General features: G+C 42.9%; 60 protein-coding genes and 1 pseudogene (2 of these 61 cut by a window edge). 39 read left to right on the top strand and 22 right to left on the bottom strand.

Going from position 1 to position 56,578, the window contains the following annotated elements:
- From AUJ82_01675 to AUJ82_01600, 16 genes are all read left to right on the top strand, one after another.
- On the top strand, positions 1 to 62 hold the 3' portion of the coding sequence (locus tag AUJ82_01675; protein ID OIO60709.1) for a 50S ribosomal protein L14. Its footprint begins 304 nt before the window's first position; 62 of the gene's 366 nt are visible here — the last part of the coding sequence; the start codon falls outside the window, past its left edge; it ends in the stop codon at positions 60 to 62.
- A gap of 4 nt (positions 63 to 66) precedes the next feature.
- Positions 67 to 345, top strand: coding sequence for a 50S ribosomal protein L24 (locus AUJ82_01670; GenBank protein OIO60708.1), 279 nt, complete (start codon positions 67 to 69; stop codon positions 343 to 345).
- 88 nt (positions 346 to 433) lie between these two features.
- Positions 434 to 997 carry a 50S ribosomal protein L5 gene (locus AUJ82_01665; protein ID OIO60707.1) on the top strand — a complete coding sequence of 188 codons (564 nt, stop codon included), beginning with the start codon at positions 434 to 436 and terminating at the stop codon, positions 995 to 997.
- A 26-nt stretch (positions 998 to 1,023) separates the two neighbouring features.
- Positions 1,024 to 1,329 (top strand): 30S ribosomal protein S14, encoded by a 306-nt coding sequence (locus AUJ82_01660; protein OIO60706.1) that lies wholly within the window; start codon positions 1,024 to 1,026, stop codon positions 1,327 to 1,329.
- 19 nt (positions 1,330 to 1,348) lie between these two features.
- Positions 1,349 to 1,738, top strand: coding sequence for a 30S ribosomal protein S8 (locus AUJ82_01655; protein OIO60705.1), 390 nt, complete (start codon positions 1,349 to 1,351; stop codon positions 1,736 to 1,738).
- A 12-nt stretch (positions 1,739 to 1,750) separates the two neighbouring features.
- Positions 1,751 to 2,290 carry a 50S ribosomal protein L6 gene (locus AUJ82_01650; protein ID OIO60704.1) on the top strand — a complete coding sequence of 180 codons (540 nt, stop codon included), beginning with the start codon at positions 1,751 to 1,753 and terminating at the stop codon, positions 2,288 to 2,290.
- A gap of 18 nt (positions 2,291 to 2,308) precedes the next feature.
- Entirely contained in the window at positions 2,309 to 2,677 is a 369-nt protein-coding gene (locus tag AUJ82_01645) for a 50S ribosomal protein L18 (protein OIO60703.1), read from the top strand.
- Between the two features lie 98 nt (positions 2,678 to 2,775).
- Complete coding sequence (locus tag AUJ82_01640; GenBank protein OIO60802.1) at positions 2,776 to 3,234, top strand: 30S ribosomal protein S5; 459 nt, start codon at positions 2,776 to 2,778, stop codon at positions 3,232 to 3,234.
- Positions 3,235 to 3,258: 24 nt separating this feature from the next.
- The gene (locus AUJ82_01635; GenBank protein OIO60702.1) at positions 3,259 to 3,711 is read left to right on the top strand and encodes a 50S ribosomal protein L15; all 453 of its coding nucleotides are present in this window, start codon (positions 3,259 to 3,261) and stop codon (positions 3,709 to 3,711) included.
- Positions 3,712 to 3,722: 11 nt separating this feature from the next.
- Positions 3,723 to 5,225: a preprotein translocase subunit SecY gene (locus AUJ82_01630; protein ID OIO60701.1), complete on the top strand. Its 1,503-nt coding sequence runs from the start codon at positions 3,723 to 3,725 to the stop codon at positions 5,223 to 5,225.
- A 7-nt stretch (positions 5,226 to 5,232) separates the two neighbouring features.
- Positions 5,233 to 6,024 carry a type I methionyl aminopeptidase gene (locus AUJ82_01625; GenBank protein OIO60700.1) on the top strand — a complete coding sequence of 264 codons (792 nt, stop codon included), beginning with the start codon at positions 5,233 to 5,235 and terminating at the stop codon, positions 6,022 to 6,024.
- 54 nt (positions 6,025 to 6,078) lie between these two features.
- Positions 6,079 to 6,465 carry a 30S ribosomal protein S13 gene (locus AUJ82_01620; protein OIO60699.1) on the top strand — a complete coding sequence of 129 codons (387 nt, stop codon included), beginning with the start codon at positions 6,079 to 6,081 and terminating at the stop codon, positions 6,463 to 6,465.
- Positions 6,466 to 6,619: 154 nt separating this feature from the next.
- Positions 6,620 to 7,006, top strand: a complete 387-nt coding sequence (locus tag AUJ82_01615; protein ID OIO60801.1) for a 30S ribosomal protein S11 — start codon at positions 6,620 to 6,622, stop codon at positions 7,004 to 7,006.
- A 27-nt stretch (positions 7,007 to 7,033) separates the two neighbouring features.
- Entirely contained in the window at positions 7,034 to 7,654 is a 621-nt protein-coding gene (locus AUJ82_01610) for a 30S ribosomal protein S4 (GenBank protein ID OIO60698.1), read from the top strand.
- 28 nt (positions 7,655 to 7,682) lie between these two features.
- Positions 7,683 to 8,684: a DNA-directed RNA polymerase subunit alpha gene (locus AUJ82_01605; protein ID OIO60697.1), complete on the top strand. Its 1,002-nt coding sequence runs from the start codon at positions 7,683 to 7,685 to the stop codon at positions 8,682 to 8,684.
- Positions 8,685 to 8,719: 35 nt separating this feature from the next.
- The gene (locus tag AUJ82_01600) at positions 8,720 to 9,211 is read left to right on the top strand and encodes a 50S ribosomal protein L17 (protein OIO60696.1); all 492 of its coding nucleotides are present in this window, start codon (positions 8,720 to 8,722) and stop codon (positions 9,209 to 9,211) included.
- A gap of 84 nt (positions 9,212 to 9,295) precedes the next feature.
- Here the strand turns inward: AUJ82_01600 and AUJ82_01595 are convergent, their stop codons facing one another.
- The 9 genes from AUJ82_01595 to AUJ82_01555 form a co-directional block, all read right to left on the bottom strand.
- The gene (locus tag AUJ82_01595; protein OIO60695.1) at positions 9,296 to 11,413 is read right to left on the bottom strand and encodes a hypothetical protein; all 2,118 of its coding nucleotides are present in this window, start codon (positions 11,411 to 11,413) and stop codon (positions 9,296 to 9,298) included.
- Positions 11,414 to 11,572: 159 nt separating this feature from the next.
- The gene (locus AUJ82_01590) at positions 11,573 to 12,013 is read right to left on the bottom strand and encodes a hypothetical protein (protein OIO60694.1); all 441 of its coding nucleotides are present in this window, start codon (positions 12,011 to 12,013) and stop codon (positions 11,573 to 11,575) included.
- A 3-nt stretch (positions 12,014 to 12,016) separates the two neighbouring features.
- Positions 12,017 to 12,805 carry a glycosyl transferase family 2 gene (locus AUJ82_01585; protein OIO60693.1) on the bottom strand — a complete coding sequence of 263 codons (789 nt, stop codon included), beginning with the start codon at positions 12,803 to 12,805 and terminating at the stop codon, positions 12,017 to 12,019.
- A complete protein-coding gene (locus AUJ82_01580) occupies positions 12,802 to 13,794 on the bottom strand; it encodes a hypothetical protein (protein ID OIO60692.1) in 993 nt (330 codons plus the stop codon). Before AUJ82_01580 ends, AUJ82_01585 begins: the two co-directional genes overlap by 4 nt.
- A gap of 4 nt (positions 13,795 to 13,798) precedes the next feature.
- The gene (locus tag AUJ82_01575) at positions 13,799 to 14,902 is read right to left on the bottom strand and encodes a hypothetical protein (protein ID OIO60691.1); all 1,104 of its coding nucleotides are present in this window, start codon (positions 14,900 to 14,902) and stop codon (positions 13,799 to 13,801) included.
- Complete coding sequence (locus AUJ82_01570; protein OIO60690.1) at positions 14,899 to 15,708, bottom strand: hypothetical protein; 810 nt, start codon at positions 15,706 to 15,708, stop codon at positions 14,899 to 14,901. The genes AUJ82_01575 and AUJ82_01570 overlap by 4 nt, the downstream gene beginning before the upstream one ends.
- Complete coding sequence (locus tag AUJ82_01565) at positions 15,705 to 16,487, bottom strand: hypothetical protein (GenBank protein OIO60689.1); 783 nt, start codon at positions 16,485 to 16,487, stop codon at positions 15,705 to 15,707. The genes AUJ82_01570 and AUJ82_01565 overlap by 4 nt, the downstream gene beginning before the upstream one ends.
- A 1-nt stretch (position 16,488) precedes the next feature.
- Complete coding sequence (locus tag AUJ82_01560; protein ID OIO60688.1) at positions 16,489 to 18,015, bottom strand: hypothetical protein; 1,527 nt, start codon at positions 18,013 to 18,015, stop codon at positions 16,489 to 16,491.
- Between the two features lie 972 nt (positions 18,016 to 18,987).
- Complete coding sequence (locus AUJ82_01555; protein ID OIO60687.1) at positions 18,988 to 21,378, bottom strand: hypothetical protein; 2,391 nt, start codon at positions 21,376 to 21,378, stop codon at positions 18,988 to 18,990.
- Between the two features lie 235 nt (positions 21,379 to 21,613).
- Between AUJ82_01555 and AUJ82_01550 the strand changes: the two genes are divergently transcribed.
- The 3 genes from AUJ82_01550 (at position 21,614) to AUJ82_01540 (ending at position 24,467) form a co-directional block, all read left to right on the top strand.
- Complete coding sequence (locus AUJ82_01550) at positions 21,614 to 22,837, top strand: hypothetical protein (GenBank protein OIO60686.1); 1,224 nt, start codon at positions 21,614 to 21,616, stop codon at positions 22,835 to 22,837.
- Positions 22,838 to 23,181: 344 nt separating this feature from the next.
- Positions 23,182 to 23,796, top strand: coding sequence for a hypothetical protein (locus AUJ82_01545; protein ID OIO60685.1), 615 nt, complete (start codon positions 23,182 to 23,184; stop codon positions 23,794 to 23,796).
- Positions 23,797 to 23,921: 125 nt separating this feature from the next.
- Complete coding sequence (locus tag AUJ82_01540) at positions 23,922 to 24,467, top strand: hypothetical protein (GenBank protein ID OIO60684.1); 546 nt, start codon at positions 23,922 to 23,924, stop codon at positions 24,465 to 24,467.
- Here the strand turns inward: AUJ82_01540 and AUJ82_01535 are convergent.
- Positions 24,451 to 24,861, bottom strand: coding sequence for an acyl-CoA thioester hydrolase (locus AUJ82_01535; protein ID OIO60683.1), 411 nt, complete (start codon positions 24,859 to 24,861; stop codon positions 24,451 to 24,453). The genes AUJ82_01540 and AUJ82_01535 overlap by 17 nt on opposite strands.
- 3 nt (positions 24,862 to 24,864) lie before the next feature.
- Between AUJ82_01535 and AUJ82_01530 the strand changes: the two genes are divergently transcribed.
- From AUJ82_01530 to AUJ82_01515, 4 genes are all read left to right on the top strand, one after another.
- Complete coding sequence (locus AUJ82_01530; GenBank protein ID OIO60682.1) at positions 24,865 to 25,194, top strand: hypothetical protein; 330 nt, start codon at positions 24,865 to 24,867, stop codon at positions 25,192 to 25,194.
- A gap of 91 nt (positions 25,195 to 25,285) precedes the next feature.
- Positions 25,286 to 25,882 carry a hypothetical protein gene (locus tag AUJ82_01525; GenBank protein ID OIO60681.1) on the top strand — a complete coding sequence of 199 codons (597 nt, stop codon included), beginning with the start codon at positions 25,286 to 25,288 and terminating at the stop codon, positions 25,880 to 25,882.
- 239 nt (positions 25,883 to 26,121) lie between these two features.
- Complete coding sequence (locus tag AUJ82_01520) at positions 26,122 to 28,800, top strand: hypothetical protein (GenBank protein ID OIO60680.1); 2,679 nt, start codon at positions 26,122 to 26,124, stop codon at positions 28,798 to 28,800.
- A gap of 255 nt (positions 28,801 to 29,055) precedes the next feature.
- On the top strand, positions 29,056 to 29,469 hold the full coding sequence (locus AUJ82_01515; protein OIO60679.1) for a hypothetical protein: 414 nt from the start codon (positions 29,056 to 29,058) through the stop codon (positions 29,467 to 29,469).
- Positions 29,470 to 29,480: 11 nt separating this feature from the next.
- Here the strand turns inward: AUJ82_01515 and AUJ82_01510 are convergent, their stop codons facing one another.
- A complete protein-coding gene (locus tag AUJ82_01510) occupies positions 29,481 to 30,449 on the bottom strand; it encodes a hypothetical protein (protein ID OIO60678.1) in 969 nt (322 codons plus the stop codon).
- A 101-nt stretch (positions 30,450 to 30,550) separates the two neighbouring features.
- Here AUJ82_01510 and AUJ82_01505 point away from each other — a divergent pair, with 101 nt between their 5' ends.
- Genes AUJ82_01505 through AUJ82_01490 form a run of 4 tightly spaced genes read left to right on the top strand, consistent with a single transcriptional unit; the run spans position 30,551 to position 34,725 of the window.
- Entirely contained in the window at positions 30,551 to 31,891 is a 1,341-nt protein-coding gene (locus AUJ82_01505) for a trigger factor (protein ID OIO60677.1), read from the top strand.
- 48 nt (positions 31,892 to 31,939) lie between these two features.
- Positions 31,940 to 32,551, top strand: a complete 612-nt coding sequence (locus AUJ82_01500) for an ATP-dependent Clp protease proteolytic subunit (protein OIO60676.1) — start codon at positions 31,940 to 31,942, stop codon at positions 32,549 to 32,551.
- A 30-nt stretch (positions 32,552 to 32,581) separates the two neighbouring features.
- Entirely contained in the window at positions 32,582 to 33,976 is a 1,395-nt protein-coding gene (locus tag AUJ82_01495) for an ATP-dependent protease ATP-binding subunit ClpX (protein OIO60800.1), read from the top strand.
- 41 nt (positions 33,977 to 34,017) lie between these two features.
- Positions 34,018 to 34,725 (top strand): hypothetical protein, encoded by a 708-nt coding sequence (locus AUJ82_01490; GenBank protein ID OIO60675.1) that lies wholly within the window; start codon positions 34,018 to 34,020, stop codon positions 34,723 to 34,725.
- Here the strand turns inward: AUJ82_01490 and AUJ82_01485 are convergent.
- The 3 genes from AUJ82_01485 to AUJ82_01475 are packed head-to-tail and all read right to left on the bottom strand — an operon-like array spanning position 34,697 to position 38,598.
- Positions 34,697 to 35,287: a hypothetical protein gene (locus tag AUJ82_01485; protein OIO60674.1), complete on the bottom strand. Its 591-nt coding sequence runs from the start codon at positions 35,285 to 35,287 to the stop codon at positions 34,697 to 34,699. The genes AUJ82_01490 and AUJ82_01485 overlap by 29 nt on opposite strands.
- Positions 35,284 to 37,113: a threonine--tRNA ligase gene (locus tag AUJ82_01480; protein OIO60673.1), complete on the bottom strand. Its 1,830-nt coding sequence runs from the start codon at positions 37,111 to 37,113 to the stop codon at positions 35,284 to 35,286. Before AUJ82_01480 ends, AUJ82_01485 begins: the two co-directional genes overlap by 4 nt.
- 33 nt (positions 37,114 to 37,146) lie before the next feature.
- A complete protein-coding gene (locus AUJ82_01475) occupies positions 37,147 to 38,598 on the bottom strand; it encodes a cysteine--tRNA ligase (protein ID OIO60672.1) in 1,452 nt (483 codons plus the stop codon).
- A 161-nt stretch (positions 38,599 to 38,759) separates the two neighbouring features.
- On the opposite strand from AUJ82_01475, the gene AUJ82_01470 reads away from it, so the two are divergent.
- The 8 genes from AUJ82_01470 (at position 38,760) to AUJ82_01435 (ending at position 45,668) form a co-directional block, all read left to right on the top strand.
- Complete coding sequence (locus tag AUJ82_01470; GenBank protein ID OIO60671.1) at positions 38,760 to 40,304, top strand: hypothetical protein; 1,545 nt, start codon at positions 38,760 to 38,762, stop codon at positions 40,302 to 40,304.
- Positions 40,305 to 40,478: 174 nt separating this feature from the next.
- The gene (locus tag AUJ82_01465) at positions 40,479 to 40,784 is read left to right on the top strand and encodes a nucleoid-associated protein, YbaB/EbfC family (protein OIO60670.1); all 306 of its coding nucleotides are present in this window, start codon (positions 40,479 to 40,481) and stop codon (positions 40,782 to 40,784) included.
- Positions 40,785 to 40,788: 4 nt separating this feature from the next.
- On the top strand, positions 40,789 to 41,403 hold the full coding sequence (locus tag AUJ82_01460; GenBank protein OIO60669.1) for a recombination protein RecR: 615 nt from the start codon (positions 40,789 to 40,791) through the stop codon (positions 41,401 to 41,403).
- A gap of 18 nt (positions 41,404 to 41,421) precedes the next feature.
- Positions 41,422 to 42,324, top strand: a complete 903-nt coding sequence (locus tag AUJ82_01455; GenBank protein ID OIO60668.1) for a hypothetical protein — start codon at positions 41,422 to 41,424, stop codon at positions 42,322 to 42,324.
- Positions 42,325 to 42,999 (top strand): hypothetical protein, encoded by a 675-nt coding sequence (locus AUJ82_01450; GenBank protein ID OIO60667.1) that lies wholly within the window; start codon positions 42,325 to 42,327, stop codon positions 42,997 to 42,999.
- Between the two features lie 121 nt (positions 43,000 to 43,120).
- On the top strand, positions 43,121 to 44,020 hold the full coding sequence (locus AUJ82_01445) for a 30S ribosomal protein S2 (protein ID OIO60666.1): 900 nt from the start codon (positions 43,121 to 43,123) through the stop codon (positions 44,018 to 44,020).
- A gap of 33 nt (positions 44,021 to 44,053) precedes the next feature.
- Positions 44,054 to 44,647: a translation elongation factor Ts gene (locus AUJ82_01440; GenBank protein OIO60665.1), complete on the top strand. Its 594-nt coding sequence runs from the start codon at positions 44,054 to 44,056 to the stop codon at positions 44,645 to 44,647.
- Positions 44,648 to 44,783: 136 nt separating this feature from the next.
- Positions 44,784 to 45,668, top strand: a complete 885-nt coding sequence (locus AUJ82_01435) for a hypothetical protein (GenBank protein OIO60664.1) — start codon at positions 44,784 to 44,786, stop codon at positions 45,666 to 45,668.
- Here the strand turns inward: AUJ82_01435 and AUJ82_01430 are convergent.
- From AUJ82_01430 to AUJ82_01415, 4 genes are all read right to left on the bottom strand, one after another.
- The gene (locus AUJ82_01430; protein ID OIO60663.1) at positions 45,665 to 46,816 is read right to left on the bottom strand and encodes a carbamoyl phosphate synthase small subunit; all 1,152 of its coding nucleotides are present in this window, start codon (positions 46,814 to 46,816) and stop codon (positions 45,665 to 45,667) included. The genes AUJ82_01435 and AUJ82_01430 overlap by 4 nt on opposite strands.
- A 75-nt stretch (positions 46,817 to 46,891) precedes the next feature.
- Positions 46,892 to 47,242: a hypothetical protein gene (locus tag AUJ82_01425; protein OIO60662.1), complete on the bottom strand. Its 351-nt coding sequence runs from the start codon at positions 47,240 to 47,242 to the stop codon at positions 46,892 to 46,894.
- Between the two features lie 8 nt (positions 47,243 to 47,250).
- Positions 47,251 to 47,571 (bottom strand): QacE family quaternary ammonium compound efflux SMR transporter, encoded by a 321-nt coding sequence (locus tag AUJ82_01420; GenBank protein ID OIO60661.1) that lies wholly within the window; start codon positions 47,569 to 47,571, stop codon positions 47,251 to 47,253.
- Positions 47,572 to 47,575: 4 nt separating this feature from the next.
- Positions 47,576 to 47,974, bottom strand: coding sequence for a hypothetical protein (locus AUJ82_01415; GenBank protein OIO60660.1), 399 nt, complete (start codon positions 47,972 to 47,974; stop codon positions 47,576 to 47,578).
- 168 nt (positions 47,975 to 48,142) lie between these two features.
- Here AUJ82_01415 and AUJ82_01410 point away from each other — a divergent pair, with 168 nt between their 5' ends.
- Both AUJ82_01410 and AUJ82_01405 read left to right on the top strand, forming a co-directional pair.
- Positions 48,143 to 48,724 carry a hypothetical protein gene (locus AUJ82_01410; GenBank protein ID OIO60659.1) on the top strand — a complete coding sequence of 194 codons (582 nt, stop codon included), beginning with the start codon at positions 48,143 to 48,145 and terminating at the stop codon, positions 48,722 to 48,724.
- 169 nt (positions 48,725 to 48,893) lie between these two features.
- Positions 48,894 to 50,015: pseudogene (locus tag AUJ82_01405) on the top strand (lysine 2,3-aminomutase).
- 106 nt (positions 50,016 to 50,121) lie between these two features.
- Here the strand turns inward: AUJ82_01405 and AUJ82_01400 are convergent.
- The gene (locus tag AUJ82_01400; GenBank protein ID OIO60658.1) at positions 50,122 to 51,246 is read right to left on the bottom strand and encodes a hypothetical protein; all 1,125 of its coding nucleotides are present in this window, start codon (positions 51,244 to 51,246) and stop codon (positions 50,122 to 50,124) included.
- Positions 51,247 to 51,256: 10 nt separating this feature from the next.
- Complete coding sequence (locus tag AUJ82_01395) at positions 51,257 to 51,595, bottom strand: hypothetical protein (GenBank protein ID OIO60657.1); 339 nt, start codon at positions 51,593 to 51,595, stop codon at positions 51,257 to 51,259.
- Positions 51,596 to 51,666: 71 nt separating this feature from the next.
- Between AUJ82_01395 and AUJ82_01390 the strand changes: the two genes are divergently transcribed.
- Both AUJ82_01390 and AUJ82_01385 read left to right on the top strand, forming a co-directional pair.
- Complete coding sequence (locus tag AUJ82_01390; GenBank protein OIO60656.1) at positions 51,667 to 52,614, top strand: hypothetical protein; 948 nt, start codon at positions 51,667 to 51,669, stop codon at positions 52,612 to 52,614.
- A 189-nt stretch (positions 52,615 to 52,803) separates the two neighbouring features.
- On the top strand, positions 52,804 to 54,081 hold the full coding sequence (locus AUJ82_01385) for a hypothetical protein (GenBank protein ID OIO60655.1): 1,278 nt from the start codon (positions 52,804 to 52,806) through the stop codon (positions 54,079 to 54,081).
- A gap of 45 nt (positions 54,082 to 54,126) precedes the next feature.
- Here AUJ82_01385 and AUJ82_01380 read toward each other — a convergent pair whose 3' ends face one another.
- Together AUJ82_01380 and AUJ82_01375 are read right to left on the bottom strand one after the other, a co-directional pair.
- Complete coding sequence (locus AUJ82_01380) at positions 54,127 to 55,701, bottom strand: hypothetical protein (protein OIO60654.1); 1,575 nt, start codon at positions 55,699 to 55,701, stop codon at positions 54,127 to 54,129.
- A 220-nt stretch (positions 55,702 to 55,921) separates the two neighbouring features.
- Positions 55,922 to 56,578, bottom strand: the 3' portion of a protein-coding gene (locus AUJ82_01375) for a citrate (Si)-synthase (GenBank protein ID OIO60653.1). The gene runs 651 nt beyond the window's last position; 657 of the gene's 1,308 nt are visible here — the last part of the coding sequence; its start codon lies beyond the right edge, outside the window — the gene reads right to left on this strand; the stop codon is at positions 55,922 to 55,924.

The following is a 56,578-nucleotide window of genomic DNA, read 5'->3' as shown; positions in this document are numbered from 1 at the left end:
CCAGAGAACTACGCTACAAGGGTTTTATGAAGATTATTTCATTAGCACCGGAGGTTATATAATAATATGAGCACAAAATTTAAAAAGAATTATAAAGTGGGCGATGCCGTTGTCGTTATTGCAGGAAATAGCAAAGGCGAAAAGGGTAAGGTACTTTCATTTGTTCACACAGACAAATCAGACAAATGTCGAGTCATTATCGAAGGTGTTGCGCTGAGAGAAAAAATTTTAAAGAAATCGCAGGAAAACCCAGAGGGTGGTCGAACTAAAGTAGAAACTTCAATCCATTATTCGAACGTCATGTTGGCTAGCGAATATGAAAAAAGGGCAGCAAATAAGAAGTAAAAATTATGCTTGCAATGTACTGGTTTCAGTATATTGATATATAGTCTACGGAATATTTTCATACCATAAGAGTATAAGGTTAAAAAAGATGAATGAGCCAGAATTAAAGAAATTTTACAAAGAACAGGTTGTGCCGGCGTTAAAGCAAGCATTGAAACTGGAAAATGTGCACGAAATTCCTCGTATCGAGAAAGTCGTTTTGAATTCTTCTGTGGGAGCGACTGATGCAAAGGCGCAGATCCAGAAATTGGAAGAAGACTTGGCAAAGATATCGGGTCAAAAGGCACTTGTAACTAAGGCTAAAAAGAGCATATCAAATTTTAAGCTACGTGAAGGAATGGCCATTGGCGTAAAAGTTACATTGAGAGGCACTCGCATGTATGATTTCTTACTTAGGCTTGTTGCAATCGCCCTCCCAGGCATTCGCGACTTTCGCGGTTTGGACAATCGTTTTGACGGCAAAGGCAATGTCACTATCGGGATTGAAGACCACACAATTTTTCCTGAAGTGTCTACCGACATTAGCAACACTCAGCGTTTTGGTTTAGATATCACTATCGTAACCACTGCTGACAACGACTTTCATGGGTTCGAATTATTAAAGCAATTAGGCTTCCCCTTCAGAAGAAAAGTTACCGAGGTTCAAGAGTAGTATAAACATTAATTTAGGAATTAAGAATGGCTAAAAAATCAGCAGTAGAAAAAAATAACAGGCGCAAAAAGCTCATTGAGAAGTTCAAAGGCAAACGAGAAGAGTTGAAGGCCAAAATGAAAAACCCTGATGTTACAGATGAGGAGTTTTACGCAGCACAGCGCGAACTAACAAATTTGCCGCGCAACAGTTCCCCTGTTCGCTATAGAAATCGTTGTAGTATTACAGGCCGTTGTCGTGGATTCAGAAGGAAGTTCGGTATTTCACGTATAACCTTGCGTGAGTATGCTTCTCGTGGACTTATCCCTGGTATTACAAAATCATCTTGGTAAAATATAAGAAGTAAATAATATGGATACAGTAGCAGATTTTCTAACAATCATCAGAAACGCAAGTAACGCAGGCAACAAAGACTGCATGGCTCAATGGTCAAAAATGCGTGAAAACATTGTGACTATTCTTAAAAAAGAAGGTTACATTAAAGATTTTAAAGTAGTTACCAATGAACGCCAGCTTAAGTTTATTCTGGTTACATTGAAGTACTTCAAGGGACGACCAGCCATTACAGGTGTTAAAAGACAAAGCTCACCCGGTCAGCGTCAATATTGTGGCAGTACTGAAATTCCGTACGTCCTTGGCGGCATGGGGATTTGTATTTTGACTACATCTAAAGGTGTTATGAAGGATAAAGACGCTCGTCAGAACAAAGTTGGTGGCGAGTTGCTTTGCAAAGTATGGTAAGGAGATAATAAAATGAGTAGAATAGGAAAATTACCAATAGATATACCAAGTAATGTAAAAGTTACCATTACTGGAAAAAAAATTTTAGTAGAAGGCCCTAAGGGTAAACTTGAAAAGGAATTCAAGCCAGCGGCCGCTATCGAAATCAACGATAACCAGATTATTATAACGCCTGGAGACAACAGTCGTTTTGCTCAAGCCTATTATGGGACAATGAGAGCGATCATCAATAATATGGTGAAGGGCGTTGTTGATGGCTATTCGAAGAGCCTTGAATTACACGGAGTTGGTTTTAAAGCAGCTATGAAGGATAACGTACTCGTATTGAATTTGGGATATTCTCATAACATTGACTATACAATTCCTTATGCTGATATAAAAATTACAGTTACTGAGAATACAAAAATTAAAGTAGAAGGCCCAGATAAGCATGCGGTTGGTCAAGTGACAGCAGACATTTATCACTTCTATCCAGTAGAGCCTTACAAGGGTAAGGGTGTAAGAATAGTAGGTAAATACATTATCCGTAAGGAGGGTAAGAAAACTGCATAATAAGGGGAGTTTTTCAGTATGAATATTAAACGAAAAAAGAAAACAGTTCAGAGGCGTAGAATGCGCATTCGTAGAAAGATTAAAGGTACGGAATCCAAACCTAGACTATCTTTGCGCTTTAGCCACGAACATATTTATGCCCAGTGCATCAATGATGACGTTGATAATGGTGGGAAAACATTAGTTTACTTGTCTACACTCGATAAAGATTTAAAATCAGATGATATTGGCCCTAATAAAGAAGGTGCCGCCAAGTTTGGTAAAATCTTTGGCGAAAAAGCGAGTAAGAGCGGAATAACCGATGTCGTTTTTGACCGCGGTGGACGGCGTTATCACGGGAAAGTAAAAGAATTCGCGGATGCAGCAAGAGCATCATTAAAATTTTAATAGGTATGACAAATAATCAGAAAGCACGTAAGTCAAATGTTAAATCCGGCAGAGGGAATAGAGAGGAACCTAGTTCCGATCCAGATTCCGCTGGTCAGATTGTTAATGTAGTACACATTAACCGTTGTGCTAAAGTAGTTAAGGGTGGTAGACGTTTTAGTTTCTCGGCACTCGTTGTTGTCGGTGACGGAAATGGTAAAGTAGCCTACGGCCACGGAAAAGCTAAAGAAGTACCTGAAGCCATTCGGAAAGCAACAGAGCGTGCTAAAGCTAATCTTCAAAGTACAGAGCAAATCGCGTTGAAGGGAACAACTATCCCTCACGAAGTTTTTGGCAAGTTTGATGGCGGAAGAGTTCTTTTGCGTCCCGCAAGTGTTGGTACTGGTGTTATTGCCGGAGGTGCTGTTCGTCCTGTCTTGGAAGCATTAGGGATCAAGGATATATTGTCAAAATCTCTTGGATCAAGCAATCCAGGTGCTGTTGTAAAAGCAGTCATCGAGGCTTTACGCCAACTGCGTTCTGCGGATGAGATTCGTCAAATGAAACAAAGTGCTTAAAATTTTTAATAGTAAGGTAATAAAATGGGATTCTTAACAGATTTAAAAAAGGCTAGTTACAAAAAAACTAAGAAACGTAAGGGTAAGGGAGTTGGTTCAGGCCAAGGTAAAACTGCAGGTCGCGGACACAAGGGAAGTAAAGCTCGTTCCGGCTACAGTATTTCACCTATTTTTGAAGGGGGACAAACATCTCTTGCGGTCAGTTTACCAAAACGTGGTTTCAATAACTACGAATTTGCGACTAACTATGCCATTGTAAACATTGCTGATCTTGAAAAGCTGTCTGAGGTTGAAATCACTTTGGAGCTGCTGAAAGAAAAACGCATGGTGCGGAATATATCAACTCGACTCAAAGTCCTTGGTGTTGGTGAAACAACCCGTGCTCTAACGATTAAAGCACACAAGTTTTCTAAATCAGCCAAAGCCAAAATTGAGAAAGCCGGTGGGAAAGCCGAAGACTTAGCCCTGTCAGCCTAGAGATTTAAGGAATGTTATCCGCTTTTACTAATTGCCTCAAAATCCCAGAGTTAAGACAGAAAATATTTCTGACTCTGGGACTTCTGTTTGTTGCCCGTCTTGGTGCCCAAATCCCCTTGCCAGGCTTTAATCCGCAACCATTGCAGGATTTTTTCGCCACGCAGACTTCTGCTGGTGGAAATCTTGTAGGGTTGTTTAATATGTTCACGGGTGGGGCCTTTTTGAAGGGTGCAGTATTTGGTCTCGGTATTATGCCCTATATCAGTGCATCTATTATTATGCAGTTGATGTCAGCTGTCATGCCTGGCCTAGCAAGGCTGCAGCAAGAAGGCGACGTTGGTAGGCAAAAAATTGCACAATATACTCGCTATTTGACAATTATCATCAGTTTGATTCAGTCGGTCTTGCTGGTAATGGCGCTTTCAAATTACCCTGACAGGCTTTTCCCTGGGTATGACATAAAGACTTATGGTGCCATGGTTGTTATGAACCCTACATGGTTCTTAATAACAGCAACCATACTTCTCACAGCAGGAACAATGGCCTTGATGTGGCTTGGAGAGCAAATTACACAGCGAGGAATTGGTAACGGTATTTCCTTACTCATCACAGTAGGTATTGTTGCAGGCGCGCCTGCTGCTTTCAGTCAAGCGGTTAGCATGTTCTTTAAACCAGTTGGCGTTCAAGGCGCTAGTTTGGGTGTCCCGCAAGCGGTCTTGATGGTGCTGTTATTACTTCTTGTTATTGCAGGGATGATTGCGGTCACGCAGGCTCAACGCAAAATTTCTGTACAATATGCAAAACGCATAGTTGGTAGAAAGATGTACGGCGGACAGAGCACATTTTTACCGTTAAAGGTGAATTATTCCGGTGTTATGCCAGTTATTTTCGCAAGTGCCATATTGATGTTTCCTCAGCAAATATTTACCTATATTGCTGGAGCAACCGGGCTTAATTTCTTCCGCGAATTGGCTTTGTATTTAACTCAAGGTTCCGTTTCATATTACGTTGTTTATGGTGCCATGATTTTAGGATTCAGTTATTTCTGGGTTTCTATCATGTTTAAACCAATTCAAATTGCAGACGATTTAAAAAAGGCAGGTGGCTACATTCCAGGGGTTCGTCCGGGTGTTCCAACAGCACAGTTTTTGGATTTTGTAATGACGCGTTTGACGCTAGCGGGTGCAATATTTTTGACTGCAATTGCATTGTTTCCCGATTTATTGTTTTATGCCTACAACGTCCCTTATTCAGTAGCCTTGTTCTTTGGCGGTACTGGTACGCTTATTACTGTCGGTGTTATGTTGGACACTATGCGCCAGATTGAAACTTACTTATTGCAACGTCACTATGACGGTTTCTTGAAAAAAGGTAAGCTCAAAGGGCGTGGAAGCCAGACAAGAAGTTCTTTTGCTGTTGACACTGGCGAACTTAAAAACTTGAGTGCGCTTTGGTGGCCGTTAGGAATTCTTTTTACAATCGGTATTGTTGCCTGGATATTACAAAAGTTTTAGTTAATTCATGATACCCATTAAATCAGTTGAACAAGTAGAAAAAATGCGCCAAGCCTGTAGTGTTGCCGCAGAAATTCTTGAAGGCATGTGCGAAGCCGCAAAGCCTGGGATGACTACTTATGATTTGGATTTAATTGGGCGTGATTTGATCGCTAAGCATGGCGCAACCAGCGCTTGTTTCAATTATCAAGTAGGAGATAAAAAATATCCTGCATATACTTGCATCTCAGTAAATGAGGAAGTCGTCCACGGTGTAGGTACCCTTAACCGCGTCCTTAAAGAAGGGGATATTGTATCTCTTGATGTATGCGTCGACTACAACGGCTTTATTGGTGATAATGCGTGCACGATCATTTTGGGCACCGCAACTGAGGACGCAAGGAAATTAGTACGGGTTACCGAAGAAGCGCTTAAAAAGGGCATTCAGAAAGCAATTTCAGGTAATCGAGTAGGGGATATTTCACATGCCATCCAGCAATACGTAGAAAGTAACGGCTTCAGCGTCCTTCGGGAATTTGTCGGCCATGGTGTTGGTGAAAATATGCATGAAGAACCCCAGATACCGAATTATGGTAAGAAAAATACCGGCCCGAAATTAAAACCCGGAATGACACTTGCGATTGAGCCCATGGTGAATTTTGGTAAGCCCGCAGTTCATTATGCTGCAGACGGCCTCACTGTTGTTACTTCAGATAAATTACCATCTGCTCATGCCGAACATACTGTTCTCATTACAAAAGATGAGCCAGAAATATTGACATTTTCCAAAAAACGAGAAAAAATGCTTGAGCAATTTTAATTTTCTGTTACCTTTAACCTTTTAAATAAATTTTTACAATCAAACAATATTATTATGCCGCGATTATTAGGAGTAGATATACCGGAAAAAAAGAAAATTGAGTATTCGTTACGGTATTTGTATGGCATTGGGCCAAATCGTTCCGTCATTGTATTAGAACATGCTGGAATAGACCCAAACGTACGCGCCAATCAACTGTCCGAAGAGGAGCTAAACAAGATTGCAGAGGCGATTACTGAGTTAGGCTATGAGGTAGAGGGTGATTTGCGTAGACATATCATTGCGAATATTAAGCGACTTCAAGCCATCAAGGCCTATAGAGGCATTCGCCACTACAAAAAACTGCCGGTTAGAGGGCAACGTACCAGCACGAATGCACGTACTGCAAAGGGTAAAAGGCGCATGGCCGTTACCGGTAAGAAAAAGGCAGACAAAAAGTAATAATTGCGGATAGAATCAGGAGTTTAACATGGAAAACACAGACGATAAAGAAATCGTAGAACAAGAAGTAGAAGCAACAGCTCAGAAAAATACTGAGGCTGCAGCAGAGAAGAAGGTAGAACAGCCTAGCGCTAGTGATCTTCTTAAAGCCGAAATTCAGGAGGTCAAAGTTCGCAAAGCTAAGGGTAGTAAAAATATTACTACAGGAAGATGCAGCGTCCTTGCTACTTTCAATAATACAAAAGTATGCTTTACGGATCAAAGAGGTAATGTAATATCCTGGTCTAGCTCCGGCAAATGTAATTTTAGAGGTTCACGTAAATCAACAGCTTATGCAGCGCAAGTAGTCGTTCAGGATGCCGCACGTGTTGCTATGTCACATGGATTAAAAGATGTGGACGTTATTTTAAAGGGACCGGGTCTCGGTCGCGATTCCGCCGTTCGTGCCCTTCAAGCGTTAGGTTTGAATGTTCTTAAAATTACTGATGCCACACCTATTCGTCACAATGGTTGCCGTCAACCTGGAAGAAGACGCGTCTAATTAAATAATTTAACATAATATTGTAATATGTCTCGATATACAGGACCAACTCAAAGGGAAAACAGAAAATACTTGGAAGATGGAATAGAAATATTTCCCAAGAAAACTGCTTGCGAACGTAAACCATACGCACCTGGTCAGCACGGCCAAAAAAAGCGTAAAAAGCAAACCCCATTTGCAATCGGATTGCGTGAAAAGCAGAAGGCTAGAATGTTCTACGGTCTCACTGAAAAGCAATTTCGCTTAACTTTTGAGCGCGCTAAAAAAATTCGTGGTGTTACGGGTGAAGTTTTTTTACAGCTTCTTGAACAGCGTTTAGATAATGTTGTATACATGCTTGGGTTAGCAAGAACACGTCGTGCCGCACGTCAGTTTGTCGTTCATGGCCACGTGTTGGTTAATGGTAAGAAGGTAGATATTCCAAGTTACACAATTGCTCCAGCCGACACCATCGAGGTTCGTAAGGATAAAACATCATCAATGCAAATCGCAACAAGAAGTCTCGAAGGCATTGAGTATAGAGGTGTTCCCGCTTGGCTTGCAGTTGATGTAAATGCTTTGAAGGGTGTCGTGAATCGCACTCCTGTAAGAGATGAAATTTGTTCTTTAATTAATGAACAGCTAATTGTAGAGTTCTACAGTCGATAGAGTTACAACCAATACCCGGAAAACAATTATGGCCAAAAGATTAGGAAAGTTTGAATTGCCGAAGCGCTTAATGAAAGACGACAAAACCGCTACGGATACGTATGCAATGTTTGTCGCAGAGCCTTTCGAGTCAGGATATGGACATAGTGTAGGTAATTCGCTTCGCAGAGTTTTACTCAGTTCTATTGAGGGAGCTGCTATTTGTTCCATTAAAATAGAAGGTGTTAATCACGAATTTCAAAGCATTGATAGCGTGGTTGAAGATGTCACAGATATTGTTTTAAACCTGAAGAAGGTCATTCTCAAATCTAAGAAGCGCGAAAATATTCATTTGATCATCGATGTTGATAAAGAAGGTCCTGTGACTGCAGCAGATATCTCGGGTGATTCTGATATCGAAGTGCTCAATCCAGATCAAATCATTTGTACCCTTAATAAGAAAAGACGCTTTGTCGCCGATCTCGAAGTTAAGGTAGGACGTGGATATTGTACTGCTGACGAGAACAAGAAAGAAAATCAGTCCATCGGGCTCATTACGATCGATTCTCTGTTTAGTCCAGTTCGCCTCGTTAAATACGCGGTTGAAAATACCCGTGTTGGTCAAATGACTGATTTCGATAAGTTAATACTCGAAGTTTGGACAGACGGCCGTATCACTCCTGACGAAGCACTAAAAGAAGCGACTGCAATTTTACAGCACCACTTAAAGGTTTTCGAACAGGTGAGTGAAGAGGAAATTGAATTCGAAACAAAGGGTACTGAAGTTTCTGAAGAGCAAAATAGATTGCGTAAGCTCCTAAACATGAGCGTAAACGAAATCGAGCTATCAGTTCGTGCTGCAAACTGCTTAAATAACGCTAACATTACAACAGTTGGTGAACTTTGCATGAAGAGCGAAAACGAAATGCTCAAGTATCGTAATTTTGGTAAAAAGTCCTTAAATGAAATTAAGGCAAAACTAGAACAATTGGGATTGTCCCTCGGAATGAAAATAGACGAAAGACTATTGGAAGTTTCTGGAGACATATAAAATAATAAGGGATTTAATATAAATTGTAAGGAAATATGCGTCACGGTAACCACAGACACCAGCTCGGAGTAAAAAAAGCTCACAGATCCGCCATGCTAGCAAGCTTGGCTGGAGCTCTGATCACTCACGGCAGAATTAAAACAACTTTGGCAAAAGCTAAAGCACTCAGACCTTTTATCGAGAAAATCGTAACTATGTCGGTGAAAGCAAGTAAAGCAGAAGATCTTGCTCAAAAGCTTCATTTTAGAAGACTTGCAATTTCTCGTGTCCGCGACAAAGTAGCTATCAAAAGGCTTTTCGATGAGCGTGCAGAAGAGTTTTTAAACCGACCAGGTGGATACACTCGCATTTACAAGCTTATTGCTCGTCGTGGTGATAGTGCGGATATGGCACTCATCGAATTTATCGAGGCTTCTGATGAAGGTTATACAAAAGGCCGTAAAAAGAAGGTTTCAGCGAAACGTAAAGTTGTTCAGCATGCCAAAACCGAGAAGGAAGAAGCAAAATCTGAATCAACTGCTGAGTAATTAGTTGAAATTCAATTTACAAGGGCTGCTATCTTAGCAGCCTTTTTTTGTGCCCAAATCCCTTCTGTTTTAGGAATGAGATCCTCAACCTGGTTTGCTCTTTTTTAAGCGCAGCGCATTCCCGATCACTGAAATGGAGCTTAGGCTCATGGCGATGCTTGCCAATATAGGGCTCAATAGTAAACCGGTAAAGGGATATAATAACCCTGCAGCGATTGGTACTCCCACTGCATTGTATATGAATGCAAATACAAGGTTTTGCTTTATATTACGCATTGTTAAGCGGCTGAGCTCTATTGCGCTTGTGATGGCTCTAATGTCGCCTTTGACCAGGGTAATATCGGCACTTTCGATGGCGACATCTGTACCGGTTCCCATTGCGATTCCTATATCGGCTTGAGCGAGTGCGGCGGCATCGTTTATTCCATCGCCGGCCATAGCGACATGCTTTCCTTGTTTCTGGTATTTGGCTACATAACTGTGTTTATCGGTTGGACTAACATTTGCGTGAAATGAATCCAAATTGAGTTCCTTCGATACCTTTTCGGCAACGCTTTTATTATCGCCCGTGAGCATGATTACTTTTATGCCCATGGCTTTAAGGTTTTTAATGGCTGAGGGTGTGGTTTTTTTTATAGGATCTGATATTGTCAAACTTCCGGCGTATTTGTTATCGATTGCAATGTATATTACTGTTTTGGCTATATCGTTATTCTTGGATGAGACTTCTATGTTATGATCCTTTAGGAACGTGCCATTCCCGATTAGAATTTCTTTGTTGTTAACGGTTCCTTTGATGCCCTTGCCGGTTTCGGAGTGGAAGTTGGTTGATTTGTATAAGTCCAGGCTCTGAGACTTTGCGTATTTGACAATTGCTTGGGATAGGGGGTGTTCGCTGGCGTTTTCTAAGGAGGCTGCGAGTTGTAGGACTTCGTTTTGGGCGAAGTTATTGGTGACTTGTATTTGCTCTACGGTGGGTTTGCCTTCGGTGAGGGTGCCGGTTTTATCGACAAGTAGGGTGTCTATTTTTGCGAAGGTTTGGAGAGCTTCTGCGTTCTTTATGAGGATGCCGGATTGGGCTCCTTTTCCGATGCCGACCATGATGGACATTGGGGTGGCGAGGCCGACGGCGCAGGGGCAGGCTATGATTAGAACAGCAACTGCGTTGACTAGGCCGTAGACGAGTTTTGGTTCAGGGCCCCAGATGCTCCAGATGATGATGGTTAGTATTGCTACTAGGATAACGGCGGGGACGAAGTAGCTGGAGACTGTGTCTGCTAACTTTTCTATGGGGGCTCGGGAGCGTTGGGCTTGGGATACGAGGTCTACGATTTGGGAGAGGAGGGTGTCCTTGCCAACGCGTTCGGCTTTCATGATGAAGGAGCCTTGGGTGTTGATGGTGGCACCGGTGACTTTGTCGCCGGGGTGTTTGGAGGTGGGGATGGGCTCTCCTGTGATCATGGATTCGTCTAGGATGCCGGAGCCCTCTAGGATGACTCCGTCTACGGGGACCTTGGTGCCTGGGGGGACTTTGATGTGATCACCTTTTTCAACGGAACTGATTGGTTTTTCGGTTTCGTTGCCATTTTTATCGAGGACGCGGGCTGTTTTTGGGGCTTGGCCGAGGAGCTCTTTGATGGCATTTGAGGTGCGGGAGCGGGCTTTGGCTTCGATCATTTGGCCGAGGAGGACCAGAGTGATGATGACCGCGGCGGCTTCGAAGTAGAGCTCTACGTGGCCTTTCGCTTTGTATTTTTCGGGGAAGAGTTCCGGGAAGAATAGGGCGATTATGCTGTAGATATAAGCTGTGCCGGTGCCGATGGAGATGAGGGTGAACATGTTGAGGTGCCCTTTGAGGAGGGAGTTCCAGGCGCGGTGGAAGAAGATAGAGCCTGCCCAGAGCATGACCGGGGTTGCTAGTAGGAACTGGGACCAGAGGTTGAGTTTTGTTGGGAGGCCCAGGTGTTCCCCTAGCATGGAGAGGATGAGGATGGGGAGGGAGAGGATGACCCCGAGGATGAAACGGGTTTTGAGTTGTTGGTATTCGGAGGAGGCTGAGGGGTGGGTGTGCTCAGTTTCTTGGTGGGGGGCTTCGCTGCCGTTTATGGCCTCGAGGGCCATGCCGCAGATTGGGCAGTCTCCTGGTTTATCCTCGATGATTTGGGGGTGCATTGGGCAGGTGTATTTTCTTGGAGCATCCATAGGGGGTATTCTGGCGGATTAAGATGTTATCTTAACGTGAATTTACCGCTATGGAAAGTCGCAAATGACCCTTTTATTTAGACTGGCGCCGGCGTTGAGTGGGGGTCGATGCAATACGAGGTAGGCGATTACGGTGACATCAAATTTTTTTCGTAGAGTTTAGCGACTTTTAATGGCCGAGGTTGATACAATGTTTGGTTTAAAAACAAATTTATCCGAGATAAGGAAATTAACCAAAAAAGATGTGATAACGCCTAAAACATATATCCCTTCAAAAACAAGAGAGCGAGTACTTTCCCCAGTAAACAACAATATCAAAACGTAAATAACAGACATTCTGGTGATTAGCCCAACTACGATGCTTAGTAGGAAATTAAAGTAATACACCAGCTTTCTACTACTGAGCGATCTACTGACAAACGTCCAATAATAATGGAAGAAAAAGTTTACCAACGAAGCTACAAAAAACGCTAGCACGCATGAATACATGAAATTAACTTTAAAGAGTAAGAAAAAAAAATTAACAGCGGCAAAATCAATCACGATGCCAAATAGAGAAACAAAAAAGAATTTTATCTTTTCATTAAATGCTATATTCATGGATTATTTTTGGATATTTTTGGGATTATAATAGCCAAAGCAAGCAAGAAACAAGAGTTTTAAAACATTAAAATTACCCTTAAAAAATGAAATTTTCGTGGGAGCTGGCACTGATTTGGGATAGGCTCTGGTGACCGGGACTTCCCTGACCTTAAATTTCAAACGCGCTGCTCTAATCGCAAGATAATAATGCAACTCATAATCTGAAAATACTTTTCTAAAAGGATCGACCCCAGCATTATTTAAAAAAAGTTTACTGTAAGCTCGAAAACCATTTGTCGTATCCGTATAACGGAAGCCAGAAGCGGACCGAATCAGAGGCGCGTGTATTAATTTGACCGCCCAGTGACGCAGCCAAGGCGTATTAATCGCGACTCCTCCGTGAATATACCTAGAACCTTGAACATGATCCATACCCTCTTCCAATGCTTTAATGAATTGAGGGATAGCACCAGGATCGTCCTTATTGTTTCCATCCATCACAATGACGCCCTTATACCCCTGATCAAGAGCATAAGCAAAAGCGATCCTCATTTGAGAACCCAGCTTACCTGTCTCTGTCTTTATCAAAAGCACGCGTACCCCCTGTTCCCTTAGATAAGCTTCATCCAAAGAACCATCGGTACTACCTCCATCCGCAATGATGATATCAACCTGATCACTATAAGGTTTCATTTTAGCCAGTTGGGATCGGATACGATCCCCTTCATTAATCACAAAAACAACGATACAATAAGATGATTTTCGCTCAGAAAACTCTTTTTTTTTGTATCTTGGAACTTCACGATTCATCGATAATCATTATCCTGATTTTCCATTACATTAAGGATATCCATGTTGGTGACAGACGTGGAACTGGTAGCCTCTTCTTTGAGGAAGAATAATGGACGTTTGCGTGTTTCTACCAAAAGCAACCCGATGTATTCACTTAATAATGACAATACGAGGAAGATCATAAAGAACATAAATCCGCTTTGTAACGACAGCGTAGTCCAACCTTCTCTTACCTCTTGTTTAAAGAGATACACACACACCACATAGATTATGTAGAGCAAATTAAAGGCACTTGCAACGAGACCCAAAATGGAAACCAGCCGAAGTGGGTGCAAGGAGTTGTTTATGATTAACTTTACGCCATCTCCTATGTTTTGCAAAAAAATGCGGAAACGAGACCTTGGCGTACTCGTTGTTTTGCTATATTTAAAAAAGTTGTTTTGCTTAGCAATAGCGGCGGTAAAATACCTTAGTTGCCTGTATCTATCTTTAAACTTTAAAATGTAATTTACATTCTTGCGGCTAAGCACCTGAAAGAAAGTAGAGCCAGGGTGCAAATTTACCCCCAAAGCTTTTCTGCAATAAGCATGAAATAGGTTGGCGATCATGCCACGGGAGTAATTCTCATCCTCAATACACACTCCCTGTAAGATGCCACTTTTGCTGGAGGTGCATTTATCAACCAACTCGGGTATCATTGTCGATGGATCGCCATGTTCCATAATGACGACAAAGTCCCCTATGCATGTTTCGAGCCCAGCGGTTATAGCGATTTCGATGCTCATATGCCGAGACAAAGACATGCATCTTGCGCAAGGAATCGTTTTCAGTTTGTCATTGATACGCTCGAAACTGTTATCTATTGAACAGTTATCAACCACGATAATCTCATAAAACGAAAATTGTTCTCTAAGAATAGCGCTCAATTTTTCCAAGCAATTCCCGATAATATCCTCATTATTATATAAAGGTAGGATTACAGAAATGAAATGTTCTTTATCGGACATAATATTAATTTTTTAAGCTATCAATGATGTCGTATATGTTATCAATTTTTCCACCCAAAACGCAATGAAAACCCTCTATGCCGTGGTCTCTACGAAGTAATATAGGTCTACTGTCATCGAACTCGGTTTTAGGTAGCAACGTCTTGACTTCCCATAAAGAGCTTTGGTATCTACACTCCTTAAGCAAAGGCATGTACCTTTGAGCATCGTATTGCATGTGTTTGAAGGAAGATTTTTTGGGATAATTATCCAGGCGTTTGTATGAGTCGGACATTTGATCCTCGTTCGAATACCATGTTAAATGAGGTGTATAACGCACATGGCTAAGCGTATGAAGTTTTTTTGAAGGAAAAGGCATACAGGAAAAAAAGGGGCCGCACATGACAGTAATGCCTATGTTCTTCATCTCCTCGGGAACCTCCACCAAAGCCATTTCGGCAATTTCGTATTTGAAATTCACTAAAGGGAGCGCTGAATTACGTAAGAGCTTGTTGATTTGGGAATAAGTGCAATTAAATAAATACTTGGCCTCAATCGTTTCGGTGACACCATTTTTAGCACAAACTACTCTCAGCTTCTCCTGGGGGAAGGGCTTGACAGATGTCACCTCTGTTTGTGTTGCGATGTCAACGCCAAGATCAATCATTTGATTAACCACTATGTCACGAAGTTTCACGGCATCAAAGGCATATTCGGTAACTTGAAAAACATCCTCTATCAATTGATTGTCAAACAGCTTCAAGATGCTGGAAGGAGCTCTTTTAATGGGTGCCTGAATACGTTGGGAAAATGAATAAAACTGGTTGGCAGTAACGTTTGAGAATTGATAAGGAATCGCGTAATATTTTTCAAACGAATTCACGATACAGTTATTAAAGTCTGCCGCAAATCGATTACAATTAATACGCGAACGAACTGCTGTTAAAAAACTTCTAGGATAGTGATAACCATTATGCACCCGAGCTTGGTTTGCATAAGAAGCTCTCTGCATGAGCCCATCCTGAAGCTCGCACAAGAGAACACTCATCCCCTTCTGTTTGAGATAGGAAGCAATGGAAACTCCAAAAAATCCACCCCCTGCAACTATGGCATCATACGAACTTTTCATAAGTACGTCTCCGAAGCAAAAGCAATGGCTTTTCTAACTGTTTTGATCGAATTTTGAGGGCTTTTTTTCATTTCGATCGACACCGGCTTATTATAGCTATTTGCCTTTAGCGCATCAGCTACCAACTTATGATTAATTAGGGGATATTCAAATGACTGCAAGAAAGGCTCGCTAATATGAAAATGGGCTGCTTTATCAATATAATGATCAATTATATTGACGATATCTTCCTGATTCATAAACATTCCACCCGTATCGAAGTGTAAACATACACCTGGTGTATTTAAATTCTCCAGCAATATCAAAGCCTCTGATGTGTTTATGATAAAGTCTCCCCCGTAATTCGCAGGATTGGGCTCAAGCGAGATCATGCAATTTTTGGAAGCAGCGTAGTCACCCAAAGCATTAAAGACAGGAACGGCTTTATCAATGGCAGCAGAAAAGGTTAGGTTACCCTTAAGCCTGTTCTTGGGAGATCCGAAAACAAGGGTGTGCACTCCCAATGCTGATGCAGTATCGATTAAACCCTTCATATAGGGAACAAGCGGGTTTTTATCCTGATTCTCTGCAAATAAAACAAGCTCTGGGCGACCAAACAAGAGTGATTGAAAAGAACATGGTTTTACATTGAATTGAGACAACTGATGACGGATCTGCTTTATAGCCGATAGATCTACCCTGTCCGGATTGGGCCAATAAGAGGCAGGTGCCAATTCTACCAACTCAACGCCATTATCATTCAAAAAATTAAAAATCACTGAATCCTCATCCCTTGACCAAGCAATATTTGATATGCATAACCTCATCGCTTAGCCCTATTTGTTGCTACGAATTCACCCAATTCTCGCATGATCTGATCAGCGTTATATAAATAGCCATGCTGACCATTCCATAAACGATCATATTTAGACCTAAAAGCATAAAGGGAGGTATTGCTCTTTTTTTGCCCGACCGCTTTATCCTTAAAGAATCTTTCGATTATGGCACTTGTTTTAATAGGCTCTGTAGCGAAATTGATTACACGAATATCATTATCGATCATTTTAGCAATATCCGATTTTAAGTTTTTTAAGTAATAATATTGAAAAGAGCTATCAGGATTGATCTGCTCTAAGCAATTATCATTTAAAAGATCAAACAAGACGTTTTTTTTTAAATAATTACCAAAAAGACCAGGAAGGCGGATTATGTAATGAATCGGAAATGTCTGTTTAATAAAATTCTCAAACCAAATTCTGTTAACACCATAGGGATGGTTCTCTTCCTCGGAAGGATCAAAATCCTCATTAAAATCAATGGGTGAAGGGTAGACATCAATTGTAGAGATCAAGACAAATCGTTTGATGCTTGCGCCCTTCAAATGCTCTGCCAAAGCCTCTATGTTTTTACGATCCTCTTCCGGATGTTGGTTTGCGATCCATTTCTTGGCTGGAATGCCGGCACAGATAACGGTGTGATAGGTACTATCTTTCAAAGAGGCAATATTAGCCGAATTAAATTCCCCATCAAAACGAAACTGCTCACGGAGATTCGAGCCAACGAATCCTGTGAAACCAATTAAAGCGGCATTTTTAAATTTTTTCATTCTAAAAGGTTTCCTTGATGAGGGCGTATGGTTCTCTCATATCTATTAAAAATGTTTTATCCGTTGTTTCTTTTTTGGCTCCTCCCGCACTCACTACCTTTATAGGTAAATCTTTACTAGGAAGGTTTGGGAAGTTTTCCTTTAGGGCTGATGTTACCCCCTGCGATATTGCAAAATTATGATCATTTGTGCGACCTATCTCCCCACTGGTTTTCCATTCATAAGTAAGCGGCTGCCAAGGATAGGCGGAGTTTCTTATAACAACGATATTATCGAAGTCTTTATTGTTAAAATGCCTGAGTTGTTTCAGCAGGTAAGCCGTCTCTATACTTAAAGGCAATCCCATCTGAGCAATCAATCTATCCTGAGCTAAATAGGCGCTTACACAAATAAAGAGGACATAAATAACTTGAGGCATAGTTTTGGAAACCTTGCAGAGCCTTGAGGTTGCTTTAAAGAAAGCTGTAGACATAAAAAAAATCAGCAAAGCGCTTAACGGTAACATTGTCCTATGCAAGAGCTCTGTTTCGGTGGAGACCAAATGAGGCAAGTAGGCAAAGAATATTAACCCTATTAATACAAAAAAGAAAATTATTCGTTGAAAACTGTTCTGTAAAGAGCGGTTGAAAAATGTTACTATAGCCAGTGATGCGAGTGCTAATATTGGGGAAATCCAGTTTATATATGGGTAAATAGAAGCAGATGTTATGCTTAATGGAGCACTCAAAAACCAGGACAGTCGATCGAAAATATCCCATGAGAGAACAGCTCGCCTTAAATCTCCTTTAAATAAATAGGTTATTGAAAAAAGCAGAATGTAAGACGTTACCAATACCAAAAACATAATTACACTGATCAACACTATCTTTTTTAATTTGTGCGAAAAACTTTCCTTGCCCGCTAATAAATAGATGGCCATAAAAACGCTGACAAACATTGCGGAGGGTTGATAAGTATTTACCGCTATAAAAAATAGCCCGAAGGCAACGAGCCAATTCCAATACCTATATTTAGCCAAAATTTTAAAGTTCTTAACCAATACTAAGTAGCCAAAATAGGATAATAGAGCCGCATAAGGTTGTATAAATATGTGCCCCTGAATAACGTGCACATAAAACGCAGGGGAAACAAGAGCCAGTAAAGGAATGGTTGTGGCTTGAAATAGCGAAAAGGCATTTCTTTTTAGCTCCAGATGCATTGCGAACGCAACTAGTACTAACCCGATTAAGCCAATGGTACGATAAACTACTAATGTGTCTAATGATGTATAGGGCGATAGCTTTTGGACCACTAGGTATACAAGAGCAGCTATTGGTCTACCCCCTGTGGCCAGCAGATACAAAAACCATAGATTCACACCATTGACAGTCATCGCATGAGAGGTATCAACATGATGATGAATGCCAAATTCTTCCATAAAACCGAATTTAAAGTGGAGCCCCACCCCGATTGTCAGAAACGCAAACAGGCTAAAAAACACCAAAATACACCAAGAAGGGATTGTGAAATTGAGTGACGGATTTTTCATGCATTTTGAAAACTTAATGGTTCTCTTAGCGAGAGATTCATGATATACATACAGGGCATAATGAGTCAATGTTAATAACTTAAATACAGGGGTGTTTTGCTTTCCATTCCCGGCCAACTCCGCAGTTTTTAACCACTCTCTTCAACAAAACAAATCAACTGTGGGTAATTAGACTGGCGTCTTCGTGCGCTGATGTTCAAGAAGGGGACGTATTTTACGCTCGGGCGAGGAGTTAAAACCTCGTTCGCTGTGGCATTAGCAACCGTCTTGCGTCAATCAGGAGGAGACGTGAATGGGGTCTAGGTGCTATGGTGGGGTGCTGTGAGGAGGATAGGGATACATTGTTGTTTTTGGTTAGAAATATTGGATTGGGATAAAGTCTCCTGACGCGAGCGTAGCGACCTGCCTACGCCAAGGCTATGTCAGACACTCTTGGCTCTTGCCTCGCTGCGCTCGGAGTGCCAAGGTGGCGGAAGGGGGTGGTTTATTGAGAGGGTGTGGTTTGGATTGGATCTTGTTATGGGTCGGTTGCTTGTATCTCGAGGAGATGGGGTGAAATGGCATCCTTCTATTATACAAAAGTGTCAATAGTTTTTCTTATCGATAATTGGGATAATTGGGATGGTTGGGATGATTTTTGAAAATAGTTGAAATTTCTTTCATTTTTTTGGTTTTTAGTGACATTTCGTTCAGTATAGTAGCGTTTGTAAGATTAGCTTCTTGCATGAGGGTTGGAGAGAAGTTGTTGCCTAACGGTGTCGTGGTTAGGTAAAGTTGGGGTTTGTGTCGCAACTCCTATTCTGGAAGACGCAGTGCGTTTTGCCCCGATTTCAATCTGCTTTTTGAGTATAGCGAAAATGATTTTGTGGAGAGTGGTCGTTGAGTCGATTTGTGAGAAAAAAGATTTTTAGTCACAACGCCGCCGCGAAGCAGGACTACAAGGGTAATTTTGTTGGTTATAATAGTTCAGACTTAATCTGACTCGCCTTTATTGAACTTCTTTTGAATGTTAATAAATTCTTCAATTTTCTGACTCAAACGCTTATAACCTGGTTCATCTTCGCCAGTTTTTATACAGCCAGCAACGTGTGCAGTAGTCCAGTTACAGAAGTCGTATATCTCTTTGATTTTATCAAAATCTTGGTCAGAGATTTTTTGGTTATTTTTTATGGTTTCTAGTATTTCAGGAAACTGTTGTTTATTCCATCCAAGTAGATCATTTTTTATTAATCGCTCTACTTCATACCTCAAGTATTGCCCGTATTTGATACATTCTTCTTCGATATGAAGCCCCTGCCCATTTTGAGCCTTCTTGCGATTTAGAAAAGTTTTGAGTTTCTTATGAATGGTGTTTTTCAAGTTACTGCCTGCAATAAAACTACCTCCCAACTTTTCTTCGTTTTTTAAAATAACATATTCCTTACTCTTTTCCTTGTTTTTATCATGGAAGCTAAACTTTTTTCTTAAAAAGTGAAGAAAAGGTTTGTTGTGGGTGAAGATGAGTGTTTGAGAGAATTTAACATACTCCTTTTTAATTAGGTCTACTAAGTGTTCCAAATTGCTGTTGTCTAAGCTGCTGATAGGATCGTCAAAAACCAGAATTTTGGCTTCTTTGTTTGCCTGAGCATCAAGGAACGCGAAAAAGAAGCATAATGACAGGACTTGTCGTTCGCCTTCGGAAAGACCCGTCTCGAGAGCTCTTTTTTTGCCATCTGTATCCTCAATTGCAAAGCTAAAAGGTGGCTCTTTTGTGTTTGATTTTGGGACTAGAAGCTTGAGTTTAAAATTAAAATCGAATTTTTCGAAATACTTTTCTATGCGCTCCAATTGTTTGTCGAAGATATTTGCATTAACGTGTTCATTAAATACGGATTCGCATTTATCGGATTGCTCTTTAAGTGCAGTTTGCTCTTTTTTTAAACGATTGTTATTTTCATGCTTTGAATGAAAATTATTGTCATAGAAATCAATAATTTTTTTGTCTTCATCAATAGCTGCTTGGGTGTTTTTAATATTTTCGTTTAAACTGTCACCCTTGTTGTCTGATTGAAATTTTTTTATCGCTTTATTTTTGGATTCCACAAAATTACTTACCCGCTGGATGTATTTTTGGATTTCATCAAATTCTTTTTTTGCTGCGTTATAGATTTCATTAATATTTTCATTGTCGGGGTTTTCTAGCGCGTCCAGTTTATTTTTTAGGCTTTGTAAGGATTTGGTTGTGAGCTTATTTTGAATACCTAAATACTCTGACCTTTCTTCTGCACTGTATAAGTCCTTAATCTCCATTTTCAGGTTGGTGTTTTCCAGCTCGTTAAAAACAGAATTAAGAGCGTCCTTTTTCGATGAGTTTATAATCAAATCAATCTCATCGGAAAGATCCATTTTCCTTTTTAAGAATAACTCTTGCTGATCCTTGTGGGCTTGATCAAAAATTTCATGATATATTTTGATGATTTCTTTTATGCGACTTTCTTCGCTTTTAGATTCACAGAAGGGGCAACACTTAGGCGGAGGAGATTGTTCGTATATATCAATGCCTGTTTTGAAAAAATCCTTATTCCCGTTTATCTTTTTTTTGGTCGCTTCCGCGGCGTCATAACTCGATTGTTCTTTTGTATCGAAATTGAAGATGTTTTGATAATCATCCAAGCTTGAGAGAATGGAGCTCTGATGAGGAGGGGAGTCTATTGGTTTTAAATTTTCAATTTCAGAGCTCCTTTTCTGCCTATCTTTCAGTTTTTCTAATTCCTGTTCTTTTTTTGGAAGTTCACTTTTTTTCTTTTCAATCAACTCAGAAAGCTCATCTTTATCTTTATTCTTGAAATGATCATCGTAGGTTTTTATTTCCTTTTCGGTTAAGCCGAATTTTAAATCTTTTTTGTGCTCCTTATTGAACTCATCTAATTTTGCCTTTGCAGTCGTTTTTTTATTTTTAAGATCGATTGCTGTTTGATCGAATTCGATAATTAGGTTTCCCGATTCTTGCTCGTGTCCATCTTTAGTTGTACGCCTTTCTCCATGAGTGTGTATGTTCTTTATAACAAATGCTTGATCGAAAAAAAGAATATCTCCTTTTTTTAACGAGTCATGATTCTCCCACTGGCCATCTTGATACGTTAATTCCTGAGGAGAGTGATTGACCGTTAAGCTGGCTTTCTCAGGGCAGAGATCAAAAGGACTTTCATCTGAAGCTGCCTTTAGTATAGAGCATATGGAGCTTTTACCACAACCATTCTCGCCATAAAAGATATTAACCCTTTCATGCAAAGTGTTATTGTTATTTTTTCCGAAAAAATCTTCCCACTTAAAATTCTTAAAAGCTTTATATCCACGAATTTCTTTAATTTGTGTAATCTTCACCTTGGTTGAGGGGGGTTGCCTTCAACCTATCCTTGTTTCCCGAGAATAGCAAATTTGACACCTCTTTTCTTGAATTGCATTGATCGATGCTATGGTAAAATATATTTTACTTTCTGACGCCCTTTGATTATTTAAAGTAAACAATTTTTTACTTTCCCCTTGAAAACTCAGTAAAAGTAAAGTATCTTTTACTTATAACAGAGATAAACCTGATTTAGTAAAACATAATTTACCGATGGCGCAATTATTGTGGGGAAACGTTTATTATAAAGAACACTTTGCCGGGGTACTGCGGGAAGAAAGTGGGGGCAGGATTGTGTTTGAATATGACGCAGTGTATGTGGACGGTGGTGGAGAATCTATTGCGTGGACGCTACCGGTGGAAAAGTTAGTGCATGTGAGCGATGTCGGGCTGCACCCCTTTTTTGATAATTTGGTGGCGGAAGGGTGGCTGGAGCGAGCTCAGGAACGCGTGTTGGGCTGGAGACAAGGCGAGGTGAGCCGATTGGAGCTGTTGTTGGCCTTTGGGTATGATTGTATTGGGGCGGTTTCTGTTATGGATCCCGAGCCGGCGGAGTTGAGCGAACGGTTGTTGGATATGCGGGATGTTAAGGATGTGGCGGCGTTTCGGGGGCGAGCATCGCTTTCCGGCGTGCAGCCCAAGTGCGCGGTGGTTGAGCGCGGGGGGAAGTATTATGCTGTTCAAGGGCGAGAGCTGAGCACCCACATCGCTAAATTTCCCTCACGGGGGCATGCGGATTTGGTGGACAATGAGTATTTAACGACCCAAGCGTTTAGGGCTCTTTTACCTGATGAAAAAGTGGTTGATCTGAATATTGGCGCATTGGAAGGGGAAGGGGATGGGGAGCCTGCGCTTATTATCAAGCGATTTGATCGGGAGGCAGGGAAGCGCATTCCCTTCGAGGAGTTTAACCAGCTATTGGGTAAGTTATCGAGGAATAAATATAAGGGCGCTTATTCGGAGATGAGTCATTTTATTTTGAATACGAAAGGATGCTTGCCTGTTGAGAACTACCGCTTGTATGCTCGTATTCTCGCCGGATTTTTGTTGGGAAATACGGATATGCATTTTAAGAATTTCGGGATGTTTCGTGAGCCAGACGGTAGCTTGCGTTTGACACCTGTTTATGATCAAGTGGCGGCATGTTTGTATGATTATAAGGCCGTTGCGTTGGCGATGGGCGGTGCGGAAGAATTGCCCTTGAAGGATTTGAACGCGAAGAAAATTGTGGCACTTGGGGAAGCGTTTGGGTTAAACAAAGCGGCGATTGCGATGGCGGTGGAGCGGTTAGGGCGCAATAAAGCCTCTGCGCAAGCCGCTATAGCGGATGCTCCCTTTGGGGAAGTAAGCCTGAAAGAAAAGTTAATTCAATTAATAGAAACAAGATGGAACGGAACATACAACTCGATTGGAAAAGTATTGTCGAAGAAGCGGTGAGGCGGCGGCAGGAGCAGGGGTTAACGCAGGCGGAGCTGGCGGTGTTAGCTGGGGTGAGTAAGCCTACGTTGAATCGTTTTGAGCAGGGGAGGACGAATGTTACCTTGGAGAATGCGTTTAAGGTGTTGAGGGCGCTGGGATTGTTGGGGTGATGGGGGTTGTTTCTATTGGTTTAAATTGAGAGAGGGAGGCTGATGTTTTATGAGTCTGCAAATAAGGGAAAGAAATAAGAGGATTTTTTTGTTTTTATTTTACAACTTGACTTTATTTTTAGTTTAGTTAGAATTCTGGCTTGATGTAAACTTAAGGCATATTTGGGTTTAGTTTAATGTAACAATATATATATGAAATCAATAAATAAAAAAACAGTTTTGGGCATTTGTGTGTTGGTGATTACCTTGTTGAGCGGTGTTAGTGTGATGGCTGCTGAGGGAGTTAATGTGGGGCCGATGAATGTGGTTGTTAAGGGTAATGAAGGTGATGTGCAAAGTCCGGTGAGCCTTTATGTTGCAAATACGTCCGGTTTTGATGTGGCGTTTACGATAAAGCCAACTAAGGGCGGATCTTGCCAAAATGTTATTAATAGTTGGGGCGGTTATAAGCGTGTTGCTTCTATGGGTAGAGTTGTTGTTAAGAGCGGTTCTAGTGTGTATTTGGATGTGGTAAATAGCTTGAGTGAAGTAGAGTGTAAAGTGTTGGGGGTTATTGGGTCCTCAAAGGAAGAAAATGTGGGTGATACGTTTACATTGGATCGTTTGCAGTTGAATTCTTATATGACGGTGACGTTTTCTATTGAAGGGATAGCAGCTCCGCAAAAAGGGCGATTTGAGTTATATGAAAATAGTTCGTATATTGTGCCTAATGCTTGGTGGCATTGGATGTGTAATAAGTTGGACCAGAATGCGCCTCGTTGCGTGAAGAATCTGCGTTTGGATGTTACGAAGAATTCTTGGTTCTAAGTTGGTTTAGGATAAATTTTATCAAAAGAGCCTAGTGGGTAAAATCATTGGGCTCTTTTTGTTTTGCGAAGATGAGGGTGAGCGGTTCATAATGGGTGCCTTGCCTTTTTTAATGATTTTTTGAGATGATTACTTATTCTTCGAATCAACCGAACTTGTATCTTGTGGGTTTTATGGGAACGGGGAAGAGCGTTGTGGGGAGACGTGTGGCGGAGGCGCTGGGGATGGTGTTTTTGGATTCGGATCGGGTGATTGAAGAGAAGGAAGGTAGAGCGATTAGAGATATTTTTGCCCAGGATGGGGAAGCGTATTTTAGGGATCTGGAGTGTAAGTTCGCGCAGATGGGGCACCCCAAGAGAGGGTGTGTGGTGAGCTGTGGTGGCGGGATGGTTGTGCCTGACTATGTGCGGGATTTGTTAAAAGAGAGAGGCGTGGTGGTGGTTTTGCATGCCAGTGTGGATGTTATTTTAGAACGCGTTAGTGAAGAGGGGCATAGGCCGCTTTTGGAAGGAGAAGATCGCAGAGAGCGTATAGAAGCGTTGTTGCAGTCTAGGCAAGGAGCGTATGCGGATGCCGGTGAAGTTGTCAGGACGGATGGTTTGACGGTGAATGAAGTGGTGAGGCGAGTGATTGGGATTTATCGCCTTAATGAGCCTAATTTTCCGCTTTAAAAAAACGGTTTACGTGGTCTTGAAAGATTTGGGGAGGTCGTATGACTTTGCCATCTTTGTCTATAAACGTGTGCTGGGTGTGCCCGATGGCTAGAAGGGTATCGTCTCTAAAAACCTTGTAATGAACTTCCAGGCGGACAAACGGTTTTTCCTTAATGGAGGTTTCTATGGTGAGACGATCATCGAAAAAAGCGGGACGTTTGTATTTACAATAGACTTCGAGGACCGGCATGAAAGCGCCTTGCTCCTCTAGTTTTTTGTAAGGGAGGCCGATGGTATCCATTAATTCGATGCGAGCCATCTCTAGCCAGATGATGTATTTGCTGTGGTGGACGATGCCCATGGCATCTGTTTCCTCGTAACGGACACGAATTTTAGTGTTGGCAGTGATCATAAAATGGTAAGAATTGAAAACGAAACTTTTGTGTCATTCAAAATAAAAGTACGTATGAATGAAAGGATAAAAAAAACGTTGATGATGCGGATGCTGTATTGGATTTGGAGCTTTTTGTATTACGTAGGCTTAATATTGGTTGCGGGAACGGTCGTGGGGAGTGTGGCGTTTGTGTTATTGGGGCCGATATTTGTGGATGATTATACGTTTTTAGGACTTTTAAAAAAGGGCGCGTGGATAGGATTTCGGTACGCGGGCGTGTGGGCCGGAGGTGTGGCAATTGTGCTGTGTTGCATGAAAGCGAACAAGAAGTGCTGTGTGGGGAAAAGCTAGGAGCTTTGTCCTATTGAGTTACTAAATAATGTTTTGAGGTTGAGGGAAAGAGATAATTGACTAAGCTTAAGAACGTAAAAGGTAGAAGACAATGAGAGCACGAAACAGATATATTATTTACGGGGTGGGCTTTGTGATTGGGTTGCTGATGGTGTCCTTGTTTTTTTCAGAGCATATCATCTCTGTGCCGGGTCAGCAAGAAGAGCAAGCACGTTCGCAGAATGTTGTATTGGGAGAAGTTGTGAATTCAAAAGAGCCGATTCCGCTTTCCTGGGCGCTATTTTACCAAGTAAAGCCGAAAGACGAAAATGGCATTATTAAACGCGTGATGGTGTTTGAAGGGACTAGAGATGACCCCTTTTGGCGGATAGTTGAGCGCGTGCGACAGGTGGATAACGACCCCAATAAACTGGAGTTGATTAGCCGAAAAATTATGGCAGCGGATCAAGTTTGGGTGCAACTCAAGGAAGTGGACAGAGTGGTGGATTTCGAGTATCAATTACAGCAATTGGGGATGGTGCTTATCCCTCAGCCCGATACGCTAATCAGCCGATCTGTTTTAGTGAGATTGAGATCGCATGGGCCCGATGCAGTGCCAAATGGCATTGCAGAAATTAAAGAGATAGATAGTGGATTGGTTGAGCGAGTGACCCCTTATTTTTTCCTTGAGCACAAGGGGGAACGGTAGGGAATGTTATGGCAGAAATTTGGCCTGGCGCATTTATTTTTGTAAGCGCGATCGGAGAATCAAGGGTAATCCGTACCTTACTGTAATTTGCTGGCGGTCAAATCGGTTTAAAATAAATTAAGTGATCTCTTGATAATTGAGGGAATTAATTGCGTGCTATATCTTAGTGGGTAGGATTTTTGTTGACAATTTATGTAAGGCATATATAATTACTCATAAAACTATAATTAATATATAAAATGAATACGGGTAATAATATAAATTCAGTTTCACTAAAACCAGAAAATAACGTAATAAATAATAAGAAGCGTAAATTTGGTGAATTGGATGTGGAAACCGGTAATGTGGAGAAGTCTGAAAATTACGAGAAGAAGCTGAAGATTTGCGAAAATGAAAGGGGGCTAGAATCCTTTGACATCGAAGTATGCCTTGAGCGAGCAGAAAAGGAGCCTGCATCGCTTACGACGTGGGAGGTGTATGAACTGCTTTCGCACTACCGATATTTCAATTATGACAACAAGATCAGTAAAGAAAAAGCGCTAGACGTTTTTATTGAGCATTTTACGAAAGATAAATCCCGGATTCAGGAAAAGGATGCTCAGCATCATAACGCCTTTCACTGGGCAGTGTTTTTGGAGTCCTTTGATACATGGAGATTATTACGCGATCTACTGGATAAAGAAGCTGATTCCGTGATGTGTAGCGTAAACCGCTATAAAGAGAGCCCATGGGACCTTGTGTTTAGCTCTAATAATCATGATTTTATGGGGCACGTTTTGTTGGATGAGAATAACCGAAATCCCCAATCCCTCGCTATTGAATATCTGATTAACCAGAAAAACGTAACAACATTTAAAGACCGAACGGAATTTATTTTTAAATTCTTAGAATTTAAAGCAGTTGCAGCCGGTAACAAAAACCTGTTTGTTGAAATACTCGAAGAATGCTATCAAACATGGAAGACTCAGGTGAAAATCAAGAACCGCAAAACCTTTTTAGAAAGCAGGGGTTACGGAAAGGGGCCTGAAGAGAAAACTAATAAGCTAATAATCTTACTGGATAATCCCGAAGTTGAGCTTACGTTCGGAAATGAAAAAGCCGCCCAGTTTTTGAAAGAAATGCGCGAGGCCTACAAGATTTTTCAAGCGCAACACACGGAAGATTATCAATTTGGCTACTTTCTGCGCGATAAAACCTTTCTGAATTTACTGAATGTTGTTTTGAGCAATGCCCCCATTGACCGGGTAGACTCTATATTGAAAGTGAATTCGTTAAAGCAGTATTCTGTTAAAGAGGTGTTGGAAGACCCTTTCGCAGACAAGATTGCTGTTAAAACATGTATTCTGTCGATATTTGCCCGGAAAGACGCGTATGAGCTGCTGGCTTACTTGGAATATGATGCAAAAGATATCTTTAAACTTATTGAGCGACATCATGTTGATCTGCAAGGTTGGAGCTGTTTTGCGAAAGCAATTAATGTGTTTATACGTAGTGTTGTGAAGGAAAGGGAGGTTGATGGTAAATGGCCTGAGGTTCGTTCCAGACTTTCGGAGCTTTTATATATGCGAAACGATGTAGGGCAAGAATTTTTCTACGATTCGGCAGTGAGCGGCAACCTGGGAAAAGATATTGCCACTGTCGTGGAAGGGGTTTCGGCGTATGGGCTACGCGACAGTGTATTCTATGTACTGGAGGGTTCTAAATATAGAAATGGCAGATCACCCTTGTTCATGTCTGCGCAGCAAGGCAATTTAAGTAAAGATATTGGCATAATCATCGAAACATTTCCCGCGAGGAAGAGGTCGCTGCTGGAGATTCTTGAAGAAGTAGATTTAGATGGCAGAACAGTCCTTCACGAATCTGCAAATAAAGGTCATTTAGGAACAGATGTGAATAAACTGATCGAGATCATGGAAAAAGAGCGGCTGCTGAAGCTTCTTGCGAAACAGACTAAGCAGGGCATCCGACCTATCAACATATCTGCATCCCGCGGTTATTTAGGAAAAGATATTGGCATAATGATTGAGAAAACTCCTTTGTATACAGAGGACTTTCTGAGGCTTCTTGAAGACGTAGATCGTAATGGCAGAACAATCCTTTGCTCATCTGCATATAATGGTCATTTAGGAAAAGATGTGAATAAACTGGTCGAGATCATGGGAAAAGAGCGGCTGCTGAAGCTTCTTGAAAAAGAAGATGTTAATCTCAGAACAGTCCTTTACCTATCTGCATATAATGGTCATTTAGGAACAGATGTGAGTGAACTGGTCGAGATCATGGGAAAAGAGCGGCTGCTGAAGCTTCTTAACACTAACGTATTCGATACGAGCTTCTCACCCCTTCACGCGTCCGCAGAGAAAGGTCATTTAGTAAAGGATATTAAGGCAATAGCGGTAAAGTTGAAGTTATCCGCTAAAGAATCCTTCAAGCTTCTTAGTTTGGAGCATAACGTGGAGTTCGATCGCAATGTGATGGCTTATTTGTCAATTAAATGCCCAAAAGATTTTCCCGATATGATAACGACGATGCACACAACGCTCAAGTTTTCGAAAACGCAAATTAAGGATTGTTTGATGCTTCAGATCAATAAGCAGATCGTATTTAGCCGCCTAATAAGCTATGGTGAGGATATAGGCGAAAGTATAAGCCTGATTCAAGAAAGTCTTCTGAGCCTAAAATCTGTTGGATTAACCTCTTTGTGCGTTGAAAAGGTTCTTAACAGGCACAACAACATCCGACAGACATACCTCCACGCTATTGCGAGGAAATTGAAATCCAACGAGCAAGGCGTTGGTTTATTTAGCGATCATCGCCAGTTTCTTGTTGAAAATGAGATTCTTTCGGAAGAACAAGTGAACCAGCTTTTTGAGAAGAAAGATAGGAAGAAGAAAACCGCATGGGATATTTTGACAGCCTAAATAAGCTCTAATCCGTGTAACCGTTTTTCATGATTAGGGGGATCAGGAAAAAGCATAGTATGCCTGTGCTTTTTCTTGTTTTAACACGAAGTAGGCGTGACGAAAAAGCCTTCCTGCTTGGAATGAAGGCTTGGTAGAAGTTTTTTGCCATAAAACAGCTATGAGCAAAACAAATGATTATGATTGCCATCATCTTGGTTACTTTGGCAAAGTATGATTTGACGGAACGAAAATCTGATAAGACCCATATCGCATATGCACGAAAAACTGTACAAATTGTTTAACAAGCCAGATTTTGGATTATTGTTAATGCGCGTGGTTATTGGAATTGTAATGGTTTCCCATGGTGTGCCCAAGTTTCTTAGCGGGAAGTCTGCGTTGGAGAATGTGGGCGGCGCGATGGCCTTATTGGGCGTTACGACTTATCCCTTGTTTTGGGGATTTATGGCTGCGTTTGCCGAGACGATAGGAGGTGTCTTACTTGTGATCGGTTTTTATTTCCGTTTTGTTTCCTTCCTGTTAGCCTTTGTGACGGGCCTTGGCGCGTATATGCTTTATACTAAAGGGATGGATTACCAGAGTATGGTGTCTCACCCATTATCGTTGTGTGTCGTGTTTTTAGGCCTGTTGTTTGTAGGGGCAGGAAAATACAGCATCGACAAACGGTAGTCTTATGATGCTCAGCCTGGGTTGCTGAATAGCTTTAGGTAGTCGCCGTAGATATGAATGACCTTTGAGGCGACAAAGAAGGCGAGCAGCATGATTATGAGCGTGGGATAGAGCGTTGTCACAACAGACAGATTACTGTTGGCATCTTGTTGGAGTTGTTTAGCGGAGAATAATAAAAGCTCATCCAAACGACCGGTTTGTTCGCCAGTACGGTATAAGTGGGTGAATGCAGTGGGGAAGCAAGGATAGTTAGCCAAGTAATTTCCCGGAGCGTGACCCAGAGCGATGGCGTGAGCGATGTCGCGAGAAGCGATTTCGATTTTTGGATCTCCGGAAGCTTTGCCGGCGTAGATCCAGCCCATTTCGAGCGAAACGCCAGCTTGGATGAAAGCAGCCAAGGATGAGGCGAATTTAGCAAGCGCTATCTTTTTGATATAAGCACCGAGGCCCGGCAGGAATTTTACGATCTTAAAGAATAGCGATCTTTGATGACGTGCGAGCAAAGTGATTGCAAAAAATAGCCCCCAGAGCATTGCTAAGAGCTTTAATACATCGAAGGCATAGCGCCCGAAGTTAAAGACAAAAGCGGTGCTATCAAAATGAATTTGATTCATGATAGGGAAGGCCAGGATTGCAACATGGATAACAATGGCCGGGTAGATGGACAGCGATATTATTTTCGAGCGCGCGGTATGGGCAAATTCGTGTTGTTCGGCCAGGTTGTGGAAGATTGCCGAAAGTTTACCTGTTTGAGCGCCTATTTTGATTTGAATCGCGTCCTCATAAGGGATGATGATGTTGGCCAGTTGTAAAGATTTCCCCCAATCATTGCCAAAAGAAAGCGAATTTGCCAGTACCTCCCTATTCCTTTGAGGAAGGCCATCACAACCCCTTATGGCATCCAGGATGGGAATTCCGGCATCCTGAGTTTGCCCGAGCTGGCAGTACCATTGGGCAAGGGTTTTATGGGAAAAGGACATGAGAAAACGAAATGGGGTGAAATAGGGAATTGACCTTTGCCTCTTGTTTAATATATCTTTTTATTTCATTTAAGTTAAGAAAAATTTAACATTAGTTTGCTGTGGATATATCAATACAAGACGTAACAGAGGTTAGAAAATCAATTACCGTTTCGATTCCCAAGGAGGAAGTGGCGGCTGAAGAAAAAGAAGTTTATAAGGAGTTTACGGATCATGCGCGTATTCCTGGGTTTCGCCCCGGTAAGGCTCCCTTGACAATGATCAAGCAGAAGTTCGCCAAAGAGATCGCGGACGAATTGGTCAAGAAGCTACAACGCAAGGCATATGAGTACATTGGTGAGAAATCAGGATTGAACCTGTACTCCATCATTAAAGCGGACGCACCTGATTTGATAGCCGGTGCCGATACCACGATGACCTTTGTCTTTGATGTCTGGCCTACCATCACTTTGCCGGAGTATAAAGGCATTAAAGTAGACGTGCCTGTTGTTACTGTAACAGAGGAAGATATTGATGCTGAGATTAAAGCCAAGCAAGCACAGCATGCCAAGATGGAAAAGGTGGAACGCGCGGCGAAAGCAGACGAGTATGTGCGCGTTTCCTACGTTGGTAAAATTGGCGATGAGCTGATTGAGCAGATTGCTCCTGATAACAAGCTTTATGGCACCCAGAAGAATACATGGGAAAAAGCCGGCGCTAAGGACGAGATGGGCGTGAAAGCGGTTGTTGAAGGCGTTGTTGGTATGAAGCCAGGGGACACCAAGACGGTTGAAATGACCTTCCCTAAGGACTTTGAAGTAGCTGAGTTAGCCGGTAAAAAAGCGACTTATGACATGGAAATGCATGAAGTACGCGAGCAAGTGTTACCTGAGCTAGACGAAGCCTTCTTTGCCGGTTTTAAAGCAAAGGATTTGGATTCCTTTAAAAAAGCTGTTGAGCAAGAAGTTACGCAGCGCAAGAAGCTGGACCAAATGAACTCCAAGCGAGAACAGATAGCCCGCTTTATTGACCAAAACACACACTTTGAATTGCCAGAGAGCGCAGTTGATGCAGAGAAGCAACAGATTTTACGCACCCATATTGAACGGATGTTGCAGCACGGAGTGCCACAAGAGCAACTTGAGGAGCAGAAAGAAAAGCTGTTTGAAGAAGCGGATCGTTTGGCCCGCGAGAACATTAAGATGCGCTTAGCGTTGCTGGAAATTGCGAAACAAGAGAAGATAGAAATAAGCAAAGAAGACATATGGGCGAAAGTTGTCCAGATGGCATATATGAGACAAGTGACACCCGATAAAATCGTAAGCGAATTTCAGAAAGACCAAGGAGTTGTGGATGAAATGAAGCGCGAGGTTTTGGTGGTTAAAACCCTTGACTTTTTGTGCGATAAGGCGGATTCTGGGGAAGTAAAAGAAGAGAAAAAAGCGGTTAAAGCGGATGCTTAATCGTGATTGTTTAACTCTTTTTAATTTAACACTTAATCCATTGAAGTCGTGAGTTATTATACTTTACCATATGTTTACGAGCGTGATGGCCGAACAGAAAAAGCCTGGGACATTTATAGCCGCTTATTAAAAGACAGAATCGTGTTTATCGGGACTCCGATTGATGATTATGTTGCGAACGCGGTGGTTGCCCAGCTCCTGTTCCTGCAAATGGAGGATTCCAAGAAGGACATACATGTGTATATTAATTCCCCTGGAGGGAGTGTGACAGCCGGGATGGCGATTTATGATACGATCAACTTCATGCACTGCGATGTGACCACTTATTGCGTGGGTATGGCAGCGAGTATGGCAACGGTTCTATTAGCCGCCGGTACTAAAGGAAAGCGTTACGCGCTTCCTAACAGCCGTATTATGATTCACCAACCTACGGGTGGCGCGCAAGGCCAAGCCTCTGACATTACGATTGCAGCGAAAGAAATTTTACGTTGGCGCAAGACGATTAATAATATTCTGGCGCATCATAGTGGTAAGACTTTGGAGCAAATTGAAAAAGATTCCGATCGTGATTACTATATGAGTGCTGAAGAAGCCAGAGACTATGGTTTGGTTGACCAGGTTATAACACGTCCGGAGGCAGCACCTGTCAAAGCCTCTTAATTGAGAGGTAATGAGGGGGTAGATTATTTCATGGCGAAATCAACAAAGATGACATTTTGTTCCTTTTGCGGTAAAGCGCAGAATGAAGTGCAGAAGATGATTGCCGGGCCAGCCGGGGTATATATTTGCGATTCTTGCATCAATGTGTGCAAGACAATCGTGGATCGTGAACTTGGCCAAAGTGGCTCTACTGAAACGCAGACAAAGTCTTCAGGAGCTGCTCATGCAGACGGTAAAGACGAGAAAGAGCACCATGATGACCAGCCCTTTAGGTTGATTAAGCCCTCTGAGATAAAAACGGCATTGGACGATTTTGTAATTGGCCAGGAGCATGCTAAGAAAGTGTTGGCTGTTGCGGTATATAACCATTATCGCCGTTTGCGGTTAGGTCAAAAAGAGGAAGGCAAATTTGATGAAGAGATTCACCATTTGATGGAAGAATTTGCGGATGTTAAAATAGAAAAAAGTAACATCTTGCTCGTTGGTCCAACAGGTAGCGGAAAGACGCTCCTTGCGAGAACTTTGGCCAATTTGCTAGAAGTGCCCTTTGCGATTGCAGACGCTACGACCCTGACGGAAGCCGGTTATGTGGGTGAAGACGTTGAGAATATTGTTTTAAGACTCCTACAGGCCTGTGATTATGATGTCAAGAAGGCAGAGTGTGGTATTATTTACGTAGACGAGATTGATAAAATAGGCCGCAAGACGGACAATGTTTCCATTACGCGAGATGTTTCCGGTGAAGGTGTGCAGCAAGCGCTGTTGAAGATTTTAGAAGGTACGGTTTGTAATGTTCCTCCACAGGGCGGACGCAAGCACCCGAACCAAGAGTATATACACGTAGACACCTCGAATATATTGTTTATTTGTGGGGGTGCGTTTGTTGGTTTGGATAAAATTATAGAGCGCCGCGCGGGTAATAAAGTGCTTGGCTTTGATCCAGCCAAGGCAGCTAAAGATGCGCTGAATCCTGAGTCTATTATGAAAAGCGTGCAGCCTGAGGACATGGTTCATTTCGGGATGATCCCAGAGTTTATTGGCCGCTTGCCCGTGGTTTCCGTTTTGGAGCAACTTGGTGAAGAAGATTTGAAGAACATTCTGATGAAGACAAAGAATGCGCTAACACGCCAGTACGCGAAAATTTTTGCTCAAGAAGGTGTTACGCTCAGTTTTGAACCGGAAGCCGTCACAGAAGTTGCCAAGAAAGCAATCGAGTATAAGACGGGTGCCCGCGCACTTCGTTCTATCATGGAAGGCTTGATGCTGGATATGATGTACGAGATTCCTCATGATAATACGGTTAAAGAAGTTATTATTACGGCAGATGTCGTTAAGGGAAAGGCGAAACCTACGATCGTCAAGCGAAGCCCTGAAGAATTGAGTTCTGATTCTGATGAAGAAGAAGATCAAAAAATGGCCCAGTAAATTGCTGGGTTTTTTTGTGGCTGAGTTTAAATAGATTGTTTATGAATCTTGTGCTGTTCCAGTCTGAAGACGAGGCAAAATTTTTGCCATCGAACGATCCGAGAGCGATTCATGTGAGGGATGTTCTTCGTATGAAGGTTTTGGATACGATGTATGTAGGCGTTTTAAATGGCAAGCGGGGGTTGGCTAAAATAGTGAAAGACGATGACGCGGGGTTGCATTTTGAAGTTGATTGGGAAGAAAAAGTATTTTCATTTTTGCCGATCCATTTAGTTGTTGGATTGCCCAGGCCACAGACAGCTCGTAAGATTTTGAGCGAGTGTACGACCTTAGGCGTAAAGTCGATTTCATTTTTTCAGGCCGAGAAAAGTGATCCAAATTACATTCAAAGTAAATTATGGAAGACTGATGAGTGGCAGCGAATTTTATTGCGCGGAGCCGAGCAGGCATTCGTGACCATTGTGCCTAATGTTTCTCACTATGAAAATCTAAAAGAATTTTTATGTATCCGAGATAAGGATACGGACGTGGTTGCTTTAGATAATTATGAAGCGACGAGACATTTGCGGGACTATGTTAAGAAAAGTAAAGAAACCATTCTTGTTATTGGGCCTGAAGGAGGGTTTGATAAAGCAGAAAGAACGCTTCTTCGCGGTAATGATATTCCGCTGTATCATTTAGGCGAACGTGTTCTGCGGTCCGAGACGGCGTGTGTTTCGGCTATTGGTCTTCTTTTAGGGAAGGTTTGAATATAGAAACGCTTGGCCCGGATCGTTTTTTGCCAATCCTCTTTAAGAGAATGAGCTCATCAAGTTGAGGGAGATTTGTGTTTCCCGGCATTTCGATGATAAGCCTGGAAGAGTCCGATTTTTTTAGTATCGATATTAATGATACAATAATATTTTGGGCATTTTTTTCAAAAAAATCGTAAGGAGGGTCCGCGAAGATGAGTTCGAATTTCTTATCGTTGATTTTACAATCCTCGCAAAACTTGAAAAAATCCTTTTTTATAATCGAGCAAAGCGTTTCCTCTTGTATTGAGCTTTTCGATACAGACGTAATGTTTTCTTCGATACGCTTTATTGCGGGATAATGCTTTTCGATAAAAACTCCTCCTGAAGCGCCCCGACTCCAGGCTTCCAGGCCGTAGCTGCCACAGCCCGCGAAGGCATCCAGGAATTCTTTGTCGAGGATGATGTCGCCAAGAGAAGAGAAGACCGACTCACGGGTGAAATCCGTAGCCGGTCTAGTGATGTCACCCTTAGGTGTTTTCAGAAGAATACCCTTTGCTTTACCGCCGGTGACTCTCATGATTGAAGCGGCAAGGTGCGTTCTTGGATTTCTGTGATCAGTAGATTAACGGCATCTTCGATGCTGAAGTTGCCCTCGTTTGATTTGTTAATGCGAGAACGTATGGAAACTTGTTTTTCCTCTTGCTCTTTTGCGCCAACAACGAACATGTAAGGCACCTTCATGATTTCGGAACGACGAATCTTTGCGCCCAGTTTGTCTGAATGGCCATCAACGGAAGCCCTTATTTTTGCAGCCTTTAAGGCGGTCAAAATTTCTTCAGCGTAGGGTTTTAAGTCATCATTAAGCGGTAATATACGAACCTGTTCCGGGGCTAGCCAAGTAGGGAAGTTGCCAGCAAAGTGCTCGATGAGCAATCCCGTGAAGCGTTCCAAAGAACCGAAAGGAGCGCGGTGAATCATGACAGGGCGACACGGCTGATTATTTGAACCCGTGTAGTATAAATCGAAACGCTCCGGTAGATTGTAGTCGACCTGGACGGTACCGAGTTGCCATTCGCGACCGATGACATCCTTTACAACGAAGTCAATTTTTGGACCATAAAAAGCGGCTTCGCCCGTTTCTTCAGAGTAGGGGACTTCGAGCGTTTTAGCGGCTTCCCGAAGCGCGTTTTCTGCCTTTTCCCAGAGTTCTGCGGAACCCGCGTATTTATCTGAAGCAGGTTCACGCAAGCCGAGACGTACGCGGTAGTCGTGCATGCCGAGTGTTTTGAGAACGATTTTAACGAGCTCGAGACAAGATTTAATTTCTTGAGAAACCTGATCCTCGGTGCAGAAGATGTGAGCATCGTCTTGCGTGAACCCACGCACACGCGTCATACCATTGAGTTCGCCTGATTGCTCCCAGCGATAGACGGTACCGAATTCCGCGAGACGGATAGGTAAATCACGATAAGAACGCGGTTGGGAATCAAAGATTTTAATATGCATGGGGCAATTCATAGGCTTAAGTAAGTAGCCATCGATTGCGCCCGTTTTGAGACGATTAGATAATTCGGAACATGTACAACCCTCTTGCGCTAAGAGTTCCAGCTCTTCGCGTTCCACTAGAGGTGGATATTGGGAATCGCTGTAATAAGGGAAGTGCCCGGATGTTTTAAATAAACCTAATTTGCCGATATGTGGCGTGTAGACCTGTAGGTAGTTTTGCTTGCGCAGTTCCTCTGAAATAAATTCCTGGAGAGCCTGGCGAACGAGCGCGCCACGAGGTGTCCACAAGATCAGGCCGGCACCGACCTGTTCATCGATATGAAAGAGCTGAAGTTCCTTGCCGAGTTTGCGGTGGTCACGTTTTTTAGCCTCCTCCAGTTGTGTTAGATAAGTATCTAATTCCTCCTTTGAAGGGAAAGCAGTGCCATAAATACGCTGAAGCTGTTTGTTTTTTTCATCTCCACGGTGGTAGGCACCCGCGATGGAAAGAAGTTTAAAAGCCTTGACCTGCTTAGTGTAATTAACATGGGTACCCCCGCAAAGGTCTGTGAACTCACCATTGCGGTAAAAGGTGACGACTTCGTCTTCGGGAATATCCTGTAAACGGCTTATTTTGTAAAGTTGGTTACGCTCCTTGAAAAATTGTTCAGCAAAGACACGCGTGACCTCAATGCGCTCGAACTTTTGATTTTCCTTCACCACCTTTTTCATTTCAGCCTCGATCGCTTCCAAGTCCTCCTGTGTGAAGTGGTGATCGAGATCGAAATCGTAATAGAATCCGGAATCGGTTGGAGGGCCGATATCCAATTTTGTTTCAGGAAAAAGCCTGAGGACGGCTGTTGCCATGATGTGAGAAGCGGAGTGCCGTAATTCTTCTAGAGGAGTCATTTTTGCCATGATAAAGTATTATATATTAAATGAAAAAGTGTATTAGCCATTATTGTCTGTTAGCGGGACAACGTCAAAGCCATCTTTTTTGTCCAAGACAGCCCAACCCAAGACATGGAGTTGATCTCTGAGCGCGTCTGCGCGTTCAAAATTTCTTTGTAGTTTAGCATCCCAGCGATCCTGGGCGAGATTAAGCACATCCTTAGGAATCTCAGTCTGCTCCTTTTTGCCGACAAACAATTTAAGCCCGAACAAGTAGAGCACCCTAGCCAGTGCCCTTAGTTGGAGGAGCGCATCCTCTTTATTTAAACCCTGAGCATCGAGTTGATTAAACGCGGTGAACAAACTACCGAGCGCACCTGCGGTATTGAGGTCATTGAAAAGATTTTCGGCTACGGCCTCAAAAGCCCCCCAATTATCCTCAAACGGACCCTCTTGTATTTTTTTGAAATCCGCTTCATGTAGATCTGCCTTCTGGAGTAATTTGTCTGTAAATTTCTCCAATTTAGCGAGCGCGCTTTCGGCGGCATGCAGACTTTGGTGAGTTAAGTTTAGTGTTTGCCGATAATGGGCGGCGATGAGCGCGTAGCGTAAAGCCATGGGAGGAATGCCCTTTCTTTTAATATCATCAAGCGTGAAAAAATTACCCAAACTCTTGCTCATCTTTTCCCCCTCAACCTTTAAGTGGGCGCTATGGAGCCAGTGCCTGCAAAACGGTTTTCCCGTGGCGGCCTCTGATTGGGCGATCTCGTTTTCGTGATGCGGGAAAATGAGATCGATGCCCCCTGCATGAAGGTCAAAGGTGTCCCCTAAGTATTCACGACTCATGGCACTACATTCGATATGCCAACCCGGACGCCCCTTGCCCCAAGGACTATCCCAGGAATTTTGACCATCCTCAGCTTTATGAGCCTTCCAGAGAGCGAAATCAGAAACAGACTCCCGTTCATACTCATCGGCCAGATTGGCAGCGTGACCACTGGTATGATGCTGCGTTTCCAGACAAGAGAGATCCAGATGGGAAAGCTTACCGTAATCCTCGAACGATTTTACCTTAAAATAAACGGAACCATCCTCGGAGACATAAGCGTGCGCCTTGTCAATGAGCTCCTGGATGATATCGATCTGCTGCTTAATGTGCTTAGTAGCCTTGGGTTCCTCATGTGGCCGAAGCATATTGAGCTCGTCACAATCCCGCCAAAAGACATCGGTCCATTTTTCCGTAAATTCGGCTAGAGAGAGATGCTCGAGTTGAGATTGGCGGATTGTTTTGTCATCCACATCCGTAATATTACGCACATGGTAGGGATTTAACCCTGCGATTTCCAGGACACGCCGAAAGACATCCTGAAGTAAAAAAGTTCTAAAATTGCCGATATGAGCAGGGCCATAAACAGTAGGACCGCAACAATAGAAACGAAAGCTTTTACCATCCTCCGGTTTAAGAGGAGTTATTTGCCTACTAAGCGTGTCGTAAATCTGGATTTCTGTCATAATTTTTCTACAAAACGCAAAATCTTGTCATTTTAGCTAAATTAGCCCACATTATATAGAATGCAAGCCGCCTGAAAAAGGCAAAAAGCGTAGCGAATGAAAATAACCCCACAGGTAATAATTTCCACTTAAAGAGGGCTTGGACATCAAACGTCATTAAGATGTTCAAAAAAAATAAAAAAAAAACTTGTTTTCAGTATAAAAACCCTTACAGTGTAAGATTAGCGAAAGAAATTTCGCATTTGTTAACACAAAACTCAAAAAGACAACACAAACCCCGATTATCTATGAAAAAGAAATCGATTAAATTAATCAGCTTGTTTGCTGTGTCAGCCGCATTCGGCTTTTCACTGCAAGCGAGTGACAATCAACTAGCAAGAACGCTCGTTGAAAAAGGTTTGTTGACTGAAACAGAAGCAAAAGCAGCTACATCCGGCAATAAAATGTCTGTTAAGCCTGCATCCGTTTCTGTAGCAGCCGGCTCACCTCAAACACAAATGTTAACGTTCTCAGGATTGCTGCAAACACAATATACGTTTGCAACAGTACGTGACCGTAATCCAGGAACACGGAACCCATCCAATAACAATAACTTCTTGATCCCTCATGCGCGTCTTGGCTTGAAAGCTGATTTGCCTAATGATTGGTCCGGATATATTGATATTGACGTTGGTAGCGCTGCTACTAATGCAGGACCTGTTGCTAATGTCATCGAACAAATGTACATTAAGAAATCTTTTGAAATGGCGAACGTAAGTGCCGCTTATCAAAAAGTTCCTTTTGGTTATGAGTTCATGACAAACGTATCGAAGATTAAACCAATCTATCGTTCTATCGTAACTCAATACTTCACAGCTCCTGCTGTACCAGCAGGTGTTGGCGGCAGCACTTTGACAGGTGCGGTTTTTACAGGAAGTACATCTAATGTTGGCTTTGGTGGCCGTCATTTAGGTGCTTACGCAGACGGTAAATACGAAGGCTTCGGCTGGACGGTTGCGATCACAAACGGATACCAAGGACTTGGTAACCCATCTGCTACAAATCGTAATGAATTAGGCTACTACGGTGGCGTTTCTTACGAAGGTGAGTGGGAAGAGTTCATGTTCGCCGCTGGTATTAACATTGGTTATCAACCAGAAGGTAACACCGGTTGGATAAACTCGATTACCAAGAACAGTGTATTCGGATTCAATCCATATGCTACTGTTAACTGGCAAGACTTCCGTGTGATGGTTGAACTTTTGGGTGCAAGCATCCAAAAAGGTCGTTTGCCAACAACTGCACAAGCAGTTGCGGGTACCGCTCCTAAGACAGCTACTCCTTATGGTATTACAGTAACCCCTTCTTACATGTTCAATGAAGAGTGGGAAGGTGTATTCCGTTTTGCGTATTTGGATTCAGACCAGCGTGGTATCAACATTGCTAACACAATGTTCAACACACCTACCACCAATGTACCAGCTGCTGGTAGCACAGGTGCGGGTCAAGCTGCTAACCTCTACAGAGAAGCCGCAACATTCTACCTTGGTGTTAACTACTACATCATGGGTAATGACGTAAAGCTCTCTGCTGGTTACGAATACGGCAAGTTTATCAAGTTGTACAATGCTACGGCTGCTACAACTGCAGGTACACCTGCAGCTAGCTTCTCTAAGAGAAAAGCCTATGCTCACAACGTAAGCCTACGTTTGCAGTTATTAATGTAATTTTTAACATTAAGAACTTTTATAAAGGCAGCTCGGTTTTTCCGGGCTGTCTTTTTTTTGCTAGATTTGAGGTGTGTGTGTGGCTGTCCAGCAAGGCTATAGGCAGTTGACAAATTATGATTATTGGTGTACGCTAAGGCATTACCATTAAATTAATTTTAACGAAGCAAAGATATGGGACTCAATGACATACTAGGTGAAGCAAAGAAGATGCAAAAAATGATGGAGGAGATTCAGCAAGAGCTCCAACAAGCGGAATTAACCGTTACCGCAGGCGGAGGTGCTGTTACGGTGGTTGTTTCCGGAATGAACGAAGTGAAATCTGTTAAAATAAACCCTGATTTTCTAAAAGAAGACGCGGAATTAGTTGAAAAAACAATTACAGAAGCGATTCAAGAAGCGTTACAAAAGTCTAAAAAGTTGCATGAAGAGAAGATTGGTAAATTGACCTCTTCTTTTAAGCTACCCGGCTTGATGTAATCAGATGTCACCCGCGTTTGATCATCTTCAGAAAACGCTGAAAAAACTTCCCGGTTTAGGCTATCGTTCCGCGGAGCGCATAGCCCTACATCTTACGCTGGAGAAGCCTCAGTTTGTGCAAGAACTTATCGATGCGCTGCAGCAAGCTTCACAAAACGTGAAAGCGTGCTCTATTTGCGGGAATTTGACCGAAGAAGCGCAATGTGCGATTTGCACTAGCGAGCACAGGGATCATGAAACGATTTGTGTGATTGAGCATGTGCCGGATCTATATGCGATTGACCGTGCCAGCGTGTATAAAGGGGCATTTCATGTTTTGCATGGCAAATTATCCCCGATACAAGGAGTTGGCCCAGAAGATTTGAATTTAGAGAGCCTTGCCCAGAGATTGGCATCCGGTGAAGTTAAGGAAGTGATTTTGGCCTTGAGTAATGATTTGGAAGGCGAAGCGACCTGCCATTACATACAGAACACAATTATTAAAAAAGCGGCTTCTTCGATAAAACTTACCCGTATAGGGTTTGGGCTACCGAGTGGGGGAGGCGTGATTTACGCGGACGCGCCTACGTTGAAGAATGCGTTTGAAGGACGCCGGTTCTTTTCCGGTGTTGCTATTTAGGGGAAAATAGATTTTCCTATGTATGCTATGAAGATTGTTCATAAATATACTGTCTTTATCCTTATGACGATTGTGTGTTCATTGTGTTCTGTCATTACGGCAGAAACGCAGTCTAGTAACACGCAAGCAATTCCGAGTTATCGAGCAACGACCCTTTCGGAGCAGCGGTTGGCTAAAATTCTTGCCCAGCAGAACGCGCTGATTGAGGAACTGACGGTTGATCCCAAAAAATATTCAACGAATGAGCGGGATCGCCGCCTCGAGGAGATATTGGAACTTTATAATACCTATTTGCTAGATAATCCGGATGACGTGAATGCCTATATTCTTTACGGCAAGTATTTGAGGCAGATCGGGCAGGAAGTGCACGCAAACGTGATGTTTTTGCAGGCTAATAAAAGAAACCCAAATATAGCAGTCGTCAAACAACAGATCGGGAATTATTTGGCTGAGCAGGGGGATTATGCCCTCGCTATGCCCTATTTTTTAAGCGCTATCGAGCTTGATCCCAATGAGATGATTTACCATTATCAGCTGGGAGAACTATTAGCGAATTACAAAGAAGAGTATATACGCGACCACCTGATTTCACCAGAAGCGTTTGACAGCCAGATGCTACAAGCGTTTACGCAAGCGGTGCAGTTAGAGCCAGACAATAGGGATCTTAAGATAAGATTGGCCGAAGCGTATTATGATCTAAATACCCCGAAGTGGGAAGAAGCGCTCAGCCACTGGGAATCCTTAGAAAATACATCTCAATCCCCACTGGATCTCCAAATCATGCACTTACACGCGGCACGCGTGCTGATGCAGATGAACCATTTGAAAGAAGCGGAAAGCCGCCTTAACCAAGTATATAGCCCCGCGTTAGAGAAAAACAGGCGAGAATTGCTTAAAGAAATTTCAGAAAAACAGAATTAAATGGATCCCGTAACCGCAAATTACCTACGCTTAGGCTTGATTTATTATATCTTTCTGCTCTGCAGTATCTGCATACACGAATGGGCACATGCCTTTATTGCTGACAAGTTAGGCGACCCCTTGCCGAGATATCAAGGAAGAGTGACGTTGAATCCGGTGGCGCATATAGATGTTTTGGGCACGGTTTTTTTCCCCCTTATTATGATCTTTTGGCCTATGTTTTCAGGATCACCGGCACAATTAGCGCTGATTGGTTGGGGGAAACCTGTGGAACTATCGCTACCTAATGCAAAAACACGCACACGTGATGATTATTTGATCACCCTGGCCGGGCCGTTTGCAAATCTTGTGCTGTGTGCGCTTTTTGCCCTAATAGGCGGATTTATTGGGAAAAGTAACCCAGGGTTACTCAAGTTATTCCAATGGGGCATATTGATCAACGCCGGCCTATTTATCTTCAATTTAATTCCCATCCCTCCCTTGGACGGCGGCCATATTCTTAAGAATTTGGTTAAAATGAAAGACGAGACGTTTATGAAGCTTTCACGCTGGGGTTTTATAATACTGCTTGTATGTATAAATATTCCATTCTTTCGTTATGTGATGGGAGCTGCTATCTTTACAATAGCCGGTATATTTGATGGTGTAATGGCCCGTGTGGTGTTACCGGCTTGAAAAGTTGTTAATTTCACTTGATTTTTAGAGCTATTCAGATTAACCTTTTCATTCTTAAACCTTAACAATCAAGTATTAATCCAAGGTCCTTTTTTATAGGATACGGAGAAGCAAAAAAATCATGAATATCACAATAGAAGATCTATTCGAAGCCGGAGTACACTTCGGGCACCAAAAGAAACGCTGGAACCCGAAGTCCAAAGATATCGTATTCAGCCACGAGCAAGGCATTTCCATTATTGATTTGGAAAAGACATACAAAGCGCTTGAAGACGCTTCAAAATTTATAGAAGACATAGTTTCGTCCGGTAAAGATATCATGTTTGTCGGTACTAAGAGGCAAGCGCAAGAAGTGGTACGCGAATCTGCCCGCCGTGTGAACATGCCATTTGCAGCGAATCGCTGGTTAGGTGGTACGTTGACTAATTTTTCGACTGTTTCCAGAAGTTTGGCAAAGTATAAAAAATTCCTAGGAATGGAAGCTGATGGTACGTTTGATAAGATGTTCAAAAAAGAACTCGCTGCCATTAAGCGCGAAATGAGCCGTATGCACCGTAACTTTGAAGGCATGCTGGAAGTAAACAATGCTCCTGGAGCTCTTTTTGTAGTAGACGTCAAAAAAGAATACATCGCGGTGGCAGAAGCCAATCGTTTGGGTATACCTGTGATTGCTATTGTTGATACGAATTCAGATCCTGCTTGTGTTAAATATCCTGTTCCAGGAAATGATGATGCTGTGAAGTCTATCCGCATTCTCTGTGATGTTATTTGTGAAGCTGTTCAGCAAGGTCTGGCACGTCGTGAAGAAGTGAAGACACAACGCGCTCCGAAGCAAAAGTTCACAAAAGATTTTCGTGAAGCAGAGCCTCAAGTTACCTTGACGCAAGATTTACGCGATGCTGCTGAAGCCCAAGAACAAGAGCATGAAGACGCTAAAAAGCGTAAAGCTGCTGCTGCTGTAGAAGCGACAGAAGCAACGGAAGGTACTGAGCCAGCTGCTGCATCAGAGAACGAAAAATAATCCTTTTTTTAAATTAAATTAATCGACAGAAAAATGAGTGAACAAATTACCGCACAAATGGTCAACCAACTCCGCTCACGCACGGGCGCGGGTATTATGGACTGTAAAAGAGCCCTCCTCAATACTAATGGTAAATTTGAGGAAGCGATTGACTTGCTGAAAAAAGAAGGTGTTGCTATGGCTGCTAAGAAAGCTGGCCGTGAAGCACGCGAAGGTGTCATTGAATCTTACATCCATTTGGGTGGTAAGGTTGGTGTCTTGCTGGAGCTTAATTGTGAAACGGACTTTGTTGCTAAAAATGATGAGTTTAAGCAGCTTGCAAAAGATATCTGTATGCACATTGCTGCGGCATCTCCTCTCTATACAACACGTGAAGATGTTCCAGACGAGATGGTAGATAAAGAGCGCTCTATTGCGGAAGCACAAGCGGAAGGTAAACCTAAGGCAGCGATTGATCGTATTGTTATGGGCAAGCTTGATAAGTGGTATTCTCAGTTTTGCCTGCTTGAGCAATCATTCGTGAAGAACCAAGACCAATCAATCAATGATTTGTTGACGGAAAAAATCGCTAAAATGGGTGAAAACATTATTGTTAACCGTTTCCATCGCTACCAGTTAGGTGATTAATTTTTTCACTAAACTTTTTTATAAAACGCCGTTTCTTAGGAATCGGCGTTTTTTTTTGTGTTCTCAACCTGTGTTCATCGAGTAATATTATTTGCGCCGTTGCCAGATACCTCTTTTAATATCGTTTTAGCAGTTTATGATCATTGATTCCCATATACACCACTACCCAAAAGATATAGTAGACGATCCCTGTCGTTGGGCGGATGAACACAATGAGCCGCATTGGGGGAACCTGGTTTGCCACCAAGGGGAGAAACGCGCTTTGCAGGGTTGGGCTAGCCATGAAAAGCTCTTTCATGATATGGATACCGCAGGAGTCTCAAGAGTAGTTCTTTTGGGCTGGTATTGGCAAAATTTTGAGAACTGTGTTTGGCAGAATAATCACCATATAGCGTGGGTAAAAGAGAACCCGGAGCGTTTTATTGGATTCATGGCTGTCCAGCCTCTTGTTGGCAATAAAGCACTTGAGGATTGCAAACGCTGTTACGATCTTGGGCTTCGCGGGATAGGGGAGGTTTTTCCAGCTGCGCAAGGCTTTAAGCTAGAGAATCCCACTTGGGTAAAAATTGTGGAATGGGCGATTGAAAACGAAATTCCGATTAACATGCATGTTTCTGAGCCCGTGGGGCATCATTACCCGGGTAAAATAGATTTCCCGCTTGTGGAAATACAGCGTTTCGTGCAACGGTACCCAGAGCTCAAGCTCATTTTGGCGCATTGGGGTGGGTTATTGCCCTTTTTTGAATTAAACAAAGCATGTGCGAAAGACTTTAAACATGTTTATTATGATACGGCAGCAAGCCCATTGCTGTATGATAAGCGTGTTTTTAAAGCTGTGGTAGATCTTGTTGGGCCAGAGAAGATTTTGTTTGGATCGGATTACCCGCTATGCCTTTATCCTAAAAAGCAGACAGAACCAGATTTCATGACGTTTATTAATGAAATTAAGTCTACAGAATTATCTGCTGAGGAGCTCGATTGCATTTTTTATAAAAACGCGCAAAAACTGTTTCAACTTTAAACGGCTACACAATTGCCTTTATGGCAGGCGATCAAGTTGTAGAAGTCTTTAAAGAGTTTTACGGCATCATTGGGGCCAGGGGCAGCCTCGGGGTGGTATTGGACAGAAAACACAGGGTAGTCCTTATGTCTCAGGCCTTCTACTGTGTTATCATTTAAATTAATTTCAGTGACGATGGCGCCCGCTTTTTCAATGCTCTCTTTACTGGCCGCAAAGCCGTGGTTTTGAGAAGTAATCGTGACTAAGCCTGTTTCTAAATTTTTTACGGGATGGTTTCCGCCACGGTGGCCAAATTTGAGCTTATAGGTTTCTCCGCCCAGTGCGTGTGTGATGATCTGATGCCCCATACAGATGCCGAACATGGGGTATTCGGGGATAAGGGTCGCGATCACTTCATGAATGTCATTCAACGCAGCGGGGTCGCCAGGGCCGTTGGATAAAAAGATACCATCCGGGTTGAATGCTCTAATTTCTTCTGCAGACGTGTCCGCCGGGAAAATGGTTACATCAAAACCTGCCTGATGCAGCTTTTTGAAAATGGAAGCCTTGGCTCCAAAATCAAAGGCGGCGATGCTATAGCGAGTTGAAACATCGTCACTCTGGCAGATATTATCAAAAGAAGAAACAACCGGAAAGTAGCGATAGCTCTCCTTGCAGGAAACAGAATGGACAAAGTCTTGCCCGACCATACCGCTCCAATTACGAGCTTTTTCAATGGCATCGGTATCCGAAATATTTTCAGTGGAGAGGCAAGCACGCATGGCACCGGAACTTCTGAGCTTTTTAGTTAAAGCACGCGTATCGATATCGGTTAAGCCAGGGACGTTATGTTGTTTCAAAAAATCATCCAGGCTCATGGTGCTACGCCAATTACTGCAGAGAGTACTGACTTCTCTGACAACCAAGCCGAGTGCTTTAGAGCCGTCCGATTCGTTATCCTCATCGTTGATACCATAATTACCGATCTGAGGAGCAGTCATCGTAATGATTTGCCCGAAGTAAGAAGGATCCGTCAAAATTTCCTGGTAACCGGTCATACTGGTGTTAAAAACGACCTCGCCGACAACGGTTTTATCGGCACCAAACGCCAAACCCCGATAAATACTACCATCCTCTAACGCGAGAATACCACTTCTTTGACTTTGCATTTGTTAATAAAAATGCTCCCTTTTTGAGGAGGGAGCAATCTAAAAAAAGTTACCCGTAGGTAAAGGTAAAGACGTTTAAGGATTAGTATCTTCTTTTAGCTTCTGGTGGGCAGACAACTTTAGCCCAACGATACCCGTCACGATAAGAATGAGGCACAAGATACGGGCGAAATTTGCAGGCTCACCAAATAAGATGATTGCGAAAACAAAACCGCCTACAGCACCGATACCTGTCCAAATCGCATAGGCTGTGCCTATGGGTATCTTTCTAATCGCAAGGCTCAGGAATATGAAACTGGTACCTGTTGCAATAAAAAAGAAGATAGAAGGTACGAGTAGTGTAAAACCTGAGGCAGCTTTTAATAAAAGCACGCCTGCGATTTCAAGAGCCCCTGCAATGAAAAGGAAGGTCCAAGCCTTTTTCATGATGTTATTTAGGCTTTAGACGTTAGCTTCAGGCCAGTGATACCCGCTACGATTAGAATGAGGAACAACACCCGTTCGAAACTGGCGACTTCACCAAACAAGATAATGGCAAAGATGAACCCACCGACAGCGCCGATGCCTGTCCAGATCGCGTAGGCGGTACCTAGCGGAATTTTTTTTATGGCAATTGAAAGCAAAAGGAAGCTAATGATCATGCATGAAGCCGTTATGATTGACGGCCAAAGGCGCGTCCAACCCTCCGTGTATTTCATACCTACAACGAAACCGATTTCAAGAACTCCGGCAATTAAAAGTAGTGTCCAGGCCATATGATTAAATATTGTTAGTGGTTTGTGAGGGAAGGGGGGCAATTTGCGTTACCTTAACGGGATCGTTTGGTTTTGGTTGCTCTGTGCTGGATAGCTTTAGCCCCGCAATGCCCGCAACGATTAAGAGGAGACATAAAATGCGAAGGAAGGAAGCGGATTCACCAAATAAGAAGATAGCAAAAACGAAGCCTCCCACGGCACCGATACCTGTCCAAACAGCATACGCTGTTCCGATGGGGATGGTTTGAATGGCAATAGAGAGCAGGTAGAAACTTGTTGCCATACAGCAAGCCGTGATGATTGAGGGCCACAGGCGTGTCCAGCCTTGCGTGTACTTCATCCCAATGACGAAGCCGATTTCAAATATCCCTGCTATTAAGAGTAATGTCCAAGGTGTGTTCATAATTACATTTATGGGTTGTGGAAGATATGGTTTGTTAAGGAATAATAGAGGAAATGCTCTAACGTAATAGTGATAAGGGGAGTGCTAAAAGTCAAGGAATTGTAGTGAAAAGTGGATTTTATGTACTGTGGTAGCTTGATAATTTTAAAAAGTGGATTACGTCTGGGTATGAGAAGTAAATATAGAATTTTTAATCTTTTGATCGTTGCGGGTCTATTATTTGGTGTTCAATTTGCTGATGCATATGCGGCCAAGGTGGATAAATATAAGTTTAGGACACCCGTTTTACACGTTGATCATACTGATAGGCATTCGTTTTCTGATGTTAATTTAACGGTCACTTTTATTGACGCGATTGCACCGGATGGGAGTAAACAGAATGTTGTGCAAAAAATAACGCGTTTCCCTCAAGCAGATAATTATATTAACCCTGAAACGAAACAGCATTACACTGTGGACAAAGTGCGAATCGCGGGAACCTTTACAATGACAAATCGGATTTATCACGAGGATTCACCTGTTGCAACTGTACATGTTGATTATAAGATAAAGCTTGATGAATTGTATCATGCTCCCCTGCGGGTAACTTTAGAAGCTAATGTAACGAACGTGACAGCCCCCTCTTATAGAAAAGCCCCTGCTGAAATTCATACGGATTTTTGGGTCGGAACTCGTGATTTAGCAGCGATCTATTTCAGTTTCGATAGGTATACAATGGGACAGCTGTTTAGTAGAACTATAGCGCCATAATAACCGCGCAACCGTTCGATCTCTAAGCCTTGCATGGTTTTTAGGAGGGTATTCTAGAGTTCTTGTATGTTAATACTTGAGCTCTAATAGTCTCAATTTTAGGCAGAGGGTTATTTCCTACGAAAAGAGCATTGATCTGCCTTGTAATAATAATTATTATAGCACACATATGTACCCGCAAGACAGCTTGGTAAATTGGTACCAGGGGCAAGGCCTCTGGCAGGATGTGGATCCAAAGGATTGGAATAATTGGGTATGGCAGCTGAAGAATCGGATAACTTCCTTAGAGCAGCTGGAGAAGACAGGAATAAAGTTAACACCCTCAGAGCGAGCGGGTTGTCTGTTTGCTGGAAAGAAATTGGCGCTTGCGATTACGCCCTACTATTTTAACCTAATCGACCGTGAAAACCCGGATTGCCCGATGCGTAAACAAGTGATTCCCCGTGAGGACGAGACATTTGTCGCACCGGAAGAATTACTGGATCCTGTTGGGGAAGAAGGCTCTATGGTTGCCCCCGGGCTGGTTCACCGTTATCCGGATCGTGTGCTCTTTTTGGTGACGGATCGGTGTGCTGCTTATTGCCGCTACTGTACGAGAAGCCGTCTTGTTTCTAATGCGCAGGATTATAATTTTCACCCTGAGTTTGAAAGCGGGTTAAAATATATTGAGGAACATCCGGAAGTAAGAGATGTTTTGTTAAGCGGGGGGGATCCGCTGCTCCTTTCGGATAACAAGCTGGATTATTTGTTGGGGAGATTGAGAGCGATTCCGCATGTGGAGTTTATTAGAATAGGCTCTCGAATTCCTATATTCCTTCCCCAGCGTATTACGGATAATTTATGTAGTATTCTTAAGAAACATGGCCCGATTTGGATGAGTATTCACGTGAACCATCCGCATGAGTGTACGTATGCTTTGCGAGAAGCTTGTGAGCGATTAACGTGCTCCGGTACGCCTCTGGGGAACCAGTCTGTATTATTAGATGGGGTTAACGATGATCTGGAGACCATGAAGTCCCTCATACACCGTTTACTGATGATGCGGGTGAGGCCTTATTACCTATACCAATGTGATCTCATAACGGGTAGCGCTCATTTTAGGACTGCGATTGAGAAGGGTATCGAGCTGATACGTGGGTTGCGAGGGCATACAACGGGCTATTCCATTCCGCAATATGTAATAGATGCGCCTGGTGGTGGTGGCAAAATCCCCATCAACCCGGATTATGTTGAGGAATTGACTGAGGAATCTATTTTATTACGCAACTATGACGGGAAGACGTATCGGTATTATTTTAATCCGAATGCAGTGGGTTGTAAGGATGCCGTTACTGGTTGCAAGACGGAAGAGTGTTGTTCTTGAAGGGAGAAGTAATATTCAAAGAAATACCTTCACCCTACTTCACCTCGATGCTGATATCCTTTTTATCGTGGCTAGGGATGCCCGTGTTTTTGGGTAAAGGGGGCGCTTCTTGTGGTTCGCTTGCCTTTTGTAGCTTTGGCTTGGCTGTGAAATTGTTGGTGGCGAAGATGGTGTTTTCCCAGGGAGTGTAGCCGCGAAGTTTTAATGTGAGCTTCTTTTCGCCTTCGGAGACTTTGATTTGAGCGGGGGTGTTGCCGACAAATACCCCGTCTAGGAGGATGTCCGCGCCTTGGGGAGTGGAGTCTATTTTTATGACGACTGTGGGAATGGGGTTAGCCAGTTCGCGTTCGGCGAGGGTATAGGTGGCTTTTGAGGGAGGGACATAGGTGGAGCCTGGCGTGACGTTCAGTTGATAGGGGTTTAGGCGGGTGAGCGCTATGATCATGTTGCCGGATGCGTTGCGGACAACGGTTCTTAAGATGCCTTGCCAGTCGTATACTTCGCTAAAGTCGGATACCTCTCCGGGTATAGCGGTGGTGATGACTTGGGTGGGGGAGTCTTGGTAGACAATTTTGCCCGTTTGGGTGTCGATTACCTTAACGTCTATGGTGATCGTGGTGGTGGCTGTTGTGCGATCTATGCCGTAGGCGTTAATTGTTTTGCGGTCGATGCGGTAGTTGCTGAGACTGCCGGTGATGATGTAACGGGCGTTGTCTTTTCGGTAATATTTGATGAGGTTGGCGGTATCGTCCGGGTCTGCTATTCTTTTAGAACGCATGATGCTGTAGTCCGGAAGTTCACTAAGGGAGGCACTAAGCTCGTCCGCGGCGATGGCATTTGCGGAAGCTGGAAGCGTCCACTGTCCGGGGCTGATTTCTGTGAGACGATTGACTTCGCCCTTATAAATATCCTCTTGGCGCACACGTTGTACCTTTTTGCCATCTTGTACGTAGGTTTCTGCGGTGTTTTCAAACCCTCGTTTGTCCTGCTGATCAAAATAGATGCCGGGGACGATGCGTTGACCAGAGGGGCCCGTACGGTTATCGAAATCTAAAACGGCGATGCCAATATCGTGTGGCTGTTGGTCTATGTTTTCATCCGCGAAGGAGAAGAGGGGAAATGTTGCCAGGAAAAGGAGTGAGGTGAGTATGCTTTTCATAAATAGTTATTTAATCGTTACACGGTGGATCGCAATTATCAATCAAGTCTTGGCAAATTGCAACTCGTCTTGCGTCATTTTGGACGGCGTAGATGCATTTGCAGTTGGCTCCATTTTTCATGATACAGTCCATTTTTCGGTGATAGCCCTGCAAGAAGTGGAGATCCTTCATTTCGCCGATAAAAATGGGATTAAGGGTAAAGTTACCATCTGAGTTTTTAAACCGTTTGCCGAAAATGTAGACACCACGAAGGCCTTCACGGAAAATGATGTCCCAATTATAGACGGTAAACTTGTATTTTTCCTCAGATTCGCCCTTAAAAAATGCTGTTGAAATTTCGTGGTTCATAGGTCATAATTTTTATAACAAATTTATATTCAATGGATTTTAATTAATTTAACTGAATCTACCACTATTTTATGAAAAAACAATTTTTTTGGCTATCCTTATTCTTAGGCGTTGTAATGGGTTCAACGCTACTGGCAGCAACCGATGTAAAAACAGTGGCAGTGATCCCCTTTAAAAGCACGGATGTTACGATTTCGATGAGCAAGCAGTTTACGAATATGAAGTGGTCTCAGAAGGATACGGAGTATTTAACATCCGAAGTGATCACAGCCCTGGTGAATAACCCGAACTTTAAAGTAGTAGAGCGCCAAGGAAGCCGTTTAAAAGCATTGGAAGAAGAAAAGAAGTTTTCCTCTATGACGGCTGGCGGCATGAGTGCCTTTGGGAAAGAAATAGGCGCGCAGTATTTGGTATACGGAGATATAGAGCTTGTAGAAGCAGAGGAAAGACCCATGCGATTTGAATCCTCTAATGTAACCGTTACGGAACTGACCGGGCGGATGATTGTGAGTATGCGCATTGTGGACGTAGCGACATCTGAGATTGTTTTGTCCAAGAAAGTGAACCAAGAAGCACTTGAGCGCGTAACCCAGTATTCCAGAACTACGCCGCTATCTTTCATGAATCTGTTGAAAGAGTGGACCGTGAAACGCCTCGTTAACGAAATATCGAATACCATCAGCCCGATTAAGATAGCATCGATAGACAAACAGCAAGTTTACTTGAACCAGGGCGAGGGATCTGTATTTAAAATAGGCTCTGTGTTGGATGTGTTTGAAACGGGAGAGAAGATCGTGAATCCGGATACCGGAGAATTTCTAGGGACTCAGGAGCGCCAAATTGGCGCGGTACGAGTGAGCCGTATTATGCCTAAGTTTGCGGTGGCAGATTTAGTGAGCTCGGCAGCCCCCTTTGCCGTTGGCTATGTTTGTAGATTACCCCAAGAAAAGTACATTCACGCGAACATAGAAGAAAGACCCGTTTCCCCCCTTTCCTCTGATAAACCCGTGAATTGGTGACGATAATGATTTAAGTAAAACGAGGGGTAAGGTATGAGACAGAAGAAGGGGATAGGACGTTGGGCTATTATAGGAATAGTAACCGGTAGTGTGTTATTATTTACAGGAGGGTGCTCAACCACGAGCTTGTTTACAAGCTATCCATCACAATTGGAACCCGTTCGCAAGATGGTGCAGGAGGATAGGCCGATGGAAGCCTATGATGCGTTGACCCCTAAAGTGAAGACATCAGACAAGATACTCTATTTACAAGAAAGAGCCCGCGTATCCGAACTCGACAAAAAGATCGAGTGGAGCATAGAAGACTATGAAAACGCCGCTAAAGTGATTGAAGAAAACCAGATGAAAGCGAGTATTTCCGCCTCAAGTTTGGGGTCTATCGGAGCTAGCCTGTTAACCAATGATAATGCGATACCCTACACCGGCTACGGCTACGAAAAGGTATTTTTACACAGCTTCCAGACACTCAATTACCTAGAGCTTGGGAAGTTGGAAGGAGCGATGGTGGAAGTGCGCCGCGCTAATAATGAGCAAACGTATGCTCTGCAGCAGAACGAAAAAGAAGTTGCTAAGGTTCAAGACGAAGCGAAGAAACACCAAGTGAGCTCTGCGACCAACGAAGCGGGTTTTTCCAAGGCCTACGCGGATATGGCCTTTGCCGCAAGTGGCGTAAAAAACTCCTTTCAGAATGCCTTTACCTTTTATTTGTCCGGTGTGCTATATGAGATGGATAATGACCCAAACAATGCGCTGATATCCTATAAGAAAGCTGTGGAGATTTACCCGGAAAACAAGTATGCGGTGGACTCCGTCTTTAGATTGGCGGAATCTATGCGCTTTGAAGATGACCTAGAGCATTATGGGAAACTCTTCGGTAAAGTGAACCCACAGAAACCCAGGGCAGGGGACGGCCGATTGGTGGTTGTGTATGAAGACGGTTTTGTGCCGATGAAAGAACAGCTGATGATCCCCTTTTTCTGGAACGGAATTTCCTATACGATCGCGATGCCCTATTACTCAAGCGATATTACGCCGGCCTATTCTATGTCTTTACTCCACAATAACCGCCTGCTGGGTAAGACAGAGAATATTTGTACTGTTCGAGCCCTAGCGGTGAAAGCGCTGATGGAAGAGTACAGCGGGATATTTATACGCCAAGTGATCCGAATCGTTGTCAAAGACCAGATACAACGCCAGGCGCAGAAACAAGACTCTGTACTGGGTCTTGTGACTGCGATAGGAGCCCTGTTAAGTGAACGCGCGGACAGACGCAGCTGGTTGACCCTTCCGGACAACGTGCAGGTAGGCGATTACTTTATACCAGCCGGAGAATATACCTTTAATCTGGACCACCCAAGCGCACAGGGTGTTTCCCCTGTTGTGGCTGTGCAAGATGGCAAGACGACAATTCTACGGGTTACCAGAACCGGTGGGCGCTTTTATAGTCGGGTGATTGGGGCGATATAAATCTTGCTGAATTCATTGAGAGAGACGGTGCAAGGCGATTTTTTATCAACTGCCTTGCAATACTGAAATTTGACCGCCTAAGACAGGAAGCCACTTTTCCTCAAACACCTTAAACCTGGTATCTAAATCAGCAATCAATTGCTTTTTAACATCCTCCGAAGCAAACGAAGTGGTGATTGAGTTGTAAGCCAGCTGCTTGAGCTCGGCGTAGGAGATATCCGTGTTTTCGATTGCGATGGCGAATTCGTTTGAAATATTAGTCTCAAGAATCCCTTCATCATCGGTCGAGAGACTTACGGGAAGACCTAGTCTGAGGTAAAGGAGGAATGGGTGTTCGGAATAATCTCGAATGCTTTGAAGCTTCAGGTTGCTGTGCAAATTGATTTCGATAGGGAGCTGCTTTCGGCGCGCGTACTCGAGTGTCACGGGGTCATTTACTAGGAGAACACCATGCCCGATTCTATCCGTGCCCAGTATAAGCGCGTCTCTGACGTTATGGACATGGCCAATTTCGCCCGCATGAATGGTGCGCTTTAAATAAGAGGTGTTTTTTTGAGGGTGTTTGCCCTTAATGGAAGCGTTTAAGGGAGCATAAATTAAATAGCCCGTTTCTAGTGCAGGGGTATTACGCTCGTTCCCTAATAAATCTATTCCAACGATTGATCCAGGCATGCCAGTACTCGTTAACTGAATCAAGTCATTGATCCTTTCAGCATTTTCCCTTGGATCATCCACCCGCTTAAAGCTTGCGTTCCAACGTACGATTACCCCCGTTGCTTTGTAAAGCTCCTCAGACCACTTATTTTTTTCAGCTATATCTTCAGGCGTTGCTTTGACGTTGTCCGTGAATTCGACATATCGTATACCCTCGGCGTAGGCCTTCATTAAAAAATCTTGGATCACTATTTTTTTGCCACCCGGTACTGATTTTGCAACAGCCGCTATGAAAATAAAAGATGCCGAAAAACGTTCAAACGGGTGATCAAACTTAGGATTAGAAGGCATAAAAAGCAGGTTAAGAAAGGTTTCCTTATCCGCGCTAGATAGTTCTGAGAAACGTTTTCCGGGAATGAGCGTTTGTAAAAAACGAAACTCATTATTATAAAGCAATATTTGCTCATCGCTTCGGATGTTGTTTAACAACTTTTGTCCATCGAGGATAGGATCATGCTTGAGTAGAATCGTTTTTGCCATCTGGCGATCGAGAGTGCCATAGGGGTGTACGTGAAGCATTCCACCCTTAGGGAGCTCGTTTGTAAACTGCTTTAATAAACGGTGGTTGTTGCGCAATAAAGTTAAATCAATCACTGAATTCCCTGCATATTGAAGTCTTGCACGCTCTGCAATTTCAGTATGAAAAGCTTTGAGGTCATTTAAGTCCTTTGATTGAAATTGCATTTCCTTTGAAGGCATCAGAAAAACCTCCCATTCGGCCCTGGTAAAAGGAATCTCCTTCATTTCCGGAGTTAAACAGGTAATGGTTTCATTACGAAGACGTTCATACATCTCAAATTGATGATTCAGCTTTTCTTCTAGAGTTACCGTGTTGGCAGTGAGCACGCTTGTTGCCGTTAAAAATAGAAGAAGGGGTGTTGCTAGGTAATTTTTTAAGAGTGCCATAAGTATTTAATAGGTTTGAAAAAAGTGTTACAATTATACTTTTTTTTATTTTATCTGTCAATATATTTTACGTTTCGGTATGCTTTTCATAACTATAGGGAATAGCCTAAATTTTCAGCACTGAGGATTCCTAAAAAAAAGAAGCGTTCTAAAACGCTTCTTTTTTTTAAACTCTGCTGTTAATACGTGCGCGAGAGTTGAAAACTAAAAGAGCAATGAGTTACCCCCGTTCTTCCAACGGTACAAACTCTCGCTTAGCTTCGCCCATATAGATCTGTCTTGGCCTATGAATGCGGGCATGAGGGTCTTCCGCAACTTCTTTCCAGTGGGCAATCCAGCCAGGGAGGCGCCCAATCGCGAAGATGACCGTAAACATGTCCAGCGGGATGTCCAGCGCTTGCAAGATAATGCCACTATAGAAGTCTACATTGGGGTAGAGCTTTCTGGAAACAAAGTAATCATCACTTAATGCTTTTTCCTCTAAGTGACGAGCGATGTCGAGAAGAGGATCCTTTTTCATGCCCAAGTTATCGAGCACTTTGGCCGCAGCATCGCGAAGGATTTTAGCGCGAGGGTCATAGTGTTTATAAACCCGGTGCCCAAAGCCCATAAGGCGCTCTTGGCCGCTTTTGGCACGTTCAATAAACTTGGAGCCATCATCGCCGGAGGCATGGATTTCTTGAAGCATTTGTATCACAGCCATATTAGCGCCGCCATGTAGTGGGCCCCATAAAGCGCATACGCCAGCGGCTACAGATGCAAATAAATTAGCACCCCCCGAAGCGACCATGCGAACGGTTGAAGTACTACAGTTTTGTTCGTGATCTGCGTGGAGTAAAAAGATTAGATTAAGCGCACGACGTACGTTTTCATCCGG

The organism is Verrucomicrobia bacterium CG1_02_43_26 (assembly GCA_001872735.1).
In the GTDB taxonomy this organism is placed as follows: domain Bacteria; phylum Verrucomicrobiota; class Verrucomicrobiia; order Opitutales; family CG1-02-43-26; genus CG1-02-43-26.
The sequence above is the reverse complement of the archived record's forward strand: the minus strand, read 5'-3'. Positions and strand labels throughout refer to the sequence as shown.

What these genes read in the sequence shown, in the direction of transcription:
- AUJ82_01670 (OIO60708.1), top strand. Translation starts at nt 67, where the DNA reads ATGAGCACAAAATTTAAAAAGAATTATAAAGTGGGCGATGCCGTTGTC.
- AUJ82_01665 (OIO60707.1), top strand. Translation starts at nt 434, where the DNA reads ATGAATGAGCCAGAATTAAAGAAATTTTACAAAGAACAGGTTGTGCCG.
- AUJ82_01660 (OIO60706.1), top strand. Translation starts at nt 1,024, where the DNA reads ATGGCTAAAAAATCAGCAGTAGAAAAAAATAACAGGCGCAAAAAGCTC.
- AUJ82_01655 (OIO60705.1), top strand. Translation starts at nt 1,349, where the DNA reads ATGGATACAGTAGCAGATTTTCTAACAATCATCAGAAACGCAAGTAAC.
- AUJ82_01650 (OIO60704.1), top strand. Translation starts at nt 1,751, where the DNA reads ATGAGTAGAATAGGAAAATTACCAATAGATATACCAAGTAATGTAAAA.
- AUJ82_01645 (OIO60703.1), top strand. Translation starts at nt 2,309, where the DNA reads ATGAATATTAAACGAAAAAAGAAAACAGTTCAGAGGCGTAGAATGCGC.
- AUJ82_01635 (OIO60702.1), top strand. Translation starts at nt 3,259, where the DNA reads ATGGGATTCTTAACAGATTTAAAAAAGGCTAGTTACAAAAAAACTAAG.
- AUJ82_01630 (OIO60701.1), top strand. Translation starts at nt 3,723, where the DNA reads ATGTTATCCGCTTTTACTAATTGCCTCAAAATCCCAGAGTTAAGACAG.
- AUJ82_01625 (OIO60700.1), top strand. Translation starts at nt 5,233, where the DNA reads ATGATACCCATTAAATCAGTTGAACAAGTAGAAAAAATGCGCCAAGCC.
- AUJ82_01620 (OIO60699.1), top strand. Translation starts at nt 6,079, where the DNA reads ATGCCGCGATTATTAGGAGTAGATATACCGGAAAAAAAGAAAATTGAG.
- AUJ82_01610 (OIO60698.1), top strand. Translation starts at nt 7,034, where the DNA reads ATGTCTCGATATACAGGACCAACTCAAAGGGAAAACAGAAAATACTTG.
- AUJ82_01605 (OIO60697.1), top strand. Translation starts at nt 7,683, where the DNA reads ATGGCCAAAAGATTAGGAAAGTTTGAATTGCCGAAGCGCTTAATGAAA.
- AUJ82_01600 (OIO60696.1), top strand. Translation starts at nt 8,720, where the DNA reads ATGCGTCACGGTAACCACAGACACCAGCTCGGAGTAAAAAAAGCTCAC.
- AUJ82_01595 (OIO60695.1), bottom strand. Translation starts at nt 11,413, where the DNA reads ATGGATGCTCCAAGAAAATACACCTGCCCAATGCACCCCCAAATCATC.
- AUJ82_01590 (OIO60694.1), bottom strand. Translation starts at nt 12,013, where the DNA reads ATGAATATAGCATTTAATGAAAAGATAAAATTCTTTTTTGTTTCTCTA.
- AUJ82_01585 (OIO60693.1), bottom strand. Translation starts at nt 12,805, where the DNA reads ATGAATCGTGAAGTTCCAAGATACAAAAAAAAAGAGTTTTCTGAGCGA.
- AUJ82_01580 (OIO60692.1), bottom strand. Translation starts at nt 13,794, where the DNA reads ATGTCCGATAAAGAACATTTCATTTCTGTAATCCTACCTTTATATAAT.
- AUJ82_01575 (OIO60691.1), bottom strand. Translation starts at nt 14,902, where the DNA reads ATGAAAAGTTCGTATGATGCCATAGTTGCAGGGGGTGGATTTTTTGGA.
- AUJ82_01570 (OIO60690.1), bottom strand. Translation starts at nt 15,708, where the DNA reads ATGAGGTTATGCATATCAAATATTGCTTGGTCAAGGGATGAGGATTCA.
- AUJ82_01565 (OIO60689.1), bottom strand. Translation starts at nt 16,487, where the DNA reads ATGAAAAAATTTAAAAATGCCGCTTTAATTGGTTTCACAGGATTCGTT.
- AUJ82_01560 (OIO60688.1), bottom strand. Translation starts at nt 18,015, where the DNA reads ATGAAAAATCCGTCACTCAATTTCACAATCCCTTCTTGGTGTATTTTG.
- AUJ82_01550 (OIO60686.1), top strand. Translation starts at nt 21,614, where the DNA reads ATGGCGCAATTATTGTGGGGAAACGTTTATTATAAAGAACACTTTGCC.
- AUJ82_01545 (OIO60685.1), top strand. Translation starts at nt 23,182, where the DNA reads ATGAAATCAATAAATAAAAAAACAGTTTTGGGCATTTGTGTGTTGGTG.
- AUJ82_01540 (OIO60684.1), top strand. Translation starts at nt 23,922, where the DNA reads ATGATTACTTATTCTTCGAATCAACCGAACTTGTATCTTGTGGGTTTT.
- AUJ82_01535 (OIO60683.1), bottom strand. Translation starts at nt 24,861, where the DNA reads ATGATCACTGCCAACACTAAAATTCGTGTCCGTTACGAGGAAACAGAT.
- AUJ82_01530 (OIO60682.1), top strand. Translation starts at nt 24,865, where the DNA reads ATGGTAAGAATTGAAAACGAAACTTTTGTGTCATTCAAAATAAAAGTA.
- AUJ82_01525 (OIO60681.1), top strand. Translation starts at nt 25,286, where the DNA reads ATGAGAGCACGAAACAGATATATTATTTACGGGGTGGGCTTTGTGATT.
- AUJ82_01520 (OIO60680.1), top strand. Translation starts at nt 26,122, where the DNA reads ATGAATACGGGTAATAATATAAATTCAGTTTCACTAAAACCAGAAAAT.
- AUJ82_01515 (OIO60679.1), top strand. Translation starts at nt 29,056, where the DNA reads ATGCACGAAAAACTGTACAAATTGTTTAACAAGCCAGATTTTGGATTA.
- AUJ82_01510 (OIO60678.1), bottom strand. Translation starts at nt 30,449, where the DNA reads ATGTCCTTTTCCCATAAAACCCTTGCCCAATGGTACTGCCAGCTCGGG.
- AUJ82_01495 (OIO60800.1), top strand. Translation starts at nt 32,582, where the DNA reads ATGGCGAAATCAACAAAGATGACATTTTGTTCCTTTTGCGGTAAAGCG.
- AUJ82_01490 (OIO60675.1), top strand. Translation starts at nt 34,018, where the DNA reads ATGAATCTTGTGCTGTTCCAGTCTGAAGACGAGGCAAAATTTTTGCCA.
- AUJ82_01485 (OIO60674.1), bottom strand. Translation starts at nt 35,287, where the DNA reads ATGAGAGTCACCGGCGGTAAAGCAAAGGGTATTCTTCTGAAAACACCT.
- AUJ82_01480 (OIO60673.1), bottom strand. Translation starts at nt 37,113, where the DNA reads ATGGCAAAAATGACTCCTCTAGAAGAATTACGGCACTCCGCTTCTCAC.
- AUJ82_01475 (OIO60672.1), bottom strand. Translation starts at nt 38,598, where the DNA reads ATGACAGAAATCCAGATTTACGACACGCTTAGTAGGCAAATAACTCCT.
- AUJ82_01470 (OIO60671.1), top strand. Translation starts at nt 38,760, where the DNA reads ATGTTCAAAAAAAATAAAAAAAAAACTTGTTTTCAGTATAAAAACCCT.
- AUJ82_01465 (OIO60670.1), top strand. Translation starts at nt 40,479, where the DNA reads ATGGGACTCAATGACATACTAGGTGAAGCAAAGAAGATGCAAAAAATG.
- AUJ82_01460 (OIO60669.1), top strand. Translation starts at nt 40,789, where the DNA reads ATGTCACCCGCGTTTGATCATCTTCAGAAAACGCTGAAAAAACTTCCC.
- AUJ82_01455 (OIO60668.1), top strand. Translation starts at nt 41,422, where the DNA reads ATGTATGCTATGAAGATTGTTCATAAATATACTGTCTTTATCCTTATG.
- AUJ82_01450 (OIO60667.1), top strand. Translation starts at nt 42,325, where the DNA reads ATGGATCCCGTAACCGCAAATTACCTACGCTTAGGCTTGATTTATTAT.
- AUJ82_01445 (OIO60666.1), top strand. Translation starts at nt 43,121, where the DNA reads ATGAATATCACAATAGAAGATCTATTCGAAGCCGGAGTACACTTCGGG.
- AUJ82_01440 (OIO60665.1), top strand. Translation starts at nt 44,054, where the DNA reads ATGAGTGAACAAATTACCGCACAAATGGTCAACCAACTCCGCTCACGC.
- AUJ82_01435 (OIO60664.1), top strand. Translation starts at nt 44,784, where the DNA reads ATGATCATTGATTCCCATATACACCACTACCCAAAAGATATAGTAGAC.
- AUJ82_01430 (OIO60663.1), bottom strand. Translation starts at nt 46,816, where the DNA reads ATGCAAAGTCAAAGAAGTGGTATTCTCGCGTTAGAGGATGGTAGTATT.
- AUJ82_01425 (OIO60662.1), bottom strand. Translation starts at nt 47,242, where the DNA reads ATGAAAAAGGCTTGGACCTTCCTTTTCATTGCAGGGGCTCTTGAAATC.
- AUJ82_01420 (OIO60661.1), bottom strand. Translation starts at nt 47,571, where the DNA reads ATGGCCTGGACACTACTTTTAATTGCCGGAGTTCTTGAAATCGGTTTC.
- AUJ82_01415 (OIO60660.1), bottom strand. Translation starts at nt 47,974, where the DNA reads ATGAACACACCTTGGACATTACTCTTAATAGCAGGGATATTTGAAATC.
- AUJ82_01410 (OIO60659.1), top strand. Translation starts at nt 48,143, where the DNA reads ATGAGAAGTAAATATAGAATTTTTAATCTTTTGATCGTTGCGGGTCTA.
- AUJ82_01400 (OIO60658.1), bottom strand. Translation starts at nt 51,246, where the DNA reads ATGAAAAGCATACTCACCTCACTCCTTTTCCTGGCAACATTTCCCCTC.
- AUJ82_01395 (OIO60657.1), bottom strand. Translation starts at nt 51,595, where the DNA reads ATGAACCACGAAATTTCAACAGCATTTTTTAAGGGCGAATCTGAGGAA.
- AUJ82_01390 (OIO60656.1), top strand. Translation starts at nt 51,667, where the DNA reads ATGAAAAAACAATTTTTTTGGCTATCCTTATTCTTAGGCGTTGTAATG.
- AUJ82_01385 (OIO60655.1), top strand. Translation starts at nt 52,804, where the DNA reads ATGGAAGCCTATGATGCGTTGACCCCTAAAGTGAAGACATCAGACAAG.
- AUJ82_01380 (OIO60654.1), bottom strand. Translation starts at nt 55,701, where the DNA reads ATGGCACTCTTAAAAAATTACCTAGCAACACCCCTTCTTCTATTTTTA.